The sequence below is a fragment of the Streptomyces sp. 8N114 genome (assembly GCF_052245835.1).
In the GTDB taxonomy this organism is placed as follows: domain Bacteria; phylum Actinomycetota; class Actinomycetes; order Streptomycetales; family Streptomycetaceae; genus Streptomyces.
Genome location: NZ_JBQQBT010000003.1, coordinates 391,670 through 449,340 on the forward strand (window position 1 = coordinate 391,670; position 57,671 = coordinate 449,340).

Consider the following 57,671-nt stretch of genomic DNA (forward strand, 5'->3'; position numbering starts at 1 on the left):
TTGTCGGTTCTGCGGCTCATCCCTGATCCGGCAAGTGGGCCGCAGGCGTCCGAGATGCTCCCCCCGGAACTGCCCGGTACGCGCCCCTACTCTCTCGGCATGACCAGCAGCGGCCCTCAAGCGCGCACCCACTCCGGGCAGGGGCGGTTCGTGCGCAGCATTGATGCCGCCGAGCGTGAGCGGAGCGAGGCAGATGGTTGCTTGTGGAAGCCGTAGCGCGGGTGAGGCCGGTACGGCGTCGAGGTCCTCGTACAGGTGAAGCCCGCACCGTTCCGCGGCGAGTACACCGCGAACGCCGGCGCTTCCGACGCATCGCGCAACAGCGGTGCAGGAAGCTCGCCCACCTCTCCGGTCGCCGGCTACCTGGTGCCGGTGAGGTACGTCCTTAGCCGCTGGCGGCGGCGTGGAGAGGCGCGCAGAGTGCCGCTCTACCGCTTCGACGACGTCCTGGCGCTCCAAGGGATCGCGACGACAGCTGGCTGGGAGGCCGTGAGGGCGGCCACAGCGTTCGGGAAGCGGTCCCCCTTCGCTGCGGGCTCCCCACCGCCGCACGCTCTCGGCATGGACCCCCAGCATTCCCGCGATCTCGGCATTCGGGCGGCCCTGCTCGAACAACTCGACCGCCCGCACACGCCGAGCCTCGGCCAACTGAGGCCGCGTCAAAGGGGGAACAGAAGACTCCGAGGCGAAGGGCGAAGGTTGGTAGGAACGACGAAAGCCTCCCACCGACGAGCCCCCCACACCCACACAACTAACGAAAAGCTCGGTAGTACTCCAGCAGCGGTTCGTGTCCTGAGCTGGTGGTTGTCGTTGTCCTGGTATGGAGGGGATGGGTGAAGTCGCCTGCTGGGCAGCTGAGTTGGAATCGGTATTTGCTCGGGTGGCGGGCAGGTTCGCTCGGGTGGATCTGCTGTGGCGGATGCGGGATTACGTGCGAGGTCTGCTGGGCCGGGCGACACGCAAGAACGGCTGGCAACTCGCTGAATGGGCAGGTCACCGGACCCCGGATGGCTTCCAGCGGCTATTGAACAGCAGTGCCTGGGAAGCGGACGCCCTGCGTGACGATGTCCGTGCTTACGTGGCTGAGCGGCTCGGGCCCGACGGTGTGCTGATCGTCGACGACACCGGGTTCATCAAGAAGGGCACCACCTTGGCCGGGGTCGGCCGGCAGTACACCAGGAACCTCCGGGAAGATCGACAATTGTCGGATCGGGGTGTTCGCCGCCTACGCCACCAGCTCCGGCCGGGCTCTGGTGGACCGGGAGCTCTACCTGCCCAAGTCCTGGACATCCGACCGCGTGCGCTGCCGGGCGGCGAAGATTCCGGACGAGCGAGGGTTTGTGACCAAGGGCGAACCGGCCCGGGACATCGTGCGCCGTTGTCTGGCCGCCGACCTGCCCGCGGCCTGGGCCACCGCCGACGAGGCTTACGGGCAGGACCGGCACTTCCGTCGTCTGCTCGAGCAGCTCGAGGTCGGTTACGTGGTGGCGGTGCCCAAGTCCCAGCAGATCAAGTCCCTGGCCGGCATCTGGCGCATCGAGGAGCTCATTGACCAAGCGCCCGGTGACGCCTGGCAGCGGCTCTCCTGCGGTGACGGGGCGAAGGGCCCGCGCGTCTACGACTGGGCCGCGGCCAAGCTGCCCGCCAACGTGGTCTTCGACCCTGATCCGCCGACCCACTACCGATGGGTGATGGCTCGCCGCAGCCTGTCCGATCCTGGTGAAGTCGCCTACTACCTGGCCTACGCACCCGTCGGCATCGAGATCGCCGAGCTGGTCCGCATCGCGGGCTCCCGCTGGGCGATCCAGGAGTGTTTCCAGGCCGCGAAGAACGAGTGCGGCCTGGACGAGTACGAGGTCCGCCGCTACATCGGCTGGTACCGGCACATCACCCTGGCCATGCTCGCCCACCCAGTCCTGGCCGCACTCGCCGCCCGTGCCGGCGGCGACGAAAAGGGGGCTGCAGAAACCGGTCAGCCCCCGTCCCGCTCACCGTGGCGGAGATCCGGCGACTCCCGGATACTCTCCTGCCCCGCGCCCGAGCCGACCACGATCCTGTCACCCACGCACTGAGATGGTCGGCATGGAGAAGACACCGCCAAGCCATCGCCCGCCACTGCCACTACCGAAAACGCAGCTCAGGATACGAACCGCTGCTGGAGTACTAAGCCGTCTCGGACGGTAAGGCGTGGTGCCGCGCTCATCGTCCAAGTTGACGGATGCGGTGGGTGTACTCATCCGTGACGCTGGTCAGGGCGGCGACCAACAGGTCGTCCAAGGTCGCGAAGTAGTAGGGCGGACCTGAATCCGACCGCGACAAAGACGGGTTTCGCGCCGGCTGGCTTCGCCCGGTTGGTGGCCTTGGCGGACTCGGGTCATCGTCGCTGTAGGTATCGGCCGCGGTGGTGCTCGCGCAGTTGACGGTCACCATGGGGGGCCACCGGCTTGCTTCGGAGGACGGGTTCCGCATCGGTCTGTTGATCGGCTGCGGCGTTGCGCTGGTTGCCGCCGCTGTTGCCGGTGCCAAACCGGCCCTGCGGGCCAGCAGGGGTGATGAGGCCGTCGGCAGTGACCAGGCCGAAGGCCAGGTTCCGGCACGCGCGTGATGCGGGGTGCGCTGAGGTGAAGGCCCTGCCACGCCGGACGGGCTGAAGTCAGCCCGTCCGGCAGGACCGGGGCCTTCGGGGCGGAGCCCCCTGGAGCAACGGGAAGGGCCGACCACGGCAGTGTCGGCCTCAGCGCAGCTGGACCGGCAGTTCCTGGTAGCCGTTGATGCCCAGGGACGGCACCCGGGAGGCGGGCCGCCTCGTGAGGGCCAGTCCCGGGAAGGCAGCGAAGAGCCGCTGCAGGGCGATCTCGGCTTCCAGCCGGGCCAGCGATGCACCGGGGCAACGGTGCGGGCCGTAGCCGAAGGCGAGATGCCGGGAGGCGTCGGCGCGGCCGGGAGCGAAGACCTCCGGATCACCGTCCGGGAAGGCGTGCGGGCAGCGCTGAATGGCCGACAGCGGCACCAGCACGGCCTCCCCCTTGCGGATCATGTCCCCCTCGACCTCCATGTCGTCGAGTGCGTAACGGAACATCACATGACGGGTGGGAGACTCCCAGCGCAGCGCCTCTTCCACGATGCCGGGCCACGGGTCCTCCCCCGCGTCCTGCCGGGCTCTCGCGGCCTGGAGCGTCTCGGGGTGCATCAGCAGCCCTTTGACGGCGTGGCAGATTAGATTGGCCGTCGTCTCGTGGCCGCCGATCACGGTGGTCACGAGGTTTCCGATGACCTCGGCCTCGGTCAGCTCCCCCTCGTCCATGGCGGTGACCAGGTCCATGGTGAGGTCGTCCTGGTCGCCGCGGGCGCGCTTCTGCTCGATCAGTGCCAGCAGCGTCGCGGGGAAGCGGTGGGAGACCGTCTGCTGCACCTCTTCCGCGCTGGCCTCGGAGTTCAACGCCGCCGCCGACAACTCGTGCAACTCCTGGCGCAGCATGCCGTCTTCAGGTACGCCGAGCAGTGAGCAGATGACATCCAGCGGCAGCGGCAGTGCGAACCCGGCGAGCAGATCCGTCTCCTCCCCGGCGGGGACGGCGGCCAGCCCCGCCAGCAGGCGGTCGGCAATGGCCTCGATCTGGGGACGCAGCGCCTCTACGCGGCGGGGCGAGATGGCGCGCTGGATGGGGAGCCGCAGCCGACGGTGGGTCTCGCCGTCTGTGGTGAGCAGGCCCTTGCCCTCCACGATGAACAGCAGCGGCCAGTCCGCGGGTATCTCCCCGCGTGCGTGCGCGCCCCAGTGCTGGATGTCCTTGGAGAAGCGGGGGTCGCCCAGCACCAGGGCGCCCGCCTCCCGGGTCGTCACCGCTTTGGCCACCACGCCACCAGGGAGCGCCACAGTGGCAACCGGCCCTGCGGCTCGGAGGGCTGCTCCTTCTGTTCCGTGGAGATCGGCCGGGGCGGATTCGAGAGAAAGCGGTGCTGTGCGGTCCACTGCTGTCCGTTCGTCGGAGAGGTCGGCGGATAAGGGAATATCACGGGAAGCGCAGTGGGTGACCTGGCCATATACGGAAGGTCCCAGGCGAGACTCTCCTTGGGAACGGCCAGCCGCATGCCCGGCAGCCTGTTCCACAGCACTTCGAGCCCCGTACGGACGATCAGCGTGGCCAGGTCCGGTACCGGGCAGCCGTGGGAACCGGCGCCCCAGGCCAGATGCGACCTGTTGGTGCGGGAGACATCCCAGCTGGTCGACATCATCATCGGGTCACCTCCGGTCGCAGCGAGGCAGATGATCGCCATGTCCCCGCAGTTGATCGGATAGCTGCCCAGCGTGGTGTCCTGGGTGGCCCAGCGGCCGATGAGGTTCTGGACGGGGGCGTTGACCCACATGACGCGGTTCATCGCCTCGTCCATCTGACAGCGCCCGGCGATGACGTCGGAGTTGAGCTCCGGGTTGGTCAGCAACTCCAACACGGTGTTGCAGATCCAGGTGTTGCAGCCGCCCCGCCCGGCGACGATCTGCAGCCATACGTCCTCGCTCAGCTCGTGAGCATCCAGCGGCTGCTCCATCTGCCGGTTGTAGTGGTGCATCCAGGAGACGAGGTCGGGCCCCGGGGCCCCCTGCTTCTCCTCCACCAGGGCCCGCATCCGGACGTCGAGATCCGCGGCGGCACGGTGGGCCCCGGGACCGCCGCTGAGCATCTCGTGAATGGCGGTGCCGGTGGCCAGCGCGCTGTTCTCGTCCATACCCGTCAGCCGCATCATGACCAGCAGTGGCAGCTGGAGCGCGTACTGCTCGAGGATGTCGACCTCGTTCCACTCCCAGGGCCCTCCGTCGAGGAAGAACGAGGTGATGAGCTGCTCGGCGAGGTCTTCGATGAGGTCCCGGGTACGGAGCAGATTGAGCTCGGCCAGCGCCTTGTTACCCGGGCTGGAGAGGCGTGAGTGCTCCGTGCCCTCGGCGTAGAGGCGGCTGCGCCGGTAGGCGATCTGGGGAATCAGCGGGTGGTCGGGTAGCGCACCTTCGGCGAAGTCGCGGTACCAGCGGGAGTCCCGCGTCCACACATGGCCGCGGTTCTGGAGAATCTCCAACTGGTAGGCGTGGTCCAGGACGAGGTACCCGCGGAAGGCGCCGGTCTCCTCCAGGGTGACAGGCGCCACAGGACCGAAGTTTTTGCGCAGACTTTGGTAGTACGAGAACGGGTCGCGTGCGAAATCCTGGCCGTAGAGGGGGGCACTACGTGCTGGCCAGGCCGTACGGACATACGGCCAGGGATCACCAAGCGCAGTTCTTGAGGCATAAGTTGACACAGCCACATCCTCCAGGGCAGTGCTCACCCGTGGCAACTGTGACTGGAGGGACGGAAGGTACTTCTGTGCTCAGAGGCCCGGTCCGACAGCGCCTTCCTCACCAGGCCGTCAGGAGTACTCGACAGACCTTTCCGAAGATCGAGGTGCGGCCGGAGGTGCGGGACCGGATCCGGACGGTCGCCCGGCGGCCGGCCGTTTTCCTGGCTACCGTCAGCGATCACGTACGGGCGCTGCGAGAGCGGGACTGGCAAACAGCCTGCGTGACGGTGGCACCGTCCTCCACAGCCTCACCTCACCAGGCACGGCGCTGCTGTACGGCGAACTACGGCACCGAGCCATAGCTTGAGCGCCCAGTGCCGACGGGTCGGCTGCTGGGCGGGCGGCCGGCGCGGGCGCAACGGTTTCAACCCGGCCGACCGCTTACTGTCAGAGGGCCGACTGAACCGAGTGCCGGTGCCGGCCCGGCGGTTCGGTCAACTCCAGTAGAGAAGGGGTGCTTCGGGGTTCTTGCAGGCGATGAAGGTGGCCATTCCCACGCGGTGGCCGTCTCGGGCCGGACTGACGGCATGCAGCATCTGGGAGCTGCAGACGATGAGGTCGCCGGCCTCCGGCTGGATGACGTGGACCGGTGGTTCGACCGTCGAGGGGTCCAGGCCCTCGACCTCCAGGATGGTGCGGGTCTCGGCTTCGGTGGGGTCGCGCCGCCACAACTGGAGGGCACCGCCTTCCTCGGGCACCTTCAAATAGGCGTTGGCGACCAACTGTTCGGTGACCCCGGCGGATTCCGGAGCGTCCGTCTCCTGGGAGATGTGGTCGTTGTGGGGGTAGAAGGTCGACAGGTTCGGCTCGAAGACGCGCAGCGCGCCGATGAAGCAGGGCCGACCGCGCAGCCGCAGCAGGTTGGCGCCTGCCGGCCAGCACTCCTGGAGCAGCAGCCGTACGTGGTCGATGGGTGACAGGTGTGGCGCGAACATGGCGCGCACATCATGGATGGAGGGCAGTGCTGCTTCGTGATAGCGGTCGATCTTCTCCTGGTCCCACGCCGTGTCGATGTGGGGCATATGAACACGACCGACCGTGCTGGTGTGCTTCTTGTGGTAGTTCCCCAGTGCTTTGTGGCGGAGGGCTTTTTCCGCCACTTCTTCGGCGATCTCGCGCGGACAGAAGCCACGTACGTGAACGGCTGCGATCTCACGGCGGGCGAGCCGCAACAGCGATTCCCGCGTCAGCTCGTGGCAGAAGTCGGTTGTGTCTTGTTCCGCGCCTGAAGTCGTTGACGTCATTTCTCCACTTTCCGGTCAGGGAAAACCGAGAGTCGATGCGGGTGTCCGGAATTCGGGATCGAAAGTGCGCACGCATCCCCCCCCCCCCCCGCAAAAATAATCTGTCCTTACAAGACTTCCCAGGGCGGTGGCGAGCACGCCGGCCGCCGGACGTACCACTCTATTGAGTGGAGTTTCCAACACCGCACGGCCAAGGTGCAGTTGCCCGAAAGGCGAGCAGTATTCCCTCCCCTCCTCATGCTTCGCCGGTCTGGAGCCTCCACAAAGACGCATACAACCCACCATGGTTGAGGAGTTGCTGGTGAGTGCCTTCCTCGACCAGTTCTCCGCCCTCGCCCATGACATAGATCCTGTCCGCCTGGCGGACGGTGGACAGACGGTGCGCGATAACGATGAGGGTCCGGCTCACCGCGAATTCGCTCATGGTGCGCTGGATGGCTGCTTCGGTCTCGTTGTCGACCGCGGAAGTTGCCTCGTCGAGCACGACGACAGGCGGCCCCTTGAGGAACGCCCGGGTGAGGGCTACGCGTTGTCTCTGCCCGCCCGACAGCGCGCATCCCCGCTCGCCGATAACTGTTTCGTACTGCCTCGGAAGAGCCTCGATGAAATCGGCTGCCTCGGCCATCCGGGCCGACTGCACCACGGCTGAGTGGTCGGCGTCGAAACTCCCGTACCGGAGGTTGTCGCTGATCGTTCCATCGAAGAGGAAGGCGTCTTGCGCGACGAAACCGACCGCGTCGCGAAGGTCGTCCAAATTGAGATGCCGGATGTCCTGGCCGTCGAGGAGCACACTTCCCGACTGCGGGGCGTAGAACCGCATGAGGAGTTTCGCGATGGTGGATTTCCCTGCCCCGGTGGCACCCACGATCCCCGTCGTGCTTCCGGGGTGAATACGCATCGACAGCCCCTGTACCGCGGGTTTGCGCGCGGGGTAGGAGAAGGTGACATCCTTGAGCACCACTTCGCCCTTGACCTGGGCAGGATCCAGCTGGCGCCCCTCGCCGTGCGACTCGACCGGCAGGCTTCGCACATGCTCGATACGGTGGAACGCGGCTACGGTGCGCTGGTACTGCTCGACCGTGCTGCCGACACCGGTCAGCTTCCAGACAACCTGCTGGGGCAGCACCATGAGGGCGCCGAAGGCGTCGGCGGAGAGCGAACCGCTCAGCAGGTCCCGCCCGCCCAGCAGCAGGGTCCCGAGGAACGAGGTCGCGGCACCCGCGTTCACGGCCTGGGTATACGCCGCAGTACGACGGTCCGCTCGAAGGCTGCTGCTCCGGTAGCTGTCACTGAGCTCCGCCACCCGGCTGGCTTCGTGCTCTTCGCCGCGAAGGCTCTTGACCGTCGCGCTCGCCTCCAGGCCGTTGATCACATGACTGTGCAGCCGGGCTCTTTTCTCGCCCGACTCTGCGTACCCGGCTGCCGCGCGCTCCTGATGACGCAAGGAGAGCCAGACGACGCAGGGGATCGGCAGGAAGGCGACCCACGCGATCCGGGGAGCGAGAAGAAGGAACGCCGGGACCATGCCGAGGAGACAAGTGGCAAGCCTGACCACTTCGTTGGGGCCGGTGGCCAGGAAGCTGCCCAGCTGGTTCATGTCCTCGGTCAGAACGCCGGCCAGCCGGGTCGTCCGCTCTTTCTCCATCTGGTGCAGTTCCAGACGCTGGACGTGGGGGTAGACCTCGGTCCGCCACTCGTGCTGCACATCCTGGCCCAGCCTTCGCCAGGAGGTGTCCGCACCATACGAGAGCGCCGTCACCAGGACACGTACCAAAGTTGCCGCACCGCCGAGTGCCCATAGCTGCGCAGCGGTGCCGGTCAGTCCGACGCGGGTCAGAACCCGGCTCTCTCCCCGGAAGAGGACGAGCGGCATCCAGCCGATGAGCAGATACATGGTTGTTTCGGCGAGCTGGGCGGCTGCAGAGAGCACAACCGCGAGGGCCGTCCGTCTCCGGTGGCGGCCGGCGAGGCGGATCAGCGGGGGCCGGGCATGTTTTCGGGCCGGTGCTGAGCTGCCGGACTCGGTTGCCGGGGCGTCCGTTCTTCGCCATGCCCGGCGGATGAGGGCAGCTGTTGCCACACCGACCGCTGCGAGACTCACCAGAGGGTGGGTCAGCAGCCTGACTCCGCCGAGGGCGACAGCGACGGCGCCACCGCCGATAGCGAGCACCAGACCGGAGCCCGGTATGCCGAGGTGCAGTGCCGCCTCGCGGACGGTCAAGCCGTCGATGACGGTGGCCCGCAGCACCATGCGGAGCTCCGGAGAGATGCGGTCGAGTGCGGCACCCATGTCTCCGAACTCCAGGCCGTGTGCCAGTACGTGTTCTTCGGCGGAGGGCTCCGGGGGTGTGCCGGTGTCCCGTGGGCGGGCGGCCCGTACCGCCGCGCGCTGGGCGTCGACCAGGCGGCGGGCCGCGATGGTCCACAGCCACCCACCGGCTTCGCCTGAGGCACCGGCACGAAAGGAGCCCGCAGTTCGCCAGACCGCGACGAAGGTGTCCTGCAGAACCTCACTCACCGTCTCGGCGTCCGCGCAGCGCCGGGTGAGTCGGACGTGCAGCCAGCCAGCATGCCGATCGTAGAAGGCCGCGAGGGCATCGACGTCGCCCGCCGCGACGGCACGCAGCAGGGCGGCGTCGGAGGCCGGCCCTTTCGCAGGGCCTTCTCGGGTGGGGCCGGCAGCGGCCCGGAACACTCTCACGCCCCATTATCGAGCGCGGCCACGATGACGGTTCACGCCTGGGCGAACAGCTGCCGCACCACCGCATCGGCTCCCGAACTGTCAGCCGATGGCGACCGCGCGCTACTGCCCGGTCTTCCCGTCCCCAAGGAACGGCGACTCCTTCGTGACCGTTCGCGCCACCGTGCGAGTATCGCAGCACCCGCCTGCGAACGCCGTCGGCTGAAGAAGATGGCCTACGGCCACAAGACCTCCTATCAACTCCGTCGGCTGCCTTGGGCAGGGCTCCCATCTCCGAAAATATGCTAGTGCGGGAGACCTCTGGACTGTGTCAGAGTGCGCCGATGAACCGCCAGCAGCCGACTTGTGGTCGATGGGGGGCGCAGGGATGGATCTGCTGCGCGCAGGGGGCGACATGTAACCGGAGGGTCCAGTGAACATCGTTCGCCATATCTACTTCGGCATCGTCACCCGCGAGGGCTCCCAGTACCGAGCCAGAGTCGAGGTGCCGGGCGGACCGGCCGTGGTGCTGGTTACGGACTCAAACCATGACCTGATCGATGACATCAACCGCGAGCTCGCAGACCATCTCGGCGTCGACCCTGATGAGGTCGAGGCGCACCTCTTCGGGCACGAGGGAGGCAACGGGACGTCAATCTACGCGGGAGCCTCCGTATTTGACGGAGATAGATGGTATACGCAGTTTCCTGCCCAGGCGGACCTGCCTGTCGCACTGTTGGTGCCGCCGTCGCCGACTTACGAGGTCGCGGCAGAACAAGCACGGCGGCAGTTGGCCTCTGCGGTCGGTCGTTCTGAGCACAGCCATGACATCGAGTTCTTCGAGATCGTTCCCAAGGAGCATGCTGAGAGCTCCTGACGAAATGATCTTCGAGGTGGTTGGATCACTCCGGAACCGACGATCCGGCGGTGCGAGGTGGCGCGGCCGAGGCCGTGGGAAGTTGACGACGAGTTGTGGACGGTGACGAAGCCGCTGCTGCCCAAGGTTGAGCGCCGGACCCGGCACCCCCCGGGCGCAAGCGGCATCCTGACAGGCTGGCGTTCCAGGGCATGCTGTTCGTGCTGCACACCGGGATCTCCTGGGAACACCTGCCGCAGGTACTCGGTTTCGGCTCGGGCATGACCTGCTGGCGCCGCCTGGCCGAGTGGACGAGGCCGGAGTCTGGCCCCGGCTGCACAAGGTCCTCCTCGCCAAACTGTAAGACGCTCGGCCCTGTCTCACATTCGGTGGTAACGGAGTCGCGACGCGTCGTCGACATTCGTGGTGAAAGATGTCAACGAGCTTGTGCAGACGGTGTTTGCGGGTCTCTGTCCCCGTTGGTCATAGAGGATGTGGTCGGCGGTTTCCAGGGACCGCTGCCGCGACACCATGCAGGCCACGCTCCTCCCCCCGAGGAGCTGTGATGTAACCGAGCTCAAGTGGTCGACGGCCCGCCGGGCTTCGGGCAGTACCGTCGACGGTTGCGGTTGTGCGCTGGTCGCTGTGCCGCAGCGGTGCGTTTTCGCAGGTGACTGCGGTTTCGTCGACGTTCCGTTTCGATGTGTAGCGCACACGGATAACGGATCGTCCGTGCCCTATCGCAGGAGGCATTGCGAGAACACCGTTTTGCGAGAGGTTCTGAGAGCAAAGTTCAGTGGCAATCGGACATGCGCCGATACGAACTGGCGGCCTTTCAGAACCCCTCATTTATGAGAGGTGAAGGGCGTGGCATCCGCCGGACCTGCTTCGCGGCTGTCATGGGCACCTGACTGATCCTATGTGCGTGTTACCGTCGTCGCGGAGGCTCGTATGTGCCTGCCCCGGACGAGATGTGCGCCGTACCCGGCCCGCCAAGACGACGCACTCAAGGAGACGTCATGGGTGCCGGCACTTCCCTGATCGACTTCACCGGAGCGACTCCCAGACCTCGTGCGCTGAATGTCCGGTGGATCCACGGCTCGCCGTCGGCTAAGCACAACACTGACCCGGACATCCAGGTCCACGGCTATGACGAGCACACGTTCATCCTCCGGCAGAACATGGCGATCGACTATGAGGCGCCGTTCCTGTTCCTGCTTTTCGGCAATGAGCGGGCGATGCTGATCGACACCGGTGCCACCGCATCCGCCGAGTTCTTTCCTCTTCGCCAAGTAGTCGACGAGCTCATAAAGTCCTGGCTCGCGCGTCACCCTCGGCACGGGTACCAACTGCTGGTGCTGCATACCCATCCGCACGGTGATCACATTGCAGGCGATGGTCAGTTCACCGATCGTCCTGACACCACGGTAGTCGGTGCGGAGCCGGCCACCGCCTGGCCGTACTTCGGATTCGCCGACCGCCCTGATGCCGTGGCACAGGTTGACCTGGGGGGCCGGGTACTGGAGTGTCTGGCGACCCCGGGCCACCACGAAGCGGCGGTCACGTTCTACGATCCGTGGACCGGATTCCTCCTCACCGGTGACACGGTCTACCCCGGCCGGCTCTACATCAAGGACTGGCAGGCATTCATCCGGACGATCAATCGCTTGATCGACTTCTGCGGCCACCGGACGGTCACCCACGTGCTCGGCTGCCACATCGAAATGTCCCGGCAACCGGGCGTGGACTATCCGATCCGCACCGTCTACCAGCCTGACGAGCCCCCGCTGCAGATGACCATCGACCACCTGCGCGAGATCCGCGCAGCGCTGAAGGAGATCGGCGACCGGCCCAGCCGCCGCGCTTTCCCGCTCTTCGTCCTGTGCCCCAGCACATGAGCGGCATGAACAGACCGGGTCCCCTCCCCAGTGCTTCGGCTGGGATGACTTCGGGCCGACGAGTGATGCTGCCGGGCGGGGTCCGTGTCGTCCTCGGCTCGGCCTTCGTCGACCCCCGCGATCCTGACAACGGACTGGGCAACCCCTTTGCCGTCGTCATGCCTGACGACGTGGGGGCGTTGAGCGCAGCGCAACGCCGTACGCTGGCCCGCCGCACGGGCACCCCGAGACCGTGTTCGTCGACGCCGTCCGCCAAAAGTGCGAGCCCCACGGCCCCTCCGAGTACGAGCTCGATCTCATCGTCCTGACACCGACAGGGAAGACACTCGGGGCGTGCGCACACGGCTTCATCGGCGCCGTGCACGCGCTCGCCGAGACTGGGCTCATCACCGCGGGCCTTGATCTGGTGATCAGCACGCCGTCGGGAGGGTCGGCGTGCGCGTCACTCTCCGGCGACTGCACGGTCATGCTGCACTTCGTCTCCAGTAAGCCCTTGATCGCGTACGGCCGCGAGCAGGCACTCGAGGAAATCTTCCATGTGCCGCTGCCATCCCTGGCCGGCGGCCTGCCGGTTCTGTCCGTCGGCTCGCCCAAGCTGACCGTCGAGGTGACACCCGCCGCTTTTACGCGACTGCGGCGTGAACTGGACGGTCTCGATTACGACCGGCTGATGGCCCTGCAGCGCGAGTTGGACGTCAACGGGATCCACCTGTTCTGCCGCAGTGGCACTACGGGTATGCCCGAACGTGCGACCAGGTGAACGCATACCTCGGCCGGAGTCTTGCCGTGGACCGGGCCACCGGCGTTTCAAGCGCGGCCCAGGTCAGCGCCGACCCTCGCGTCAGCGAAGGTCAACGGCTGCAGATCGCTCAATACACCCAGGCGGGCCGTTCGGCGATCCTCACTCTGGCGCGGGGGGAAGGGCGCAGCGTCTGGGTGGGCGGCGCCGCGGTCCTCCTTGGAGACCTGGAATCGTAGCGAACCGGACATACTCTCGCGACGATGTTCCCCCTGGCCAGTCAGTGCGCTGCGCGGGCGGTACGGTCGGCGACACGCCGCGGACCTGGGATTCCCGGAAGCGAAATCAGATCGAGTCGCTTGTCCATGTCGAGGCGGAAGGTGCCGTACGGGTTGATGTTCGACCAGAACAGCGCGGTGAGCCCTCGCCGGTCCTCGTCCGAGAGCCTGGCTACCCACTCGGGCTGGGCCAGCACCTGCTGGAGCAGAGACGTGGCCGTAGCTTCCCCTGGCTGCGGCGGCTATGAGATAGCCGTTGTTTGAGCAGGGCTGGCTCAGGAGGTCGGGCAGCGGTGCGCGCCCTGGCGTTGGCACGGCAGTGCTGGCGAGCACGTGTGCGGCAACCCGGCAGGTGGCACGATGAGTTGGGACGCAGTGTGGGGGTGTGCGTGCGGGTTGACAGGCGGCAGATACAGACGGCCGTCCTGGGCAGCGGGGACTCGGATGAGCCGCTGATGCTTCCGTTGGAGGCGATCGAGCTGGATGCCTTTCGCCGCCGGCACCAGGATGACCCTTTCTGGTGTGGGCTGCTGCTTGGCGGTTGTGGTGCCCAGCTGACCACGAAGCTGTGTACTGACCGGGTCTGTTCCCTGTCAAGTTCAGCGTGTTGAAGTAGACCGGGCTCGTGGGATCCGTAGCTATCGGCCTCGCACAGTTTGCAGGGTGCGGGGCCAGTTTGTTGTCAGGCCGTCCTGACGGCATATGGTCGGATCTCCGTCGCTGGCGGCAGGTGCGGCGCTCACGCGGAGGGTGTAGCCCTGACCGCGTCGTACGGTCACGCCCTGGTGGAGAGCGGCGCGCTCGGCGGGTTCCAGTTCGATGGCGCGGAGGAAGTCGGCGATCTTGCCGGGCATGTCGAGGATGACCTGTACCTCCGGCGCCGGGGCGCCCCTCGCCAGCGGTGGTTTGCTCCGGCTGGCACTTGAGGGCTGTCCGCCGCTGCACGCGTGAAGGTCAGGTCGTGGTCTGGTTCCCGGTGTCTTCCGGCAGTAGGGCCAGGAGTTGTTGCGTGTGGCCGGGCAGCTCGACTTCAGTGAGGCCGGTGATGAGGTCTCTCAGGGGCACGGGCTGGTCGACCAGGACTTTGCCGTTGGACAGGAGCAGGGCGGGTACCCGGGTGTCGAGTTCGGTCTCGCTGAGCATCGGTCCGCCGAGTGCGCACAGGGCGTCTGCCTGGATGCGGATGCGGTCGCGGAGCCCTGCGTTGTCGCCGGCGAGCGTGATGACGCGGTCGAGGGTCCAGGTGTCCTGCGCTGTGCGGTTGTCGTACGTCGTGGTTGCTCCGGTGGCGGCGGAGGAGACGGCGGTGATGGTGGCGGCGTTGACGAGGGCGACGTGCGCCAGGATCTGGTCGGCGCTCCACTCGCCGGCTGGCGGGGCGGGGCTCGTATCACCGGATTCGGCCACAGTGGCGGCAGCGTTCAGCAGTGCTCGGTAGGCGTCCCGGAGCGGGGTGGTGTCCATCATGGTCTTCCTTCTGCGGGTGTGTGCGGAGTGGATGCGGAACGGTTCTGCGGACGAGGGCGCGCCAAGCGGGCACAGCGCACTGCCGGATGCTGCTCTTCGGCGTCGGTCAGTGGCAACGGTGGGGTGGATCCGCTGGTGGCTCCGGGGTGCCGAGGTCGTCGGAGCGTCCGGCGTGGAGTCGCGGCCACTGGGCGGCGGGTCGTCCGCCCGGCCACGTCGGTACGGGTGGCCAATCGGGCGAGCCGCCGTCGGTCCTGGTATTGGAGCACTGTTGCGGCCAGTTGGGGGGTGAGTCCTCCCAAGGCTCTTGGCGTCCGTACGCGGTCAGGTCCATGAGCGCGTAGCTGTAGTCCATCGCCTCGACGCCGCGGCGGGTCGTCCAGTAGGTCTCGAAGACGCGGTTGCCGTCGCGGAGGTAGCACACCAGGTGGAACAAGCCGGTCTTGCGCCCGACCAGGAGCGCGTCGAGGGACGGTTGCGCCGAGTACCAGGGCATGCGCCAGTCCATGAACTCGCGGTAGCGGAGGCTCTGGTCGTAGGACGCCTGGGGCTCGGCCCCCTGGACGGCGTTGTTGCGGCCCTGGCAGAAGACTGCGTAGGTGATGTCGCGGGAATGGAGGTAGGACAGCTCGGCGACCTGGGTGGTGTAGAACGTGCAGCCTTCGCACTGCTCGTCCGCGGGCCGCCGAGGGTCCCACATGAAGTAGTAGGCGATGAGCTGTCGGCGTCCTTCGAACGCGTCGAGCAAGGTCACCGGCCCGTGCGGCCCGAGCAGCTCAAGGTTCGCGTCCACCTCGACCATGGGCAGGCGCCGTCGGGCCGCGGCGATCCCGTCCGCTTCCCGGGTGTGCGCCTTCTCCCGTGCGCGCAGCCGGTCCAGTTCGGCCTGGAAGCTGCGGCGGTCGACCACGGCAGGCATGGCAGGCGCCGCGCGAGTGTGAGGTGCGTGGACGGCTTTCCGATCGCTCATGGCCACTCCTTGAGGGCTGTCGTGTCCCGTTGATCTGGGATGTCTGTGCGGTCACTGCCGGGCGGCTGCCGGCGGGTCCGGGCGCGTCGAGGTCCGCGCTCCCGGACGCAGCTTGTCCGAGAGGGTTACTGCGCGTCCGGCTCGGCCGCCTCCGCGATGCGCTTGATCTTCGCCAGTCGGCGATCCCAGTCGGATGCGGGCGCGGCCATCCAGCGGGCCGTGGCATCCAGCGCCTCGGAGCGCACCGCGTACCGGTCCTCACGTCCGACCTTCACGTTGCCGACCAGCCCGGCCGCATCGCGAACAGTCAGGTGCTTGACCACCGCCTGACGCGAGATCGGAAGCCCGCAGGCGAGCGTGGTTGCGGTGGCCTGGCCCCGTGCGGAGAGCAGGTCCAACATCTGACGACTGGTCGGATCGGCCAGGGCGGCGAGGACGCTGTCGATGACATCGCCGTCGGCGGGAGGCTGATCCATCACGGTGGGGTCACTCGGCCCGGGCGGTGAGAGCGGCGAGGCACTGCTCCCATCCGGCGGTGTGGTCGTTGATCACGTTGCGACGGTTGTCCTCGGACGTCGGCAGAGCGGCGAACCCGCTCTCCACGACGTGCAGCCGGGTGCCATCGCCCTCGGGCGTCAGGGTGAACTCCACGAGCGTGGAGTTGTCCTCGCGCAGCTCTTCGCCGGGGAACGCGCTCACCCACCGATACGCCAGATACTTCGGCGGATCGGCCTTCTCCACGCGCATCGGGAAGTCGCCGTGTTCGGAGTGCCGGGCCACCAGGGACTGGCCTTCCGCGGCCTGCGTGCCACGAATGCTCTCATCGTCGGTCGCCCAGAACCCGGGCTCGGCCACCAGCGGCCAGACCTTGTCCGGGGCTGCCGCGATCACGATCTCGCGCTCGATGCGGTCACCAGTCATGGCGTAGTCCATCCATGTCATCTGTCTGCTCAAAGAATGTGCAACTTTAGCGTTGCACATCAGCGGATCCCGTGCAACCCTCGGGTTGCACGTTCTTGCCGCTCTGCGGGCCGGCTCCGCGATGTCCCGCTACGACTGCAGCGCCACAGCCGGCCGGATGCCGATCGCGGCTCCGGTGACGCGTACCCGCGGATCGTCGGCGCGCAGGTCAACCTCCAACAGTGACGGGCGGCCCATGTCGTGGCCCTGGTGGAGGGTGAGCCTCGCGTCTGACGGGACGTGGGCCAAGTCGCGGGCGTAGGCGCCGAATGCCGCGGCCGCGGCGCCCGTCGCGGCGTCCTCCACCACGCCGCCGACCGGGAACGGGTCGCGGACATGGAAGACAGTCGCCGTTTCGCGCCACACCAGTTGCACGGTCGTCAGGTCGAGCCGCTGCATCAGGTGCATCAGCCGGTCGAAGTGGTAGTCCAGGTCGGCCAGTCGCTCGCGGGTGGCGGCCGCAAGCACCAGGTGGCGCACGCCCGCGAAGGCGATCCTGCGGAGGCAGGGCGGCATCGAGATCGCCGGCCTGCCGGCCGAGCGCCGCCAGGGCCTCCGCCACATCGGTCGGGTCCGCGTCGTGCACGTGGGGTGTGACGCTGGTGAGGGTAGCTTTCAGTACGCCGTTCTCTTCGCGGACGTGACGGGCACGTGGCCCGCGGCGGTGTGGAAGTCGAAGTCGCCCTGGCCGAGGCGCTCGCCGAGCGCCACCGCGGTGGCCACGGTGGCATGGCCGCAGAAGCCGACTTCCGCCTTGGGGCTGAAGAATCGCAGCGTTCCGCCACTACGGAAGGGGTCTCGGCCAGCACCTCGGCCACCATCACACGGGCATCGGCGAGCCGCGCCAGCCTGCTCTCCCCTCGCCGAGCGCCGCCCGCACCCGCTCGGCCTCCTCCCGCAGCCGCGCCACCTCTTCCCGGACCTTCTTCTCCCGGGCCTCCAGCAGACCGAGCACCGAAGGCACCAGCCACCTCCACAAGCGACGCGAGCGGACCAACCACGCCCATCTCTCCCGCCACCACCCGGAGTTCATACCCGCCGAGCCCGAACCAGACGATCACGTTCGGAAAGCGGATGGCTTCTCAGGGCCGCTACAAAAACTCGTTCAGCTCATACCGCCGCAGCACGCATGCAGCTAGCTGACTGCACGTCAGCTACACATATGGGTTGTGCTGAGATTCGCAGTTCAGCGTGCTCACTCTCTTGAACGAGGGCATGTGCGACTGTACCAGGCGCGGCGCAATCCGTGGTGAAGGCGGGCGAGTTCGCGGGGGCATAGGCAGGGGCCTGGTGGAAGACCTTGCCGTAGCGGGTGCGGTCGCCGGGCGGGGGGATTTCTTCGCTGCCGCGGTTCATGGAGCCGTGGAGGAAGGATGGTATCCAGCGGGCGGTGCCGTCGTGGAGGCGGAGGGCTATGCGCCAGCGGCCAGAGGAGGATCCGGCGGTGCGCAGAGCCAGTTCAACTTCGGCGATGTCCTGCCAGGGGACGCGGCGGGTGCGGAAGAAGCCGACAACGGTGACACCTGCGGGGCGCAGGACGACGCCCCGCAGGGCGGCTCGTACGCAGAGCACGGCCAGGAGGACTGTGAAGGCGTAGTTGGCGTATTCCTCGAGGTCAGGGGCGGGGGGGGGGGATCCGGCTGGAAGGTGGTGCCCACAATGTCGGTCCAGACCATGATCCCTAGCATCAGCAGGGCGTATCCGCAGGCCGCCCACCACACCGCGCTGCGCCACCGATGCCGCAGCGTCAGCTTGTCCCCCACCGCGCGCCTCCCGACCATCGCCCAAGCCCCGCCACCCAAGAACTCGCCGAGCGCATCACGACCCGCTCTCAGTATGTGCCTGTTTTCGATCCGTTGTGGGAGACGCGAAGCCGTTCACCGTCGAGAATACGGGGTGCATCCGGCTTGGTCGCTGCGCCAATGGCCCACAGGTCCGAAATTCAGACAGTAATCCCTGGTTGAGGCGGGAGGCCGTAGCATGACTCGCTCAGTGGTGCCCGGCGGCCGACCAGACAGCCGGAGAGCGGAGTGATACTGATGCTGGGAGTGGCGAACCTGCCCACCTATGCGCTGGGTACTCTGCTGATCATTCTGCTTCCGGGGCCAAGCTCGCTATACACGCTGTCGGTGGCGGCGCGGTGCGGTGTGCGGACGGGCTACCGTGCTGCGGCGGGCGTCTTCCTAGGTGAGGTGGCGCTCATGTTGCTTACAGCGGCGGGAGCCGGCTCGTTGTTGAAAGCCAACCCGATTGCCTTCGCTGTGGTGAAGTACGCCGGAGCCGGCTACCTCGGGTGGATCGCTCTCGGTATGATCCGCGGAGCATGGAGGACCTGGCGGGCCCGCAACGAGCCCGCCGTAGCCGAGTCTCCGGGCGCAGAGGAAGCCGCCGCTGAGCGCCCGTTCCGACAGTCTGTGCTGATCACGCTGCTGAACCCGAAGGCGATCTTGTTTTTCATCTCGTTCTTCGTCCAGTTCGTGGACCCGGCCTACCCATACCCAGCGCTGTCCTTCGCGCTGCTCGCGGTGGTGTACCAGTCGATCAGTATCTGCTACGTCACGGTCCTGATTCTCGCAGGCACCTACCTGTCCGCTCAGTTCAGCCGTCGCAAGCGTTTGTCCGCCGGGCTCACCACTGGCGCCGGTGTTGTGTTCTTCGGCTTCGCGGCAAAACTCGCCACCGCCGACAGTTGAGTGCGACGGTGATGAAAGGGCTGCAGCGCAGCTGATTTGGGGGCTCCGGGTAGCGGTGGTGGCTGTCACCGCCTGATTGATCAGTCCCGTTGGGCTTCAGCGGGAGGCCGGTTACCCGCTTCTGCGGGAGCTTCGGCGGGTGATTCGCTTGGGCATGAGTGTGATCGCGGCCCAGGTGATGAGCGATTCGGACCGCTGGATGACCCAGCGCCGGGGCAGGATGACGAAGCCGGGGGTGTGCTTCGGCCGGATGACGGTCTTGAGGGTCAGTCCGAGGTGCTTCTTCGCCCGCGTCACGAGCTGTCCGGCATAGCCGGAGTCCGCCCAGGCGATGGTGATTTCGGGGCGCATCAGCCGCAGCGGGACTTCCTTGGCCGCGTCGCGGTCGGTCATGTCGGCCGGGGTGACCATGACGAACAGCGACAGGCCGTTGGTGTCCACGACCAGGTGCCGCTTGCGCCCGTTGATTTGCTTCGCGCCGTCGTAGCCGCGCGAGTCGGGGCCGACAGTCTCGGCGGCCTTGACGGACTTCGATGGCCTGACCGTTTCCGTCCGCCTGTTACGCCGCCCGCCGAGCCCGGGGGCGCCGACACCTTCTCCCGCTACCTCACCGGCACCTGCGTACCACCCTGGGAAGTCATCAACGACCTGTTCACCGACCTCGCCGCACACCGCGGCGCGCCGCCACGACCCGAAACCATGGAGCTGCTGCGCACCCTCCACCAAAGAGCCGTCCGCGCAACCCCTCACCCAAGCACGGAGTCGCGGTGCTGGAGAACCGGCTGGCCGAAGCAGACCGCGAAAGCCGGCTCTCCAAAGGCCGCCGCGACGTTCTGGGCGAAGCCCTCCTGGACCGCCAGCACCGCATCGCCGACCTGGAGGTGCGCCTCAACCAGCTCGAAGCTGCCTGGGGAGCCGAACGTGCCCGCGCCAACGAGCACGTACTGCCGCACGTCGTCGAGCACCTCATCCGCGTCCCACTCGATCCGGTTCAGCATCCGATGAACACGGTCGGGACCCTCGTGGCCGGCCTCCTCCGCCAGCGTCCAGCCGTTCTTCCGCTGCAGCGGAGCGATCAGGCCCCGCATATGGGCCAGTGCCGACTCCCTTGGCTCCGACCTGCTGAAACGGTGCACAAACCGCTCATGCACCGCATCCAGCTCACCCGCCCACAACCTGACACCAGCAAGGTCCCCACCCATAAACACACCAACAACCGACCTGGTCATCAGTCACGGCAAGCACCGTCGCAGTACTAACACGTCCTCCCCGACTCCCCGAGCCGGGCTCGCTCTCTGCGTAACGACGACCGGTTCACCCTCGCCAGGGTTCGACTGCCCGCAATGCCGCTGCTCAGGACTCGCAGCACCTCTTCGTACGACTCACGGGCGAAGAGGCACAGCGCCAGGACAAATTACACGACCAGCCGGGCTGGCAGGAGTCGGCGGCGCCGCTCGGCCCGGTCGTGCTTGGCTATCGCCGAGTCGACCAGCTCGGCCGTGAACACCTTCGTCAGGATGCCGATCCGCACCCGCCGGCCCGCACCCCACCCCGTCACACGCGGGGCAACGATCTCAGCAGCTCAAAAGCAACTGCATTGGCCTGACCAGGCTCCCATCGTCGAGCAGGTCAGTCCGGACGCCTGGAGGCGGCCGAACTCTCGTGTGCGCCGGATGGCCCGACGCCTCGATGAGAGCACCCCCGGTCAGGCATCGAAGTGCGCGCCGCGACCTCGAATGGCTCGGGCTGGTGGAGAGAGACGAGACGCAAGACGACGACTCGTAGGCGTGGGGCGCCCGCGGATGCCGGGCCGCCAGTGGGGAGAGCTGAACGGAGAGACTGGTACGAGGATGTCGGTGGTCGTCCGTACGCTATGCGGCACGGTTGATCGTCCACACTGGGGGAGAGCGCGCCGCATGCGCATGCGTATCGAGAAGGACGGCTACGCCGCCGAGCTGACGGACGACCTGAAGACCGTCTACTACGGAACCTCCGGCCGACCCCTCAAGAAGCAGCCCCGAGAGCTGAAGGGCACGCCGGAGTTGGCGGCGTTCGCGCGGGTGCGCCACGAGCTGGAGACGCACCGCGACGAGTGCCGCGCCCTCGCCAGCGCCTGGGCGGCGGCCGGACAGTACGCGCCCCGCGTCCTCGCCGAGGCGGACCCGGTGTGGCGGCTGGTGTTGGACGAGGAGGGCGTGGGGCTGCGCGGGGACAGGCCCGACGGGTACGCCGACGGCGCGCTGTTCGCCCGTACCTACACCGGGCCGTTCGATGTGACCCGTACGCAACTGCTCGTGGAGGACGCCGTCCCGTACCGCGACATGCTGATGCGCGCGGACGGCTGGGAGCCGGAGCCCGGCGGCCTGTTCGCGACCGGCCTCCCCGACCCCTCCGGTGGTGAACTGCCCTTCCCCGAGCGCGTCCTCGCCGCGCACCCGGGCCTGGAGGGTCCTGCCCTGGAGAAGATTCGCGCGCTGCGCGAGGAGACGTTCGGCTGGCGGCACGTCTTCAAGAAGGACGTCGACTCCGTCCTGGCCGGGCTCGACCAGACCGCGCCCGCGCTGCTGGTCACCCTCCTCGATGGAATGGCCGACTTCGCGCTGCGGAACAAGGACGAGGCGGCCGCCACCGCCTGGTTCGGCCGCGCCCGCAAGGGCGAGCGGTTCCAGGCCCGAGAGGCCGACCAGCGCTGGCTGGACGCGCGCTATCTCACGTACGCGCGGGCCGGCGCCCTCGCCGCGACGGTCCTGCGCGAGCGGGCCCGCGAGCTGATGGGCACAGGGAAGCAAGGGGCTCCCGGCGCGGAGGACGTGGACCGGTTCCGCGCGCTCGTCCTCGCCCGGCTGACCGCGACGGGCGAGCTGTATCCCCAGCTCGCCACCGACATACGGAAGATCGCCAAGGCCGCCGGGCTCGACCCGGAGGAAACGCTGGCCGGGGTGCTCCACGAGATCGTCACCGCGCACGGCATCTCGCTCGACGACGACAAGCTGTGGCAGTCCTGCTTCAAGGGCCGCGCCATGGACCTGCTGCGCGCCCGTGGCCCGGAGGCCGCCCGCGCGGCGCTCCGCCTCCGCCCGCACGGCTGGGGCGGGAGCGGCGCGTTCTGGCGCGAGCTCCTCGACCGTACGGGCGCCCTCGCGCTGCTCACCGGCGACGAGCCGGGCCTGCCCGACGGAGAGGCGGCCCGCTGGCTGTCCGCCTGCGCCCGCCACCACGACCCGCGCAACGGTCCGCCCGCCGAGCTGTACGAGGTGGCCGAGCTGATCGCGCCCCGACTGAAGGCCGACGGGGTGCCGGTCGAGTTCCGTTTCCTGACGAAGACCCAGCGCGGGCAGGACGCCACCGTGCTCGACCTCGTCGACGTCCTCCTGGAGCACGGCGCGCCCGTCTGCGACCCGCCGGAGGCCCTGGGCCCGGCGTATCTGAGCTATGTGACGGTCGCCCGCCGCCCCGAGCTGGCCCACCTCCGCGCCGATGAGCGGTACGGACGCGAGCTGCGCGCCCGGGTGCGCGGCTCCCTGGAGATGACGTGCGACGACCGGGACGGCGACAACGCCTGGTACCAGCCGCACGAGACCAAGGGCTGGCGCTCCGTCCCGAAGCTGTTCGACAACCCGGCGGGGCACGAGGAGATGCGCGCCTGGTGCGCGCGGGAGCGCGCACGGCTCCGCACGGGCCCCGGGCTCCGGGAGCTGACGCTGCTGCTCGGCCGTTTCGTGCACGTCGGCGTGGTGGTGCCGCAGGTGCTCAGGGACGCGGAGGCGGCGGCCGACTTCGCCGCCGTGAACATCCTGCCGCCGCTGATGGACGAGCTGGCCGGGCTGCCCGGGGCCCCCTCCGGGCTCCCGCGCGAGCGCGTGGAGGCGGTGGTCGGCAAGCTCCAGCCGGAGTGGGTGACCGACCGCGTGCGCGCCAACCGGGCCGTCCTCGCCGAGGAGCTGCCGGAGCTGGTGACGGACGAGGGGGCCACCGAGGAGGCGTACCTGGCGCTGGTGAGGGCCGCCAACTGCCGCGCGGGCCTCGCCTACCTCGTCGACCGCCTCACCCCCGAGGACGCGAAGCCCGCGCCCCCCAGGCCGAGGGACCCGGTGGTCCGGGTCTGCGAGGAGCTGCGCGCGCTGGCCGGCTGCGGGGAGCCGGCCGGGGACATCGATCTGAGCGCGCCCGCGACGAAGATCGAGATGCCGAAATGGCGTGACGTCGACCTCCGCGAGGCACACGCGTACGCCGCCGTGCACGTCCTGCGCACCACGGCCCAGGGCCCGGACCGGACACCCGCGTTCGACGCTCTGCGCGCCTACGCCGCCTACCCGTTCGTCGCCGGGGACCCGGGGCACTGGCGGGTCGTGTCGTGCGACATCCCCGAGGGCGGGACGTCGCTCGCCATCTGGGACGTCGCTCCCGCAGGCGCCGCATTCCGCACGGCGACGTCCGCCGCCGTTGTCGTGAGCGCGGGAGAGACAACGCGCCGTCTGCTCCTGGAGTACGCGCCCGAGGGCACCTTCGCCGAGAGCGGGCCGCTGGCCCCGGCGGGCGCCGCGTTCACCGGCGCGTACGTGCTGGAGCCCGTGCGGCCCGGCGCGTGGTTCCGGCGCTTCGCCGAGCTGCACGAGGAGCGCGGCAGGCCGCCGGTGCACCCCGAGGCGGCCCGTGCGCTGGCGGAGGGCACGGGCCTCTCGGCTGCCGAGGCGGCCCACGTCCTCATCGGCTACGTCATCTCCGCCCCGTATCAGGCAGCGGAGCTGGACCCCAGCGGGGGCTTCCGCCACGTGGACCTCGGCGCGTGGAACGTCAAGGAGAAGGAGGGGTGGTGGGCCGCCGACACCCTGGGCGAGTTCCTCGCCCCCGACCGCGCCGCCGAGCTCGTGGAGCGGCTGCTCCCGGACGACCCGGAGGCGCTGTGGACCTCCGGGCCCGATGTGGCGCGCGCGGTGGCCTGGTGGCAGGAGGAGTTCGGCGCGCCGACCCCCGTGCCGCAGGCGCTGCTTCCCCTCGCCGTCAAGGAGACGACGCCGCCCGAGGGCGAGCAGCCGCTCCGGCGGGTGCGGGGCCACTTCGACTTCCACGGCGAGGAGGGCCGGCCCGTGCTCCGACTGCCCTCGCTGCTGGGCCGCGTCGCCTCCGGCGCCGCCTGCCTGACCCCCGACCCGTCGGGCATCGCGGGCGAGCCGGACCTGCTCGCGCTGCCCCGCGCCGCGGCCTGGCTCGCGTACCGCACGCCGGCGGGCGACCCGCTGCGGCCCGCCGTCGGCGCCGCGATCATCCACCTCCGCGAGGAGCTGTCCTCCGGGCCCGGCCCGCTGCGCCTCTTCTCGCTGCAGAGCAACTATCTGATGGGCGACCCGCCCTCCACGGACGCGCTCACCGGCCATGAGGCGGTCACGGTGACCGAGGACGCGACGTACGAGGTACGCCATCTCCGCGTCGAGCCATCCCTGTTGAAGGGCGCCGACGACCCGCTCCTGGACACCCTCGATGCCTACCTCGACTCCGTCCTGCCGTCCCAGTGGCTCCCCGCGCCCGGCGGGCTGCCCGCGCTCGCGGACCTGCGGCTGCTCCTGGACGACGGATTCGCGGCGCTGGGCACGCACTTGAGCGCCGACGAAGGGGCCGCGCCGGGCTGGGAGCAGCACCCGGCCCGTTCAGTGCCGCATCTCGTGGCGGAGTGCGCCACGCGGCACGGCCTGGACGAGGACGCGGCGGCGCTCCACCTCATGCTGCTGGCCCTGCCCGACCCGACGGACCGCAACGTGAAGCAGTGGACGGGCTGGAAGCCCGCGCGTTTCAAGGCCGCCTGCGCCGCGCTGGACAGGACGGGCCTGGTCGTCCGCGCCGCCCGCCCGCGCGCGGGCCGCTCGCTCTTCCTGCCCGGTCCCTGGCAGGAGACCAAGCCCCCGCGCCTCCCGGTCGAGTCGGCCAGGCGGGCCCTGCTCCCGCTGACCCGCGAGCACCGTTCGACGGCCCATATGGCGGCGGTTCCGTCCTGCCCGGTGCCGGAGCTGTTCGAGCGCGCTTGGGGGGCCACGGCCGACCGGGGCCGACGGGGCTAGGGCTCGTCCGGCGGATCATGGGCCGAGCCAGGGCCGGACCGGGGCGAGGGCCGGCCAGTGCCCTAATCGTGTTGACCGCCCCCGGCAGGCAGTGCTGGAGTCGGCCCGTGGACAGCATCCCCGCCAACCGGCGGCTCTGGAACCGGATCAGCAGCGCCTACCAGCACGAGCACGACCCGCAAATCGGCGCCACACCCCGGCTGTGGGGCATGTACTCCATCCCCGACGCGCGCCTGAACGCCCTGGGCGACGTCACCGGCAAGCGCGTCCTCGAACTCGGCTGCGGCGCCGGCCAGTGGTCCAGGGCGCTCGCCGCCGAGGGCGCCACCGTGGTCGGGCTCGACCTGTCCGAAGCCCAACTCGCCGCAGCGTCCGACGCGATGGGAGCGGCCCGCTACCCGCTGGTGCAAGGCGCCGCCGAACAACTCCCCTTCGCAGCCGACAGCTTCGACCTGGTGTTCTGCGACTTCGGTGGGCTCAGCTGGGCGCCCCCGCACCTGGCCGTCCCGCAGGCCGCACGCGTCTTGGGCCGAGGCGGGCGCCTGGTGTTCAACGTTGCCAGCCCATGGTTCGAAGCTTGTTACGACGAAGCCGCCAGCCGCGTGACCACGACGCTGCAGCAGGACTACTTCGGGCTGAACACCATCGCCGAAGACGGCGGCGCGACCAGCTATCAGCTCACCTACGGCGGCTGGGTCAAGGTCCTGCGCGGCGCGGGTCTCATCATCGACGACCTCATCGAGCCGCGGCCCGAACTCGGAACACCCAACGGCTACAACGAAACCGACCCACCCGACTGGGCACACCGCTGGCCGGCGGAACTGCTCTGGGTAACCCACAAACCGTAAGTTCCGCCGCGCCGAGACGTGAAGGCATCCCCTCGCCGGGCAGGCCTGGTACTTCAACGGTGCTTGTGGTGACTGCTGGCCAGTTCAGGGGCTGTGTCCGCGCCGTCTGTAGTGGCTGGTGCGCGCCTGGTGTTGTCGTCTTCGGCGCCAGGCCGACCAGTGCAGGATGTGCTCGACGGGGGCGGGCAGGCGGTCGGTGAGGCCGGTGATCAGCCGTCGTATCTCGGCGAGGCTGAGGTGGATGAGCCGGGAGGATCCGTTTCTGCTTTCCCGGCATCCAGTTCGCCGGCTCGCAGGACGGTCAGGCAGGTGAGGGCGGCCATGGCGAGGGTCATGTGTCGGTGCCAGCCGGGGTAGTGGCGGACCTGGTAGTCGTCCAGGCCGCATTCCTGTTTCGCGCTCTGGAAGCACTCCTCGATGGCCCATCGGCTGCCCGCGATGCGGATCAGGTCGTCCAGGGTGGTCTGGGCGGGGCAGTAGGCAATGTAGGAGGAGATCTCCTGCGGTCGGGCAACGCTGCGGCGGGCGATGACCCAGTGGCGGCGGTCGGGCCGGTGCCAGGGCCGGACCTCGACGCGTGCCCAGTCGTAGATCCGCAGGCCGTGAGCCCTGCTGCCGCAGGAACGGCGTTTCCAGTTCTGCTGGGCAAGACCGTTGAACAGGTCGTGGACGGGATGGCCGATCGTCCAGCGGGTGACCACGGTGTCGTGGCGGGTGGTGGCCATGACGTGGAAGACATCCGCCCGCTCCAGTTCCGATCGCCAGCCTTTGCTGAACCCGTAGGCGGCATCCGCGGTCACCTACCCGAACGGAAACTTGTCCGCGATGGCGCGGCGGACCATCGCCTTGGCCATGGCCACTTTGGTCTCGAAGGCAACCTCGTTGTCGATGCCGGCCCGGCGGCACCTTGCGCGGTCGTCGGTCCAGGAGGTGGGCAGATACAGACGCCGGTCGATCAGTGTCCGCCCGCGGTCGGTTGCATACGCGAGGAAGCCGCCGACCTGGCAGTTCTCCGTCCGCCCGGCGGTGCCGGAGTACTGCCGCTGCACCCCGGCCGACCGCATTCCCTTCTTCAAGAAGCCCGTGTCGTCCACGACCAGAACGGCGTTGGGGTCACCGAGGTTGTCGAGCACGTACTGCCGCACGTCGTCGAGCACCTCATCCGCGTCCCACTCGATCCGGTTCAGCATCCGATGAACGGTCGGGACCCTCGTGGCCGGCCTCCTCCGCCAGCGTCCAGCCGTTCTTCCGCTGCAGCGGAGCGATCAGGTCCCGCATATGGGCCAGTGCCGACTCCCTTGGCTCCGACCTGCTGAAACGGTGCACAAACCGCTCATGCACCGCATCCAGCTCACCCGCCCACAACCTGACACCAGCAAGGTCCCCACCCATAAACACACCAACAACCGACCTGGTCATCAGTCACGGCAAGCACCGTCGCAGTACTAAAGAAGCCAGCAACTCGTCAAGCCACGCGCCGCACCACGATCGCCCCATAGTCCCTGCTCATCGCGTCCGGGTAGTAGTCGGGAACGATATGCGTCCGGTCGGGCACGAGATAGTCATGGCCGCGGTACATCTCCAGGAACGGGTCGACCAGGCAGCCGTTGAGCTCAAGGAAGGCGTAGTCACGCGCTTCGATCTCGCCGAACCGGCGGCAGTAGGCGTCGTAGCCGGGGATTTTGGCACCGGCCAGGACGTAGCCGAGACCGAGCCGCCGCGCGAGGCCGACCGGTACCTCCATCATCGTCGAGTACGCCGTGCTGCCCCTCGCGATGCGCTTTAGCGAACCTGAGGCAAGATACAGCGCGTTCGCCGAAGTCAGATCAATCTCCGGATAATAGCCCTGGTTGGTCACGGCGTCCCAGCTGCTCAGTTCGGACACCTGGTCGGGGGAGTACCACATCGGAAAGCCCATCAGCGTGCCCACCACCTCACCGTCCTGCTCGAACAGCCAGAATCCCTCGGGGAAGGCTTGCAGCCGGATCAGCATCTGGTCGACGCTGGCTCGCTGGGACTCCTCCCAGTCCTGTTCCACGGCCATGATGTCGCCCATTTCGTCCGGTGTCGCCTGACGTACTCGCACCGTGTTCACCCCGTCTGCTGCTCAATGTTCTTCGAAGGACTCTTCACTGTTCCGAACGGTGCCGAAAGACGCTTCGGTGGGGCCGCCTCAGGGCTCCCAGGTGACCGGCAGTGTCTCCAAGCCATGGACGAACACGCCGTCCTTCCACCGCAACGTGTCCGACTCCACGGCGAACGCCAACTTGGGGGCAGTCCGCAGCAGGGTGTCGATGGCCACCGTGGCCTCCAGGCGTGCCAGCGCGGCGCCGAGGCAGAAATGGGTGCCGAGACCGAACCCGAGATGCCGGTTCGGTGTCCTGGTGATGTCGAATCGCTGTGCGTCGGCGAACTGCTCGGGATCGTGATGCGCGGAGAGCAGCGAGCCGGTGACCATCTCCTCCGCCGGGATGACCACGCCACGGAACTCGACATCGCTCAACGGGAACGCGCCGGTGGTGTTCTTCACCGGCGGGCAGTAGCGCAGCACCTCCTCGACGGCGGAGCCGATCAGCACGGGGTCGGTGCGCAAGCGCCGCAGCTGGTCCGGGTGGCGCAGGAGCGCCCATACGCCGTTGCCGATCAGATTCCCAGTGGTCTCGAAGCCCGCCGCGATCAAAACGAAGAGCATGCTCATCAGCTCAGTCGACGACAGCCGGTCACCGCTCTCCTCGGCCGCGATCAGCGCGCTGGTGAGGTCGTTCCGCGGGCTGCGGCGGCGCAGCGCGAGGAACTGCTCCAGGTACTGTTCGAACTCGGTGGCCATGCGCCGCAACGCGTCAAAGTCGCCCGGGGCCACCAGGATGCCCGTCCACTCCCGGAATCGTTCCTGGTCCTCCTCCGGGACCCCGATCAGCTCGGTGAGCACGGCGAGGGGCAGCCGGAAGGCCAGGACGTCCAGCAGATCCACCGAGTCCTGTTGCTGTGCTTCGGCGAGCAGCTTTCCGGCGGCATCGGCGATGTACGGGTGCAGGTCCCTGATGCGGCGTGGTGTGAACGCCTTCGCCACCAGTGACCTAAGCCTGGTGTGATCGGGTGGCTCCGCGTAGAGCATGTGCTTGTCGAGCCGTTCCAGCTCGGACACCTTGAAGTACTGGGAGCGCGCGTGATCGGAGAGCTTGTGCTTGGCCTTGCTGAAGCGGGGATCACGCAGCAACTCCGCCACATCGGCGTAGCGGGTCACGACCCATTCCGGCGCGCCCTGATGGGGGTTTATCAGGCGTACCACGGGCGCCTCGGCCCGCATCGTGGCGAGCGTCGGCAGCGGGTCCACGCTCATGTGCTCGCCCCACACGTCGAACCTGTTCATTCCATTGCTTCCAATACCCTGCCCACCTTCATCCACGTCGGACGCTTGCTGATCTCCTGCCACCATCTGGACATGTTCGGCCGCTCGGTCACCAGGTCGCCTCCGCCGGAGGCGAAGAGGTACTGGAGGTAGGGCAGCCAGGTGACCTCGGCGAGCGAGAACTCAGGACCCGCGAGGAACTGCTGCCCGGCCAGCGTTGTCTCGGCGACGTCAAAGGCCTCGGCCAGTTCGGCACGGGCGGTACTGATCCCGGCGGCGTCCGGCGGAGGCGGCATCAGCTTGGCGCCCGGGCTGCGCCGGATGATGTCGTAGACCGGGCCGCCTCTGACCAGCGTCCATACGGGGCCGCTGATGTAGGACTGCTCGATGCTGATCCACTGTTCCATCAACCCGCGTCGGCGGATGTCGGCAGGGGTCAGCAGCGGGCCGGGCAGCCGCTGGTCGAGGTAGCGGATGATCGCCCTGGACTCGTACAGCAGGAAGCCGTCGTCCTCCAGCACCGGTATCTCTCCGAAAGGCTGGCGGGCCCGGTGTTCCGGCGATTTGTCCTCGCCCTTGAGGACGCTCACCTCGACCAGTTCCGCCTCGTAGCCCTTCTCGGCCAGCACCATCAGCACCTTGTGCGTGCAGGCGCTGGTGGTCGTCCCATAGACCTTCACAGCGTGTCATCCTCCGTTCCGTCCGTAACGAGCAGGTCCAGCAGGTACCGGGCGATGGCCCGGGCCGTCGGATAATCGAACGCCAGGGTCGCGGGAAGTGCCCAGCCGGTCCGTGCGGAAAGTTCATGCCGCAGTTGCACGGTCATCAGAGAGTCCATGCCGAGCTCCATCAGCGACTGGTCGGCCATGGCCTCCAGCGGCGAGGAAAGTCCCAATACCGTGGCCACGTCGGTACACACGGCAGCCACGACGGCGGCTTCTCGCTCGGTCTCGGAGAGGATGAGCAGTTCCTCCAGCCAGGAGTCCGGACTCTCCGCCTCGGCCCGTCCTGTGGCATGCAACGTCCAGCCCTCTTCGCCTGCCCTGGTGTACACGGTGACCACCGCTGCAGCGCCGTCCGACGCGGTCACGACCAGTTGTACGCGGCATGGCGCCGGCAGCCTCCCCCGCGTGGCGAAGTCGCTGACCCGTACCGTGTCCACGTCCAGCGCGGCCTCCGCGGCCGCCCGCACCGCGATTTGCACGCTCACCTCATCCGCGACGGCCGTCCACTCCGCGTCGAACACCGCCAGAGTGCCCGCGACGTCCAGCCGGGTCCCGAGCAGCGGGTCCAGCATTGTGGCGCTCCGCTGTGCTTTGGGAACATCCAGCCAGTGGCGTTTGCGCTGCCACCGATAGGCAGGCAGGGACACCACTCGGCGGCGCTCCGGGTACAGCCGGGCGAAGTCGACGGGATACCCGCTCGTGTAGAGCGCGCCCATGGCGCTGAGCAGCCCCCGAACCTCTGGCTGTTCCCGGCGCAGCGTGGGTATCACCGTTGCTTCGTCGAGATCGTTCCGGACATGACCCGACAGCACAGGATGCGGTGCCACTTCGACGAAGACCCGGTGCCCATCGGCGTGCGCGGCCCGCACCGCGTCCGCGAACAGGACCGGCTGCCTCATATTGGCCGTCCAGTACACAGCGGTCAGCTCGTCGCCGGCGACCTGTTCACCACGCACCGTGCTGTACAGGGCGCACTTCGTCGAGCCTGCCCCGACGGGGCCCAGATCCCGTGCGAGCCGCTCGGCCGGCGAAGTCATCCGCGGTGAGTGGAACGCGTAGTCCACGTCCAGCCCGCGGCAGCGTGCCCCTTGTGCCCGAAGGCGTTCGACGACTTCGGCCAGATCGTCCACGGCACCCGACAACACAACGGAGCGGGCGTCGTTGACCGCAGCCACCACGACGTCGGTGTCCATGCTGGACAACACGGCTGATACGTCCGCCGGACCGAGCGCGACCGCGGCCATCGCCCCCGATCCGCTGGCGCCCGCCATCGCCCGGCCGCGCAGGACCACCAGCCGGACGGCCTCGGGCAGGCTCAGCGCACCGGCTATGTGTGCGGCCGCGATCTCGCCCACGCTGTGTCCGACCACGGCGTCCGGTTCCACACCCCACGAGGACAGCAACGCCGCCAACGCTACCTGCACGCCGAACAGCACGGGCTGGGCGATCTCGGTCAGTCGTGCCGCGGCGGGCTCTGCGATTTCCTCCAGCAGTGAGAACGACGCGTGCCGTGCGACGAGCGCGTCGCACTCCGTGAGTGCGGCGGCGAAGACGGGTTCGGTGGCCAGCAGCTCTCTTGCCATCCCGTCCCACCGAGCCCCCTGCCCGGAGAAGACGTAGGTCACCGTGGGTCGGTCAGTGGCCTTCGGCCCCGGGGTGACCGCGCGCAGCGCGTCCGCCAGTTCCGTCGCGGATCCGCCGACGACAGCAAGTCTTCGTTCGTGGTGCTCGCGTCTGACCCCGCAGGTGTAGGCGACATCCCGCAGATCGTCAGCCTGCTCCAGGAAGCCCGCGTACGCTTGCGCCAGCTCGGTCAACGCCTTCGGGGTCCGTGCCGACAGCGGCAGCAGTACCGGGCCCTCGGCGGGCTCCGCAGGTTCGGTCTCCGGTGGCTCGGCGACGATGACGTGTGCGTTGGTACCACTCATGCCGAACGAGCTGACCCCGGCGAGACGCGGCGTCTCCCCGGCTGTCCACGACACCGTGCCGCGAGGAATCTCGAACGGAGTGCCCGCCAAGGAGATCCTCGGGTTGAGGGTGTTGAAGTGGAGGTTCCCCGGAATCTCCTTGTGCCGCAGCGCCAGCACGGCCTTGATCAGCCCGGCTATACCGGCTGCGGCTTCCAGATGCCCGATGTTGCTCTTCACCGCGCCGAGCACACAGCGGGAACCGTCCGGCCTGGGTGCGCCGAACGCCTCCGCCAGCGCCTCGATCTCGATCGGATCCCCGAGCGCCGTGCCGGTGCCGTGGGTTTCCACATAGCCGATCTCCGCTGCGCGGACTCCCGCGTTGGTCAGCGCCTTGTGCAGCACTTCCCGTTGCGCCGTGACGTTCGGCGCGGTCAGCCCGGCCGACCGGCCGTCGGAGTTCACCGCGCTGCCGCGCAGGACGGCCAGCACGCGGTCGTTGTCGGCGAGGGCGTCGGACAGCAGCTTCAGCACGATGAAACCGCAGCCCTCGCCACGGACGAACCCGTTGGCACGCGCGTCGAAGGTGCGGCACCGGCCATCGGGCGACAGGGCCTGGAGATCGGCCACCATCTCGGTGGTCGAGTCGGTGAGGATCAGGTTCACGCCGCCGGCCAGCGCCAGTGAGCTCTCGCCACTGCGCAGACTCTGCATCGCCAGATGAACGGCTACCAGTGACGAGGAACATGCGGTGTCCACCGCCATGTTCGGTCCGCGCAGCCCCAGCGTGTACGACAGCCGGCCCGGGCCGAAGCAATGGGTCGTACCGGTGCCCGTATGGCCGTCCCGTGCGCCTGCTTCCGAGCTGAGCAGCAGGTAATCGTTGGTGGTCATGCCGACGAATACACCGGTGTCGCTGCCCGAGAGCCGCCGTGGCACGATTCCGGCATCCTCCAGCGCGTCCCATGCGACCTCGAGGAGTAGCCGTTGCTGGGGATCGAGCCGCTCCGCCTCCCGCGGTGAGATGCCGAAGAACGCCGCGTCGAACTCGTCCGTACCGGACAGGAACGCACCCCATCTCACCGCGTCCACCGGGGACTGGGTGAGACGTTCGGAAACCGTGTCCGTCCCGTCGGACAACAATCGCCACAGAGCCTCCGGATCGTCCGAGCCTCCGGGGAAGCGGCAGCCCATGCCGATCACCGCGACGGGCTCGGTTTTCTCCCGATGGAGCCGCTCGACCCGCTCCTCCAGCTCGCGCAGCGCGGTTGCCGCCTTGACCAGCCGCGAGCGGTACCTGGCCTCGATGTCCCCGCCGGTACTCATCCCCGGCCGCCTCCTTCGATACGGTCGATCGCGCTGTCGATCAGCGCGAGCAGTTCGTCGGTGCCCAGCCCGTGGAGGCCGTCGGGGGCGGCGGCCTCTGCCATGCCGAGCTTGTCCAGCAGCTGCTCGCTCAGCGCGGCCACGGTCGGCGAGGTGAACAGCACCGTGATGGACAACCGCGCGCCGAGCGCAGACTCCAGGCGGTTGCGCAGTTCGAGAGCCATCAACGAGTCCACACCCATGCCGGTGAACACGGCGGAGGGGTCGATCCGCCCGGGGTCGAGGTGCAGGATGCGGCCGAGCTGTTCGGTGACCACGTCCTCGATCAGCCGACGGCGCTGCTGGGGACCTGCGGCGCGCAGCCGGCTGTAGAAGTCCGTGCCTGCCGAGGCGTCCGGTGAGGTGACCCACTCCGCGTCGCGCAGCTCGGCGAAGATCGACGCCCCCGCGGCGGCCGGATAGAACTCCAGCCACTGCCGCAGGTTCAGCTTCACCGCGGCTATCTGGCCGATCGTGCCCAGCAGCAGTCGGCCGAGAACTTCGGTGCCCTCCTCCGGGGTGATCGTGCCTACGCCCCGGTACGCCAGGCGCTGCTCGTCGGCGTCCCTAGCGGCCATGATGCCCGCCTGGGAGTACAGACCCCAGTCCACACACAGCGCGGGGGCGCCTAGGGCCCGGCGGTGCCGGGCGAGTGCACCGAGGAAGGCGTTGGCCGCGGTGTAGTTGGCCTGGCCCGGCGAGCCCAGCAGAACGGCGGCCGATGAGTACAGCAAGAAGAAGTCGAGCTTACGGTTCTCGGTGAGGGCGTGCAGGTTCCACGCGCCCTGCACCTTCGGCGCCATGACCCTGTCGTACTGCTCCGCGTTCATGCGCAGCACAGTGCTGTCGTCGAGCACCATCGCCGCGTGCACAACGCCGCGCAGAGGCGGCATTCGCGCCTCGATGTCGGTGAGCACGCCTGCCAGTTCGTCCCGGCAAGTCACGTCCGCGGTGGCGACGACCACTTCGGCGCCGCCCGCTCTGATCTCGTCGATGCGCTGTTCGGCTTCCGGTGAAAGGCCGCGGCGGCCCACCAGCACCAGATGCCGGGCGCCATGCTCGGCCAGCCATCCGGCCAGGCCGAGTCCCAGCCCGCCGAGACCACCGGTGATGAGGTAGGTGCCGTCGCCCATAGTGGCCTGTCCCGGTGCCGCGTCGACCGAGGAGCGGACGAGCCGGGCCGCGTGCCGTCCGCCGGAACGCAGGGCGACTTCGTCCTCGCCGTCAGGGGCGATCAGCTCGGGCAGAAGTTCCCGCGCTGCCTGGCGCCGTTCCCACTGGGGGTCGATGTCCACCCGGGTGCAGTTCAGCTCGGGCTGCTCCATGGCCAGCGACCTGGCCAACCCCCACAGTGGTGCCTGCGACACCTCGACCGGTCCGCCGTCGACGTCCTGCGCTCCCTTGGTGACCAGCCACAAGCGGGGATGGTCGCGCCAGCGGCGGCGTGCGATCGCGCGAACGAGGCTCATTGTGCTGAGCCCCGCGAGCTGTTGGTCCTCCATCAGCGTTTCCGCCGTGGTGTGCTGGGTGGTGGTGGTGTCCAGGCTCCACAGATGTACCACTCCCGCACACGCCGGCCCATCGCCGAGAGCCCTGTCGAGCAGGTCGTTCCACGCGTCGTCGTTGGCATGGTCGATCTCCTGCGCCGCGACGACGACGCATTTCTCACCGCGCTGTTCGAGCTCGGCGGCGAGCGCGGTTCCAACCCCCGACCGGTCGGCGAGCACGATCCACGGGCCGGTGGAGGGCAGGTCGGCCGAGGGCATCGCGAGCTGCTCCAGGGCACGCCACTCCAACTCGTAGAGCCAGTCCGCGTATGGTGGCGCGCTGGTCAGCGTCCGTACCGCGAGCCCCTCGACCTCGATGAGGACCTGCCCCTCGTCATTGAGGACCAGCAGGGAGCCTGCGTCCCCGGTGGGATCCAGGCGTGCGTGCACCCACACCCGTCCCCCCGGCCTGCGATGCAACCTCAGCCGACGCATGCTCACCGGTACGGCCAAAGCTCGTGATCCCTGTGTGCCCATCAGGCTGCCCAGCACCTGGAAGCACGCGTCCAGGAGCGCGGGGTGGCACACGTAGGGGGCAGCGGGGACAGGAAGGGAGACGAGTCCGATCCCCTCGCCGTTTCCGGTCCACATCTCCTCCACACCGCGGAAGGCGGGTCCGTAGTCGATGCTGTGCCGCGCGTACTGCTCGTAGTGTTCCGCCGCCGTCACCGGGGTGGGGCACCGTCGCCGTATCTCCCACGGCGGCTCGCTGGAGGGCGCCGCGGTCGTGTCCGAGAGGCGTACGGAACCGTATGCGCAGCGCGTCCACGGCTCGTCGGAGGTGAGGCGGGCGAACACCTCGAAGCGGTCCGCTTCCTCAATGAGCTGTACGAATCCCGAACCGTTCTGTTCCAGCACCGCCATATGGATGAAGGAAACGTCCTCCAGCACTGAAGGCGAGACCGATGAGCCCAGAGCCAGCTCCACATAGGCCGTGGCCGGAAGGACCACCGAACCGTCGACCTTGTGGTCGGCCAGGAACGGCAGGTCCAGCTTGCGTTCCCGGACCCGGGTACCCGGCGACGACGCCGGGCTGACGGGCTCGCCCAGCAGGGGATGCCCGTCGGCGGACCGCGCTACCGGGGAAGCGTCCACCCAGTACCGTTCGCGCTGCCACGGATAGGTGGGCAACTTCGCACACCGGCCACCGTCGGGGTGCAACGCCGTCCATGTCACAGGGAAGCCGCGGACGTACAGTTCGGCCAGTGATTCCAGGAACACCGACCGCTCGCCGTGTTCCCGCCGCGACGACGGAAACGCCGTCCCCTCGTCCTCTTCGATCGCAGGCAGAAGGATCGGATGGGGGCTCACTTCGACGAACAGGGTGTTTCTATCCGCCATGAGCTCTTTGACGGCTTGTGAGAACAACACTGGTGCACGGAGGTTCCGCACCCAGTACGTGGAATCCAGCTCCGCACCGTCGCATGGCCGTGCCAGCACTGTGGAATGCATCCGCACGGTGGTGGAGCTCGGCGTAAGGCCGTCGAGTTCGCGCAGCAGCTCATCAGTGAGCGCATCCACCTGGGGGCTGTGCGAGGCGACCTCAACCTTGATGCGGCGGCAGAAGACGCCCGCCTTGGACAGCTCCGCCAGCAGCTCCTCCAGTGTCCCGGGGTCGCCGGACAGGACGGTCGTCCGCGCGCTGTTGGCGGCTGCGACCGAGATCCGCTCGGCGAAGGGGGACACCACGCGCCGCGCCTGCACGAGTGGCAGTTCGACGAGCATCATCGCGCCCCGCCCGCTCAACCGGAGCAACAACCGGCTGCGACGGCAGACGATTCGTACCGCGTCGGCCAGGGTGAGGGCTCCAGCCACGTGAGCTGCGGCCACCTCACCCATGCTGTGGCCCACCACCGCGTCCGGCTCCACGCCTTTCGACCGCCACAGGGCGGCGAGCCCTGTCTGTATCGCGAACAGGAGGGGCTGTACGACGTCGATGCGGTCCAGTCGTGCTGAGGCCGCGTCGGCGTGCAGCTCCTCGGTGAGCGACCAGCCCGTCTCGTCTCGGACTGCTTTGTCACAGGCATCGATCGCCTTGCGGAAAGCGGGCTCGTGCTCGTACAGCTCCCGCCCCATGCCGAGCCATTGCGAGCCTTGCCCCGGGAAGACGAACACCACCTTGGGCCGCGCCGCCACGGCGCCCGTGATCAGACGCGGTGCGGCCGGTCCGTCCAAGACGAACGCGGCTCGGTGCGTGTGGTGGGGGCGCCGCACGGCTGCGGTGTAGGCGAGGTCCTCCGGGTCGTCCCGGCCTTCGTCCAAGAGTCTTCGGTAGGCGTCGACCAGTTCGTCCAGCGCTGCCTGGTCACGCGCCGAGACGGGGATCAGAGCGGGACTGCCCGGGACCGCGGCCGATGTGCCGGGAGTGGTCACGGGCGCCTCGGCCAGGATGAGATGTGCGTTGGTGCCGCTGATACCGAATGAGCTGACACCCGCCATGCGCGGCCGACCGTCCCGCTGCGGCCACGGGAGGGGCGTGTCCGGCAGGGTGAGCGCGGTCGCGGACAGGTCGATACGCGGGTTCAGCGTGCGCAGGTGCAGGTTCGCCGGGACCCGCTCGTGCTGCATGGCGAGCACCGTCTTGATGACTGCAGTGACTCCGGCCGCGGCCTCCAGATGCCCGATGTTGGTCTTCACCGCGCCGAGCACACAGCGGGAACCGTCCGGCCTCGGCGCGCCGTACACGTCCGTCAGTGCGTCGACCTCGATCGGATCACCGAGCGGTGTACCGGTGCCGTGAGTCTCCACGTACCCGATGTCCGCGCCATCGGCTTCCGCACTGCGCAGAGCCTGCCGCAGCAGGGCCTTCTGGGCGGACACGTTCGGCGCGGTGAGGCCCGAGGAACGGCCGTCGGAGTTCACCGCGCCACCGCGTATCACGGCGAGCACCTGGTCACGGTCGGCCAGGGCGTCGGACAGCCGCTTGAGCACCAGCATCCCGCAGCCCTCGCCCCTGACATAGCCGTTGGCCCGGGCGTCGAAGGTCTTGCAGCGGCCATCCGGGGACAGTGCCCGCGCCCTGGCCATCATGTCGGTCATGTCAGGGGCCAGCATCAGGCTCACACCGCCTGCCAGCGCCATCGTGCTCTCCTGGGCCCGCAGACTCTGGCACGCCAGGTGAATGGCGACCAGCGAGGAGGAACAGGCAGTGTCCACCACCATGCTCGGTCCATGCAGGCCCAGCACGTAGGACAGCCGCCCGGCCGGGAAGGAGTGGCCGTTGCCCGTCACCGTGTAGATGTCGCGCTCGCCAGTACTCACCTTGTCGTAATCGTTCACCACGACTCCGACGAAGACGCCGGTGGATGTACCGACGAGCCGGTCCGGTGGCTGTCCGGCGCGTTCGAGCGCTTCCCAGGTGACTTCGAGCAACAGCCGCTGTTGGGGGTCCATCGCCTTGGCCTCGCGCGGCGCGATCCCGAAGAACGCGGCGTCGAATGTGTCCACGCTGGACAGGAATCCACCCCAGGGGACAGTGCCGGCCTCCCAGCGGTCCCGGGGGACCTCGGTGACCGCGTCCACCCCTTCGTCGACGAGGTGCCAGAACTCCTCCGGGCTCGCCGCGCCCCCGGGAAGGCGGCAGCCCATTCCGATGATGGCAATCGGCTCAGTCCTCGCCCGCTGCTCGGCGTCGAGCCTGGCCTGGAGCTTCTTGATGGTGAGGAGGGCTTGTTTGACGGCTGACGACTGCTCATTCATTGTGTGGTCCCTCACTGAAGAGCCGGATGCTCTCCTTGAGGAGCGATTCCGCCTCACTGTCGGACATGCAGGCGATGTCCTGTTCCAATTCGGTCCAGTCGTCCCAAGTCGGCGCCTGGCCCTCCTGCCCGGATTCCGCCGTGGACTCGGCGAGGCCGAGTGCTTCGAGGACATGAGTCGCCAGCGTGGCGATGGTGGAGTAGGTGAACAGCAAGGCGACGGACAGGTTCACGCCAAGCGTCGACTCCAGGCGGTTGCGCAGTTCGACCGCCATCAGCGATTCCAGCCCCATGCTCCGGAACGTCGTCTCCCGGCCGAGGGCAGCGGACTCCTGACGCAGCGTCAAAGTTAGCTGCTCGATCAGATGCTCTTCGACGAGTGCAAGCCGCTGCGGGGGGTCGGCCGCTGTCAGCCGCTCGTGGAATGAGCCGGTTTCCTGCGCAGCTTGCTCCAGTCCGTCCAGCATCGGTGTGCCGGTGGCGCTCGGCCAGGACTCGAACCAGTGCCGGAGATTCAGCTTCATGACGGCCAGTTGTCCGACACCCGAGCCCAGGGCGCGGCTCAGCGCTCGTCGGCCCTCCACGGAGGTCACGCCCTCGACACCCATGGCGGTCAGCTCGGCCGGCGCCCAGTTCACACTCAGCCCGGCCAGTCCCAGCGCGCGGCGATGATGTGCGATCGCGTCCAGGAACGCGCTGTTCGCGGCCTCGCCGGGGCAGCCGAGCAAGGATGCGGCCGAGGAGTACAGCACGAATATGTCCAGCGGATGTCCGAGCATCCGCTGATGGAGCTCCCACGCACAACGGTGTTCGGCGCAGATGATTCCGCGAAGTGGTGCTGTGATTCTCCGGGCATCGGTGAACAGCGCCGCCACGTCGTCGGGTGATCCGTCGGAGACGAGGATCGTGCGTGCTCCGTGGTCGGTCAGCCATTCGGTCAGCGACTCCGCCAGTGCGCCGTCCGCCGTGACGACGAGATAGGTGCCTTCCCCACGCAGGGAGATCTCTCGATCGGCCGGGAGGTTCGCGTTCACCAGACGGGCCACATACCTGCCTTCGGAACGGAGCGCGACATCGGTCTCCCGGTAGCCGTGCCGCAACTCGGCCGCCAGCGCGGCTGTCTCGTCATCGTCGGGTTCGGGGCCGAGATCGACCCTGCTGCACCTCAACTCGGCATAGTCGAGCGCGATCGCGCGGCCAAGCCCCCACAGTGGCGCGTGCTCGACGGATACCGGGTGCTGCTCCTCACCGACTGCCTGCGCTGTACGGGTCACCAGCCAGAGCCTGGGTATGTCCCGCCACCCCAGACCCATGAGCGCGTCCGCCAGAGCCGACACACTCGCAGCGCCTTGGTTCCACATGTGCACCACGCCTGTGGCTGCGGTCCCTTCAAGGACCGTGCGCAAGGACTGCGGGTCCATGGGATCGGCCTGGTGGGGTGTCACGACGACGCAATGGCTTCCCAGCTCGCGCAGTTTCCCGGCGAGGACCGCACCGGGGCCCTCCTCGTCGGCCAGTACCACCCAGGAGCCGGGAGGGTGCGATGATGGTGATTCGAGATCCTGCCGCTGCCAGTCCAGGGTGTACAGGTGGCCGTTCAGCCGATCCTGGTCGGCGTCGGCAGGGACCGGTCGCAGCCCTACGCCTTCGATCCTGACGAGGACGTGGCCCTCGTCGTCGAGCAGATACAGGTCACCGCCGTCGTCCCGCAGGCGACCGTACGCCCAGACCTCGCCCAGCGGTGGCCGGAGGACCCGCACCCGGCCCAGTGCCGTCACGAGGTGCCCCGCGGACTCGTTGCGCAGGGCCACCACTGCCTGGAGACACGTGTCGAGCAACGCGGGATGTATGTGGTAGTCGGCGACGCGGTGCCGCTCTTCCTCAACCGGTGCGACACGTGCCAGCACCTCGCCCTGACCGAACCAGATTTCCCTTACCCCACGGAGGCTTTCGCCCGCCTCAAGTCCGGCCTCAGCCAGTCGGCGATAGTGCTCCTCGCTGTCCCGGCCCGTCGGCATGCGTTGTCGGATCAGCTCCGGAGTCTCGTGTACGCGCTCCGGTCCGGCGTCGAGCCGGACCGTGGCCACCATGTGCCGCACCCAGGTGTCACCGCTGCGGCTGGATACCTGGAGCAGCCGGTCGCTGATCACCGTCTGTGCGGTCGGTGCGTCGGCCTCGTCCACGTCGAGCATCTGCTCGAACGCGAGATCGGCGAGCTCGATGTCCGATGTGGGGAACGCCTGAGCTGCCGCTGCCAGGGCCATCTCGACGAACACGGCGGCCGACAGCACGGTCTTCCCTCGCACTCGCAGATCGGCCAGGTAGGGCAACCGCGCAGGGGTCAGCTCACGCTGCCAGAAATGGGTGCCGACGTCGACGGAAGACGTCAGGCGCGAGCCGAGCAGCGGGTGCCCGGCTTGCGTGGACGTCGCGGCGAGCCAGTAGCGCTTCCGCTGCCACGCGTAGGGAGGCAGCGGTACGACCTGACCCGGGCCGAGGAGCTGTTCGAAGGCCACCGGGCAACCACGTACATGGAGCGCACCGGCCGCCTGGCGCAGCGCGGAGTGTTCGTCCTCGCCGCGTCGCAAGGACCCGATGACCCCGCCGTGAACGTCACGTTCCGACAGGCACAGACGCACATTCTCCAGCAGGACCGGATGCGCTCCCACCTCAAGGAACACACGATGGCCGGCCGATATCGCGCCATCGACGGCATCAGCGAAACGCACGGTCTGCCTGGTGTTCCCGGCCCAGTACGCGGCGTCCAGTGATTCGCCCTTGATCGGCTCGCCGGTGACGGTGCTGTAGATCGGCAGTTCGCCCCGGACTGTCCGTACGGCACCGAGCGTGCGTTCCAACTCGTCACCGGCGGGCGCCATCTGCTGACTATGGAAAGCGTAGTCAACACGCAGCTCACGGCAGTGGACGCCGTCATGCCGCAGCTGCTCCAGGATTTCGGTCAGCGCGCCGGTTTCCCCGGAGACCACCACAGAACCAGGGTCGTTGATCGCCGCGATCGTGAGCCGATCACCGTACTCGGCAAGTATCGGCTCCATCCGGTCGGCCGGCAGATCAACCGCGGCCATTCCCCCCGTGCCAGGCGCGCGCCCCATCAGCAGACCCCGGTGATGGACCACGCGCAACGCCTCGGGAAGGGACAGAGCTCCCGCGATATGGGCCGCCGCAATCTCGCCGACACTGTGGCCGATCACGGCTGCCGGGGTGATCCCCCACGACTGCCACAGCCGGGCCAATGCGATCTCGACCGCGAACAAGGCCGGTTGAGCCACCGCGGTCTGGTCGAGACGGCTCGTTGCCCGCGGCGCGCACAGTTCGGCCGACAACGACCAGCCGGTCAGCGGGCGCAGCAGTTCCTCGCACTCTTCGATGACGCCGCGGAACACCGGCTCGTCCCTCAGGAGCGTTCGCCCCATTCCCGCCCACTGCGAACCCTGCCCCGAGAACAGGAACACGACCTGGGGTGTTTCACGCTGGTGTACCTCGGCCGTCTCGGCCGCGCCGGACACGGCATTACGCAGCGACTCGGCCATCTCCTCCCGTGAGGAAGCGACCACCGCGAGCCGGTGTTCGTGGTGGTCGCGTCGTGCCCCAGCGGTGTAGCAGATGTCGTGCAACGCGACATCGCGCTGTACCAGCAGATGGTCCGCCATCGTCGAGGCCGCCTCGTGCAACGCTTCGCGTGTCCGCCCCGAGAGGACCAGCAATTCGGCCCGCTCCTGATGTGCCTGTACGGGCACGCCGAGGGCGTACATGGTTCCCAGCGAGTCGATCAGTGTGGACCGCCCACGGTCGCCCCTTCGCAGTGACGGCACGGCCAAGGCGCCGTGCTGTTCGATTGCATCGCTGAGGACCGGGTGCGGGTCCGCATCGAGGAGGACGCGGTATCCGTCGGAGAGCAGGCTGCGTATGACGCCGGTGAGCTGCCATGGCTCGCGTTCGGTACGCAACCAATGCTCGGCGTCCAGCTCCTCGCCGTCCATCCGTTTCCCTGTGACCGAGGAGTAGAACGGCCTTCGGCACCGTCTGGGGCTCAGACCGGCCAGCGCCTTGCGGATGTCGGGCAGCAACTCGTCCACATACGGGCTGTGCGAGGCATAGCTGACCCTGATCAGCCCGCACCGCACCGATCGCGCCGCCAGTGCGTCAAGGATCACGCGCAGTGTGTCCCCGTCGCCCGAGAGTACGGTGGACCGGGGACCCGCGCTGCCGGCCAGCCACACCATCCCCTCGTGTTCCCGGACCAGCTCGCGGGCTTCCTCCGCCGACAGCTCGACGACGGCCATTCCGCCCCGCCCCGTCAGCCGGTGTGCGATCCGGCTGCGCCTGCACATGATCATGGCGGCCTCGTCGAGACGGAGGGCACCGGCCACGTACGCGGCCGCGACTTCTCCCATGCTCATTCCCGCGACGGCGTCCGGCTCGACGCCCCAGTCGCGCCACAACTCGGCGATGGCGACCTGTACGGCGAAGATCACGGGCTGGGCGAGCTCGGTGGACTCGATCCAGTCGGTGTCCGCGGATGCCAGCAGACGGCTCAGCGACCAGTCCACGTGCGGGCTCATTGCCGCCTCGCAGTCCGCGATCGCCCCGCGGAACGCCGGTTCCTCCCGCATCAGTTGCGCCCCCATGCCGACCCACTGGGAACCTTGGCCACCGAACAGGAACGCGATCCTCGGCCGGTCGCCGTCCCCCCGGCCGACGGCCACACCGGGAACGGCGTGACCGTTGAGGAAGCTCTCCACACCCTTGGTGAGGTCGCCGCGGTCGCGAAAGGAGATGGCGAGCCGGTGCGGGCCCTGCGCTGTCATGTCCGCGGTGTACGACTGGTCGACAGGGGGCAACTCCCCGGCGGCGATCAGGCCGCGTGCCCTGTCGCGCAGGTCGTCCTCGGTGTCGGCGGACAGCCGCAACAAGTGCATGGGCGCAGGAGCGCCACCTTCGAGGACTACATGGCAGTTCGTCCCGCCGAACCCGAACGCGCTTACCCCGGCGAGGAGGCGGCCGTCCTCGTCACCGGTCCACTCCTCCAGTTCCCGGGGCACGCGTAGGCGCCAGTCCTGGAACGGAATATGACGGTTCGGCTCCTCGAATTGCGCGCTCGGCGGCAGTGCCCGGTGGCGCATCGCCATGATGGTCTTGATCAGCCCCGCGATCCCGCCCGCGGGCTCCAAGTGCCCGATAGTGCTCTTGACCGAGCCAATGGCCAGCGGGCGTTCCTGGGGGCGGCCCGCGCACAGTACCGCACTGAGCGCGCCCGCCTCGATCGGGTCACCGAGCAGGGTCCCGGTGCCGTGCGCTTCGACGTACTGGACGTCGGCGGGTGCCACGCCCGCGCGGGCATAGGCGTCGTGCAGCACCTCCTCCTGCGCCTGTGGGTTCGGCGCTGTCAGGCCGTTGCTGAACCCGTCGTTGTTCACCGCACTGCCCCTGATCACGCAGTAGATCGGGTCTCCGTCGGCCAGCGCGCGGGCGAGCGGTTTCAGCACGACGACGCCGGCGCCCTCGCCCCTCCCGTAGCCGTCCGCCCGTGCGTCGAACGCCTTCGACCTGCCATCGGAGGCCAGCGCGCCGGACCGGGTCAGCGCGGTCATCGTGTCCGCGGCGAGCATCAGGCTCACCCCGCAGGCCAGCGCCAGGTCACATTCGCCACTTCGAAGGCTGCGCGCGGCAAGGTGCACCGCGACCAGCGAGGATGAGCATGCGGTGTTCACCTGCAGGCTCGGTCCGCGCAGACCGAAGGTGTAGGAGACACGGGCGGGGATCATGCTGGGGTCGCCACCGGCCAGCGTGTGCTGGGTGATCAGTTCCGGATCGGCACGGATGCCGGCGCCGTACTCGTTCCACATCGCGCCGACGAACACGCCGGTGCGGCTGCCGCCCAGCCCGTGCGGCGGGATCCCTGCGTCCTCCAGAGCCTCCCAGGCCAGCTCCAACGTCAGCCGCTGCTGCGGGTCCACGTGCACTGCCTCACGCGGGGAGATGCCGAAGAAGGCCGGGTCGAACAGATCTACCTGGTCAAGGAATCCACCGCGCGCCCGACCCGCCCAGCGGCCACCTGGGAGGTCGGTGACCGCGTCGTTCGCCTCGTCGGTCAGCAACCGCCAGAACTTTTCAGCGCTGGGGGCCTTCGGGAAGCGGCAGGCGAGTCCGACGATGGCGATGGGATCGTCCGTGCCCCGTGCCGGAGTCGGCGCCGTGGGCGCCTCCACCGCACCGGCGAGGTGGTCGGCCAGCGCGAACGGGCTCGGGTAGCGCCAGACGAGGGGTGGCCGAACCGGGTGGCCCACCGCTTGGCTCAGCTCGTCAGCGAGAGCGGTGAGGGTCCGCGAATCGAGCCCGTAGCGGGTGAACTGTTCGTGTCCGTCGATCGCCACCGGGTCGAGACCGGTCAACTCGGCGATGCGGGAGATGAGCCAGTTACGAAAGGACTCCACAGACCAAGACTGCATCAGTAGCACTCATCTCTCGTATGCACAAGACCCTATCTGGTGTATGGCTTGAACTCAATGTATCGCCTCTGAGTGGTCCTTGATCCCGTACGGGCGGCCTTCTTCTCCAGAAGCAGCGCCATCACTGATCAGGTCCTCGATTGAGCCGCACCTCGAAACGGCTGCGCGACCCCTCAACGCACCGCCACCAGCCCGGCAATGATGAGAAATTGTCCTATTCGTTTTGCTCGTGCTTCCCGCGGAGCAGAAGATGCGTTCCGGAGAAGCGCAGCCGGTGGCGCGGTGGAACTTGGCGGTGACCGGCTGGCCGGGCGGACTGCCCCCGCAGCAACTCCCCCCGGATTCGAGGGGCGTCGGCAGACGCCGTACTGCGGTGTCGCCGCGGTAGCTGTGACGTTGTTGTCCGCCCGTGCGACCACGGCCCGGGCACACGGCAATGACGTGTCCCACAGCAGGCTGCCGAAGATAGTTACTTGAGTACACGCGCGCAGTCGTCGGCGCCGTAGCGAGTCAGTCCGCAGGTGGTGAGGCTGTGGAACTCACCGTGAATCACGACGCGGTGGTGTACGGCCCACGCCTGGGGCGGGTTCGTGGCGGGCTTGTCGGCGGTGGTCTCTCGGGTGAACGGCATCGACTGCCCGGCGGCCTGCTCGCCTGTGAACAGTGTGTCGTCGGCCTGCTGCGGGGGCTGCTGGCGATGACGTGCGTTGTTACGTCGGAGGTCAGGGCGTCGGGGGCGTGACAACCGGCGATCTCGACCATGTCCGCAGGGGCGAGGTGGAGCCGGACGGCTTGCTCGACGGCCTGCTCGCAGCAGTCCTCCAGTCCGCCGACCGTAAGCAGGGGGCCGGGCGGCTAAGACCGTGTCCTATGTCGTGAGGCGGATGAGTCGTTTGTAGCAGCAGATGGCGGCGGCGAGGCCGAGGAAGGCCAGGTAGTTGCCCGGGTCGCGTTCGTAGCGGTGGTTGAGTCTGCGGTAGCCGGTCAGCCAGGACATAGTGCGCTCGATGACCCACCTGCGACGTACTTGCCCCGGTCAACAGGATTCGGACCTGTCAGGTCCCCCTTTTCAGGGCGTGCATGTTCACCGAGTCGACCGCGCACCGGGACCAGTCCAGGTCGCCGCGAGGGCCGAGCTCGTCGAGGATCAGGCGGTGGAGCTTCGCCCACACTCTGGCCTTCGACCACTCGGAGAAGCGGCGGTGGGCTGTGGCACCGGACGGTCCGAAGGACGCCGCGGGAAGTTGCTGCCAGGTGTAGCCGGACGTTGCCACGAACACGATCGCGGCCAGCACTTCCCGGTCACCGTGCCGACGACGACCACCACCCTGCGGCCTCGTCGGCACCTCCGGACACACCCGTACCGGCACTGGCTCGGCCGCGTCGTCGGGGGCAGTGCCGTCTTGTCGCCGTCGCATCCGCCGTCGCCGCGGAGGGGCATCGTGGCTCCGTCGTCGTCACGGTTGAAGTTGGGATGCTGGTACGACATGGAGAGAATGGGATCAGCCAGATCTTGGTCGATCTTCTGCCCTACCGGGAGCCCCGATGCCGTGTCCCGAGGTCATCTGGCGCATCGTCAAATCGGGAGAATCCCCTCATGCATCCCAGGATGCCTACCTATCCAAAACCGCCACCAGCATGGCGTCCCACCTGCACCGATGCAATAAATCACCGGCATTGCTCTGCCTAGCGAGGATGAGGATCGCTGAGGTCCTTGTTCCCGCCGCCGGAGGCACTTTCCAGGTGAAGAAGCGCATCGGTTCCTACCCGCGTGTCCGCGTCGAGGGCGGCGATCGCGGAGTGGTTTCGCAGGCCGGGGCGGTGCTGCTCGCAGAGACCGTCCGCAAGTCCGGTCCGGATGCGGCGACATCGGCGGCGCTTGAGCCGTGGCGGAAGGCTCGGGCGGTGCACGATCCGGGCAAGATCCTGCTGGATGTGGCGCTCGCCGTCGCCCTGGGCGGGGACTGCCTGGTCGATGTGGCCCTGCTGCGGGCCGAGCCGGCCGTGTTCGGGCCGGTGGCCTCCGACACCACGTTCTTCCGCCTGACCGGCACGCCGGCGTCGGGCGGGGCAGCGGGTCCTGGCCGCGCTGCGCACGCCCGTGCTGAAGTGCGCGAGCAGGTATGGCGGTTGGCCGGGGGTGCGGCGCCGGACGCGGGCGGGCAGGTGATCGTGGACATCGACGGGGTCCTCGTCCTGGCGCACTCCGAGGAGCAGGACGCCGCCGCGACCTGGAAGAAGACCTTCGGCCACCACCCGCTGATGGGGTTCGTCGACCACGGCCGGGGCGGGTCCGGCGAGCCGGTCGTGGGCCTGCTGCGGCCCGGCAACGTGGGCTCCAACACCGCCGCGGATCACATCGAGGCCACCAGACCAGCTGCTCCGCCAGGGCCACACCGCCGGCCCGGAGCTGGTCCGCCAGCTGATGTGCGAGCTGGGCCTGGTGCTCTGCCGGCCGAGGCCGAAGCGATGGTCCCTCACTCAGGCGGTGCCCGGTCCGGTGCCGGACCTCGTGGGCCGCGACTTCGCCGCCGAGGCAGGGGCGTCGCGGCGGGCCAACGAGGGCCTGTCAATCGGTCGGGCGCAAAGAGAGGTTGTAGTAGCGGATTTCCTCGTACTCCTCGAATCCCTCGCTGCTGCCCTCGCGTCCGAGTCCGGACTGCTTGACCCCGCCGAACGGTGCGGCCGCGTTCGAGGGGACGCCCTGGTTGATGCCGACCAGGCCGGTGGCCAGTTGGTCGGCCACGTTGAAGGCACGGTCGAGGTTCTCGGTGAAGACGTAGCCCGCCAGACCGTGCTCGGTGTCATTGGCGCGGGCGATGGCCTCGTCCTGGTGCGAGAAGCGCTGGATGGCGGCGATGGGCCCGAAGATCTCGGTGCGGGCGAGGTCGGCGTCAGCCGGTACGTGGTCCAGGAGCGTCGGCTCGAAGAACGTGCCGGGGTGGCTGGGAGCCGAGCCGCCGGTGAGCAGGTGTGCGCCGCGGCGGGTCGCGTCCTCGACCAGGCCGCCGAGTCTGGCCACAGCGCTGTTGTCGATGACGGGGCCGAGGCCGACGCCGGGGGCGAGTCCGTTGCCGACCTGCAAGGCGGCCAGTCGCTCGGTCAGGGCTTCGACGTAGGCGTCGGCGATACCGTTCTGGACGAAGATGCGATTGGCGGCGATGCACGACTGACCTCCGTTGCGCATCTTGGCGGCGAACGCCCCGTCGACGGCCCGTTCGAGGTCGGCATCGTCGAAGACCAGCAGCGGGGCGTTTCCGCCCAGTTCCATCGAGCTCTTCAGTACGTTGTCGGCCGCGAGGCGCAGGAGCAACTTGCCGACGCCGGTGGAACCGGTGAAGGAGACCTTGCGCACCCGTGCATCGGCCAGCACGGCGGTGCTGAAGGCGGGGGCGTCGGTGGTGTTGACGACCTGCACCAGTTCTTCGGGGACACCCGCTGCGATGGCGAGTTGGGCCGCGAAGATCGTGGTCAGGGGGTGTGCGGCGCGGGTTTGATGACGACGGGGCAGCCGGCGGCCAGCGCCGGGGCGATTTTGCGGGTGGCCATGGCGAGGGGGAAGTTCCACGGGGTGATGAGGACCGACAGCCCCACCGGTGCGCGCCGGGTGAACAGACGGGCCCCGCCGGTGGGAGCGTCGCGGAGGTTTCCGGCGGGGCGTACCGCTTCCTCGGCGTACCAGCGGATGAAGTCCGTGCCGTAGGTGACTTCGGCGCGGGCCTCGGCGAGCGGCTTGCCCATCTCGCGGGTGATGAGCAGGGCGATCATGTCGGCGTTGCTGAGGATCAGCTCGTACCAGGTGCGCAGGATGTCGGCGCGGTGCCGGGTGGTGGTGGCGGCCCAGGAGCGGCCTGACTCGTCGGCGCGGGCGACGGCGTCGAGGGCCTGCTGGACGTCGAAGTCGGGGACCTGGGCGATTGTCCGGCCGGTGGCCGGATCGTGGACGTCGAAGGTGCGGTTCACGCCGGGCACGGCGAGGTGGAGGTTGGCCAGGACCTTGTCGGAGTCGGCCAGGGCGGTCGGATCGGCGTCAGGGAGGATGCGCATGGTGGTCACTTGGCTTCCTGGGCGGAGAGGACAGTGTCGATGGCGGCCACGAGTTGCCGTATCTCGTCGTCGGTGGTGATGAACGGGGGGCTGATCTGGACGGTGTTGCCGCGCAGCGGCCGCGTGATGAAACCGTGTTCGACCAGTTCGTCGGTGACCGCTTCGGCGTTGATGTCGTCCGTGAGCGTGATGCCGCCCAGGAAACCTGCCACACGCGTCTCCACCACGGCTGCCCGGGCCGTAAGGCCGTTCAGTTCGCGGGCGAGCAGCTGCTCCAGTTCGGTCACTCGGGGCAGCAGCTTGTCCTCCTCGAGGAGGTCGAGGTTGCGCAGGGCGACGGCGGAGGCGGTCGCGTGCCCGGCGTAGGTGGCGCCATGGCGGAAGACGGGGGTGTCGGAGGAGTCCCGGTAGAATGGCTGCCAGATGTGGGGCGCGACAAGCACGCCGCCCAGCGGGGCGTATCCAGAGGTGACCCCCTTGGCGAAGGTGATCAGGTCGGGCCGCAGGCCGTACCGCTCGGAGGCGAACATGTGGCCCGTACGTCCGAACCCGGTGATGACCTCGTCGACGATGAGGAGAATGTCGTTCTCGCGGCAGATCCGCTGCACCCTCTCCAGGTAGCCGGGGGCAGGCGGGTTGACGCCGCCGGTGCCCTGGATGGGCTCGGTCACGATCGCCGCGATGTTCTCCGGGCCGATGTCGCGCACCGTGCGCTCGACCGCCTCGATGTCGTGGGTCGAGACGCGCGCGGTCTCGGGCACCAGGGACTCGCTGCCGTAGCCGGCGCGGTTGAAGTCCAGGCCGGCGATGCTGGTTCCGTAGGCGTGCAGGCCGTGGTAAGCGAACTCGCGGCTGAGTATCACGGTCTTGCCGGTGTGTCCCTCGCGCTGCCAGTGGCGGCGGGCGAGCTTGCAGGCGACGTCGATGGCATCGGAGCCACCGCTGTTGAGGATGACCTTGGGGTCGTCGATGGGCGAGAGCATGGCCAGGCGCTCTGCGAGTTCGACGGCTCGGTCGTTCAGGTAGCGGCCGAAGATGTGGTACGTCTCCAGGCGCCGCGTCTGCTCGTAGGCGGCCTCGGCGAGTTCGGGGCGGGAGTGGCCGACGTTCGCGTGCCACAGACCGGCCGTACCGTCGAACAGACGGCGGCCGTCCGTGGTGAAGACGTAGCTTCCTTCGGCGCGGTCGACGGTCAGCTGGCGTCCCAGGACGGACGGGATGTGGGCCTGGGCGCTCCAGAGGGCGGGACCGGTCAGGACGGACGGGTTCTCGTGGGACATGACTTTTTCCCTGGGGTGTGCGGGTTATTGGACGGTGTAGCCGCCGTCGATGGGAAGGGTGATGCCGGTGATGTAGTCGGCGTTGGATGAGGCCAAGAACGCGATGGCGTTTGCGACGTTCTGCGGGGTGGCCGGCCAGCCGAGCGGAATGCTGTTGCCGCTGTGCGGGCGGCGGCTTGTGGGTCCTTGTGGGAGCTGAGCCGTTGCCTCGTAGAGCGGGGTGCGGGTCGTGCCGGGTGCTACGGCGTTGACGCGGATGTTGTACGGCGCGAGTTCCACCGCGGCTGCTGCCGTCAGGGCCTTCTCGCGCCCTTGCTGGCGCTGTCGACGCCCATCGTGGGGACGCCGACCGTGGCCAGCCGGGAGGTGACGTTGATGGTGCTGCCGCCCGACTGCCGCATGGCGCGCCCTGCCGCCTGGAGGACGGCGATCGCGGCGAAGGTGTTGATCTCGAATGTGGCGCGGGTGTCGGCGGCGGGGGCGTGCAGCAGTGCTCCGGTGTGGTCGGCTGCCGCGTTGTTCACCACCACGTCCACCCTGTCGAACCGGTCGACGGCGGCCAAGAGGCGGTCGGGTTCGCCGTCCCGGGTAGATCGGCCCGAACGAAACAGGCGTTGTCGGCGCCCGATCTCACGCGTCAGGGCCTCGCCTCGTTCGCCGCAACGGCCGCTGAGGAGCACAGCGGATCCGTCATGGTGGAGTCGCCGGGCGGCTTCGGCGCCTATCCCGGAGGTGGCGCCCGTGACGAGAGCCACCCGAGACGGCGTCGGTACTTGATTCGTCATCGACGTGCGGCGGCCTTCTGCGCGTACCGCACGACCACGTACGTGGCGAGGATGACGGCCAGGCTGAGGATGCTGAGGTAGAGCTGCGAGCGGGCATCCGGTACCAGCAGCATGGAGCTCACCACGACCAGGATGCCCGCCAGGGTGATCCAGCTCAGGTACGGGTAGCCCCACATGCGGAGCTTGAGCCGCTCGGGGGCCTCGCGCTCCAGCCGGCGCCGCATGCGCAGCTGTGATCCGGCGATGATCGCGTAGACGAACAGCCCCACGGCCCCGGCGGAGTTGATGATGAAATCGAAGACGGCGTCCGGGGCGACGTAGCTCATGACGACGGCGACATAACCGGCGGATGTGCAGGCCAGAATGGCCTTCCAGGGCGTTCCCTTACGGCTGCGGTCGGCGACCCATCTCGGCGCCCAGTTGTGGCGCTGGAGTGCGAACAGCATCCGCGAGGCGGTGTACAGGCCGGAGTTCAGCACGGACAGCACTGAGGTGAGGACGACCACGTTGATGATGGTGGTGGCCGCGGGGATGCCCATCTTGCCGAAGGCGGCCGCATACGGGCTGGTCTGGGTCGGGATCTGGTCCCACGGGGTGATCATCACCAGCAGGGTCACTGAGCCGACGTAGAAGATGATCACACGCCAGACCGTCGAGGAGGTCGCCTTGACCACCGACTTCACCGGGTCAGCGGACTCCGCCGCGGCGATGGTCACGATCTCTGTACCGACGTAGGCGAAGATCACCATCACGATGCCGTGCAGGATCGCCGACAGGCCGTTGGGGGCGAAGCCGCCGTGGGTGACGTTGCCGACCGACAAGTGCGACCCTGGCCAGACTCCCAGGGCGAAGAGGGTGCCGGCGAGGAGGAAGACGACGATCGTGACGATCTTGACCGAAGCCAGCCAGAACTCGGTTTCGCCGAACGAGCGGGTGGACACGAGGTTCGAGGCGGTGAGAAGGGTCATCAGGATCAGGGAGAAGACCCACTGGGGTACGTCTGGGATCCACAGCATGAGCAGCTTGGCGCCGGCCACCGCCTCGAACGCCACGACGCCCACCCAGAAGTACCAGTACAGCCAGCCGATGGTGTAGCCGGCCCAGCCGCCGAGCGATGCGCGGGCGTATTCCATGAACGACCCGAGGGTGGGGCTGGCGGTGGCCATCTCCCCCAGCATCCGCATCACGAGGATGACCAGGAGGCCGCCGAGGGCGTAGGAGAGGATGCTCGCCGGACCCGCGGTGTGGATAACCGCTCCGCTGCCGACGAAGAGGCTCGCGCCGACGATGCCGCCGAGGGCGATCATTCGGACGTGCCGTTGTCTGAGCGGCCCTGGCGCGTCGGGCTGGTGGTGCTCTGTGGTGACTTCGGAGGTTGTCTGCACTGTTCTGAGCCTTTCTGCGGCGTCGTTGCCGGGGTCGCGCATGCGACAACGCTGGCCGTGTGCGCGTCAGGCGGTCTGCGGGTCGGAAGTGGACGTGGAGCGCCTGGCATTGCGGTGGCTGGGCGGGGGCAGGACTTGCGACGTCGGGCGACGGCGCGTGGACGCTGCCCAGGGGAATGTCGAGCTGCGTGGCCGTCGATGGGAACTGTAGAACAGTTCTACTGTTGAGCGCTAGAGGTCCGACTCGGTACGATACCGCCATGACGGCACTCGACGGGCTGGTGACCCGCAGGACGACGACCGCACAGCAGATCGCGGATGGCCTTTCACAGCGGATTCTCGCGGGGGCCTTCCGCCCTGGTGAGCGCCTGCGCGAGAGTGCGATCGCCGCCGAACTCGGCATCGCGCGCAACACGGTCCGCGAGGCGGTCCGTCTGCTCGAGCACGGCGGCCTGGTGCGGTTCGAGGTGAACCGCGGGGCCGTGATCATCTCTCCGACGCCTGAGACGGTCGCGGAGCTCTACACCGCCCGTCAGCGCCTGGAGACGGCCGCGCTGGCGGCGCCCCTCTCCGGTGAGCAACTCGCGATCGTGGAAGAGTCCTACTCCCGCCTCGAGACGGTGGTCACATCACACGAGCGCGCTGACATCGTGGCCGCGGACCTGGCCTTTCACGCGGCGATCGTGACAGCCCTCGGCAGTAGCCGCATCGACGCGTTCCATGCGGGACTGACCCGGGAACTGCGCTTCTACCTCATGGCCCTGTCCGCGCACGAGCGGGAGTACGAGAACCCACGCAAGGTGGTCGCCGAGCACGAGCCGCTCATGGAAGCGATTCGGACAGGCGACGCCCGGCGCGCACAGCGCGAGGTGAGTCACCACATCGAGACGAACGCCGAAAGAGTGCAGCGCATCCTGGCCGCCCACGAGGACGGTTGACGCCCGCACCCCGTGCAGACGGCGACAGTGGAGGACGTCGAGCGAGGCCGTTCACACGGGCGGGCGCATGTGAACCCGACCGCTGGCCGCACGGGCGGACCCCGGCGCACGACAAAGACCGAACCGTCCCATGAGGAAACGGTTCCACATCGTGGATCCTGGCCCGCGTCGCCCACGGCGCGGTCACCACCCTCGGCATCACCCTGGCCGACAGCGCCGCCGCCCTCGTCACCGGCATCCTGCTGGGCCTGCTCCCCGCCTGTGCGGGCCCGTGGCCGGACACCATCAACGCCGTACCACGCGTCCTGGCCGGACTTCTCGTCACCGGCCTCGCGGGCAGCGGCCCATGGACCCCTGCCATCGCCGTGGCCGTCAGTGCCTGGACCCCCTGGGCACCCACACCTCCGCCCTCCTCCAACAGGCACGCGCCACCACCCACCTCACCGCCACCTGCGCCCCTCGGCGCCACGGAGCGGTACCTGCTCACCCGGGAGTTGCTCCCGGCCGTCCTGCCGCCTGTCGTCCGCCACGCCCTGCTCCGACTGCCCGGCATCGCGCTGAACCCGGCCGCGCTCAGCTTTTTCGGCCTCGGTGCCCAGCCCCCTCCCCCGAATGGGGCCTGCTGCTCGCCGAGAACCAGCCGTATGCCGAACGCGCCCCCTGGGCTGTCCTCGCCCCGGCCGCCGTCCTGGCCCTGCTCGGAGTGCTCGCGGTCACGGTGGCCGGTGGAGTACACATCCCCCGGCCGAGGCGGCGGGCGTCGTCCCACCTTGGAGCGCCCACGGACCGTCCCTGCGGACGGCGCGGACGGTGCCGCAGCCACCGCCTACGCCCGTACTCACACCACCCAGAAACCGACGGACACCCCCATGACCTCTCTAAGAGGACGTTAAGTCTGATCTTCCTCGATCTCGTACCAGATGGTGCGGGCCTATGTCGCTCGCCGTCGCCCTCGGGAGGGGCGGACACCCCGGTCGGGCTGGTGCTGGGGACGGCGGCTTTCCCGCGCGAGGGCGGCTGAGGGGCGCGGCTGAGGGATGGGGTCGGCGGTTACTGCACCCGGGCCTGATGGGGGTGGTGCGGGTCGGTGGGGCACGCGTACAGCTGAAGGGTGGCGGCGTCGGCTACCTGAAGCATTGCGGGGGTGGGGGATGACCCGTGGTCTTCGAGGGGGGCCCAGGAGGCGGACTCGTCGGTCCACTCGGTGGAGGCGAGAGCGAGGAGCGGGGTCATCCGCGCCTCGCAGGCGGGGCAGGGGACGGGTTCGGGGTCGGTCAGGCCCCAGGCGGGCCGGCCGCCGGCCTTCGAACCGGGGGCGTAGGAGAGGTCGTTGAGATAGGCGAGCTCGTCGCCGTCCCAGGTGTCGGGGTCCTCGAGGCGGGCGGCGAGGCCAGGCTCCAGTTCCATGGGGTCGGGGTATTCGGTGACCTGCTCGGGGGCGAGGAGGCAGGGTTCGGGGAGGCAGCCCTCGTACTGGACGGCGGGGGGCTGCGGGGCGAGCTCCTGCAGCGGCTTGGCGATCGCATCGGCGGTGCGCCAGTGCAGGCGGGTGGCGGGTTCGGCCTGGCCGGGGTGGTCGAAGGGGCACCACAGGAGCTGCAGCAGGTCGGCGCCGTGCGGAGGGTGCAGGCCGGGGACCTCGGCAGCGTACAGCTGCGCCACCGGGAGCATCGCCACCGGCTCGCCCGGCTCGGGCCATGCGCGGCCCGCCCGCGCACGTTCGCGCTGGTCCTGCTCCTGCGGGTTGAGCGCGCGCCCGGCCGCGGCCGCGCGCAGACGGCGCAGCATGCGGACGTCGTCGGGCGTCGGGGTGTGGCGGCCGTCCGGCTCGTGCGGGCCCTCGCAGTGGGGCCAGGGCTCGTCGGCGGGCCACAGCAGCGGCCCGCCGATCGAGCTGTCGCGCGGGGTGGGCGACCCGGGCCGCGGGTGCAGCCGGGTCGCCGTGCGCGCCAGGGGAGCCAGGTCGGGGACGACTGCTGCGGCGTCGTACCGAGGCGGGGTGGTGCGGCGCAGGGTGGTTCCCATTTCCGGCTCCCTTATGACGCGTTGCTCGCCTTGCTCCGGATCAGTTTCCGAGGTTGACGCTACCCGGGCCGGTGTTTCCCCACGATGCGGAACGAGAACAGCGACCGCGAGCTGCCGTCGTCGCGCTGGAGCGTGGCGCTCATCATGACCGGCAACGGGATGGTGCTCGTCTCGTCCCGACAAAGCGGCGTCACGCTGTAGTAGACGGCGTCGTTGCGGCCCAGATCGTTGGCCACCGCGTCCTGGACGACGGACTCGTAGGTGCGCATGCTGCCGGCGCCGGTGTTCATGCCGACCTGGAAGCAGGGCACGAGGTTCGTCTGCTGCTGGTGGCGGCGGACTGGCCCTTGCCGCCGAGGATGTTGGCGATCAGGTGGCAGCGGGCCAGGCGGGCTCCGGGGGGGCGTCCCGGAAGATCTGGGCGTCGCGCCAGCCGGTGATGTCGCCGCGGGCCGCGTTGCCGCCGCCGGTCTGCGTCAGGCAGGCGGTGGCTGCAGAAGCGCGCCGGCCGGGGCCGTCCTGCGGGATGGTGGTCTTGTTGCGATGGTCGACGCCGACGCTGGTGTTGCGGATCCAGCCGTCGCCCGCGGACTCGGTGCCGGAGGGCATGTTCTCCAGGCAGGCGGCCTTGGGATCGGTGAGGTACTCGAGCTCGGTCGGGCCGCCGCTGGTGCAGACGTTGCCGTTCCACAGCACGGCGTTGGAGGCGACGGGGGCCACCGCGGCGAAGTACCAGCCCTCGGACTCGTCGTCGCTGTTGTACTCGCCGTCCCAGCTTCGCTGTAAGGCCAGGCCGCCAGCGCTCTCGTAGTCGTCGGCGAAGCCGGGACTGGTGAGGGCGGCGACCCAGGCGTAGCCGACGGCAGGCTGCTTCAGACCGAATCCGGTGCGCATGCGGACCGGGTAGTCGTTGGACTTGTAGTGGTGGGTGACGTAGGAGCTGCCGCAGTTGCCGTAGACGGTTCCCTCGGTGTTGACGTCGTCGTCTGCGGCCGGGGCCTTGGTGACCCGGTCCTTGGCGGAGGCGGGGAACTGAGCGGGCGTTAAGTCTGTTTCTTGTACCGACCTCGTCCGGGTTGAGTGAGGAAGCCTTGGCGGGTGAGGCGTCCGAGGCGGCTGCGGGTGATGTTCACGGCTGCCTCGTCGGTGGGCATACCGAGGAGTTCATGCAGCTCACGAGCCCGGAAGGCCCGGTCGGGGTGGGTGTTGAAGGCGTTCACGATGGCCTGGTAGGCGGCGCTCGGCTCGGCCGGTTCAGGTTCGTCTGCTGGTACGAGGTCGGCGATGACCTTGGCGATGGTGGCCAGGTCCGCCAGTCGTGCTTCGGTCTCGGCCAGGGCCCCAGTCAAGTGCAGGATCTGCTCGCGTAGTTCCCGGCCCGGGTCGAGGTCCGGTCCTGCTGGGCCTTCAGGTCGGTCAGGAGCTCGATGACGTTCACGCGGCCAGCCCGAGGGTGTCGCGCCAGGCGGGGGCGGGGGTGGTCAGACGCCGGGTCATGTTCGCGATGGAGGCCCAGTAGACCCGCGAGGTAGAGGTGGCGGGGAGGTGGTCGTACTCACGGGCCAGCCGACGGTGCAGCATCAACGTGCCGTTGACCTGCTCAACGATCCACCGCTTCGGCTGCGGAACGAAGCCTTGCCCTGGTTGGCCCGGTTGCGGCGGACGACCTCGACGTCGATGCCGGCCAGGGCGCCGTGGATGAGGACCTCGTCCTTGAAGCCCTGGTCCACAAGGGCCTTCTCCAGGCGCATCCCGCACTTGTCGGCGGCCTGGCCGAGCAGGGCGGTGCCGGCGGCGTTGGCGTGGCTCGACGCGGCCAGCACCACGACACCGATGACCAGGCCCGAAACGTCCACGGCCAGTCCCCGCTTGCGCCCGGAGGTCTTCGTATTGGCGTCCAGTCCGGTCGTGGTCTTGGGGACACCGGCGGCCGCACGAACGGACTGGGTATCGGTGATCACCACCGACGGGCCCTCTAAGCGGCGGGCTTTCTCCCGCACCTGGCAGCGCAGGAGTTCTTGAATCTGCTGCTCGAGGCCCTCCTCGCACCAGAGTTGGAAGAAGTACAGCACTGCGGACCAGGCCGGGAAGTCGTGCGGCAGGAACCGCCACTGGCAGCCCGTACGGTTCTGGTAG

The 57,671-nt window shown here is 68.6% G+C and carries 36 protein-coding genes, 14 pseudogenes and 1 riboswitch (1 of these 51 cut by a window edge); of the genes and pseudogenes, 13 read left to right on the forward strand and 37 right to left on the reverse strand.

Annotated elements, in window-relative coordinates; all coding sequences use genetic code 11:
- Positions 1-531: 531 nt before the first annotated feature.
- Positions 532-747, reverse strand: a pseudogene (locus tag ACTWQF_RS10050) (helix-turn-helix domain-containing protein); the annotation flags it as partial.
- Between the two features lie 82 nt (positions 748-829).
- Between ACTWQF_RS10050 and ACTWQF_RS10055 the strand changes: the two are divergent.
- Positions 830-2,072, forward strand: a pseudogene (locus ACTWQF_RS10055) (IS701 family transposase).
- 329 nt (positions 2,073-2,401) lie between these two features.
- Positions 2,402-2,605 carry a hypothetical protein gene (locus ACTWQF_RS10060; protein ID WP_443278827.1) on the forward strand — a complete coding sequence of 68 codons (204 nt, stop codon included), beginning with the start codon at positions 2,402-2,404 and terminating at the stop codon, positions 2,603-2,605.
- 129 nt (positions 2,606-2,734) lie between these two features.
- On the opposite strand, the gene ACTWQF_RS10065 is transcribed toward ACTWQF_RS10060, so the two are convergent.
- From ACTWQF_RS10065 to ACTWQF_RS10080, 4 genes are all read right to left on the reverse strand, one after another.
- On the reverse strand, positions 2,735-3,844 hold the full coding sequence (locus ACTWQF_RS10065; RefSeq protein WP_443278828.1) for a cytochrome P450: 1,110 nt from the start codon (positions 3,842-3,844) through the stop codon (positions 2,735-2,737).
- Positions 3,841-5,139 (reverse strand): cytochrome P450, encoded by a 1,299-nt coding sequence (locus tag ACTWQF_RS10070; protein ID WP_443278829.1) that lies wholly within the window; start codon positions 5,137-5,139, stop codon positions 3,841-3,843. The genes ACTWQF_RS10065 and ACTWQF_RS10070 overlap by 4 nt, the downstream gene beginning before the upstream one ends.
- Before the next feature lie 623 nt (positions 5,140-5,762).
- Entirely contained in the window at positions 5,763-6,572 is an 810-nt protein-coding gene (locus ACTWQF_RS10075; protein WP_443278830.1) for a 2OG-Fe(II) oxygenase, read from the reverse strand.
- A 235-nt stretch (positions 6,573-6,807) separates the two neighbouring features.
- Entirely contained in the window at positions 6,808-8,466 is a 1,659-nt protein-coding gene (locus ACTWQF_RS10080; RefSeq protein WP_443278961.1) for an ABC transporter ATP-binding protein, read from the reverse strand.
- Between the two features lie 213 nt (positions 8,467-8,679).
- Between ACTWQF_RS10080 and ACTWQF_RS10085 the strand changes: the two genes are divergently transcribed.
- Positions 8,680-9,021 (forward strand): hypothetical protein, encoded by a 342-nt coding sequence (locus ACTWQF_RS10085; RefSeq protein ID WP_443278969.1) that lies wholly within the window; start codon positions 8,680-8,682, stop codon positions 9,019-9,021.
- Here ACTWQF_RS10085 and ACTWQF_RS10090 read toward each other — a convergent pair.
- A pseudogene (locus tag ACTWQF_RS10090) lies at positions 9,013-9,273 on the reverse strand (RNA polymerase sigma factor); the annotation flags it as partial. The gene ACTWQF_RS10085 and the pseudogene ACTWQF_RS10090 sit on opposite strands and share 9 nt — an antisense overlap.
- Before the next feature lie 412 nt (positions 9,274-9,685).
- On the opposite strand from ACTWQF_RS10090, the gene ACTWQF_RS10095 reads away from it, so the two are divergent.
- The 4 genes and pseudogenes from ACTWQF_RS10095 (at position 9,686) to ACTWQF_RS10110 (ending at position 12,766) form a co-directional block, all read left to right on the forward strand.
- Positions 9,686-10,129 carry a hypothetical protein gene (locus tag ACTWQF_RS10095; protein WP_443278831.1) on the forward strand — a complete coding sequence of 148 codons (444 nt, stop codon included), beginning with the start codon at positions 9,686-9,688 and terminating at the stop codon, positions 10,127-10,129.
- A 57-nt stretch (positions 10,130-10,186) separates the two neighbouring features.
- Positions 10,187-10,469 (forward strand): annotated as a pseudogene (locus ACTWQF_RS10100) (transposase); the annotation flags it as partial.
- Between the two features lie 578 nt (positions 10,470-11,047).
- Positions 11,048-11,115, forward strand: a riboswitch (guanidine-III (ykkC-III) riboswitch).
- 12 nt (positions 11,116-11,127) lie between these two features.
- Positions 11,128-12,006, forward strand: a complete 879-nt coding sequence (locus tag ACTWQF_RS10105) for an MBL fold metallo-hydrolase (protein WP_443278832.1) — start codon at positions 11,128-11,130, stop codon at positions 12,004-12,006.
- A gap of 232 nt (positions 12,007-12,238) precedes the next feature.
- Positions 12,239-12,766 (forward strand): hypothetical protein, encoded by a 528-nt coding sequence (locus ACTWQF_RS10110; protein ID WP_443278833.1) that lies wholly within the window; start codon positions 12,239-12,241, stop codon positions 12,764-12,766.
- A 259-nt stretch (positions 12,767-13,025) separates the two neighbouring features.
- On the opposite strand, the gene ACTWQF_RS10115 is transcribed toward ACTWQF_RS10110, so the two are convergent.
- The 8 genes and pseudogenes from ACTWQF_RS10115 to ACTWQF_RS10150 all read right to left on the reverse strand — a co-directional run bounded on the left by ACTWQF_RS10115 (position 13,026) and on the right by ACTWQF_RS10150 (position 18,154).
- Entirely contained in the window at positions 13,026-13,220 is a 195-nt protein-coding gene (locus tag ACTWQF_RS10115) for a hypothetical protein (RefSeq protein ID WP_443278834.1), read from the reverse strand.
- A gap of 757 nt (positions 13,221-13,977) precedes the next feature.
- A complete protein-coding gene (locus tag ACTWQF_RS10120; protein WP_443278835.1) occupies positions 13,978-14,490 on the reverse strand; it encodes a hypothetical protein in 513 nt (170 codons plus the stop codon).
- A gap of 106 nt (positions 14,491-14,596) precedes the next feature.
- Positions 14,597-15,460, reverse strand: coding sequence for a DUF899 family protein (locus ACTWQF_RS10125; protein ID WP_443278836.1), 864 nt, complete (start codon positions 15,458-15,460; stop codon positions 14,597-14,599).
- A 125-nt stretch (positions 15,461-15,585) separates the two neighbouring features.
- Complete coding sequence (locus tag ACTWQF_RS10130) at positions 15,586-15,936, reverse strand: ArsR/SmtB family transcription factor (protein ID WP_443278837.1); 351 nt, start codon at positions 15,934-15,936, stop codon at positions 15,586-15,588.
- 10 nt (positions 15,937-15,946) lie between these two features.
- A complete protein-coding gene (locus ACTWQF_RS10135; RefSeq protein ID WP_443278838.1) occupies positions 15,947-16,381 on the reverse strand; it encodes an SRPBCC domain-containing protein in 435 nt (144 codons plus the stop codon).
- A gap of 129 nt (positions 16,382-16,510) precedes the next feature.
- Positions 16,511-17,143, reverse strand: a pseudogene (locus ACTWQF_RS10140) (PhzF family phenazine biosynthesis protein).
- A gap of 97 nt (positions 17,144-17,240) precedes the next feature.
- On the reverse strand, positions 17,241-17,384 hold the full coding sequence (locus tag ACTWQF_RS10145) for a hypothetical protein (RefSeq protein WP_443278839.1): 144 nt from the start codon (positions 17,382-17,384) through the stop codon (positions 17,241-17,243).
- 146 nt (positions 17,385-17,530) lie between these two features.
- The gene (locus tag ACTWQF_RS10150) at positions 17,531-18,154 is read right to left on the reverse strand and encodes a PH domain-containing protein (RefSeq protein ID WP_443278840.1); all 624 of its coding nucleotides are present in this window, start codon (positions 18,152-18,154) and stop codon (positions 17,531-17,533) included.
- 305 nt (positions 18,155-18,459) lie between these two features.
- Here ACTWQF_RS10150 and leuE point away from each other — a divergent pair, with 305 nt between their 5' ends.
- Positions 18,460-19,113, forward strand: coding sequence for a leucine efflux protein LeuE (gene leuE, locus ACTWQF_RS10155; protein ID WP_443278962.1), 654 nt, complete (start codon positions 18,460-18,462; stop codon positions 19,111-19,113).
- A gap of 135 nt (positions 19,114-19,248) precedes the next feature.
- On the opposite strand, the pseudogene ACTWQF_RS10160 reads toward leuE, so the two are convergent.
- The 3 pseudogenes from ACTWQF_RS10160 to ACTWQF_RS10170 all read right to left on the reverse strand — a co-directional run.
- Positions 19,249-19,683: pseudogene (locus ACTWQF_RS10160) on the reverse strand (transposase); the annotation flags it as partial.
- Between the two features lie 353 nt (positions 19,684-20,036).
- Positions 20,037-20,315: pseudogene (locus ACTWQF_RS10165) on the reverse strand (IS701 family transposase); the annotation flags it as partial.
- 53 nt (positions 20,316-20,368) lie between these two features.
- A pseudogene (locus ACTWQF_RS10170) lies at positions 20,369-20,671 on the reverse strand (transposase domain-containing protein).
- Between the two features lie 358 nt (positions 20,672-21,029).
- Between ACTWQF_RS10170 and ACTWQF_RS10175 the strand changes: the two are divergent.
- Positions 21,030-25,166, forward strand: coding sequence for a hypothetical protein (locus ACTWQF_RS10175; RefSeq protein ID WP_443278841.1), 4,137 nt, complete (start codon positions 21,030-21,032; stop codon positions 25,164-25,166).
- Positions 25,167-25,273: 107 nt separating this feature from the next.
- On the forward strand, positions 25,274-26,014 hold the full coding sequence (locus ACTWQF_RS10180) for a class I SAM-dependent methyltransferase (RefSeq protein WP_443278842.1): 741 nt from the start codon (positions 25,274-25,276) through the stop codon (positions 26,012-26,014).
- Positions 26,015-26,223: 209 nt separating this feature from the next.
- Here ACTWQF_RS10180 and ACTWQF_RS10185 read toward each other — a convergent pair.
- From ACTWQF_RS10185 to ACTWQF_RS10230, 10 genes and pseudogenes are all read right to left on the reverse strand, one after another.
- Positions 26,224-27,406, reverse strand: a pseudogene (locus ACTWQF_RS10185) (IS701 family transposase).
- 73 nt (positions 27,407-27,479) lie between these two features.
- Positions 27,480-28,070: a hypothetical protein gene (locus tag ACTWQF_RS10190; RefSeq protein WP_443278843.1), complete on the reverse strand. Its 591-nt coding sequence runs from the start codon at positions 28,068-28,070 to the stop codon at positions 27,480-27,482.
- 117 nt (positions 28,071-28,187) lie between these two features.
- Positions 28,188-29,384, reverse strand: a complete 1,197-nt coding sequence (locus tag ACTWQF_RS10195) for a cytochrome P450 family protein (protein ID WP_443278844.1) — start codon at positions 29,382-29,384, stop codon at positions 28,188-28,190.
- Positions 29,381-30,043, reverse strand: coding sequence for a glutathione S-transferase family protein (locus ACTWQF_RS10200; RefSeq protein WP_443278845.1), 663 nt, complete (start codon positions 30,041-30,043; stop codon positions 29,381-29,383). The genes ACTWQF_RS10195 and ACTWQF_RS10200 overlap by 4 nt, the downstream gene beginning before the upstream one ends.
- The gene (locus ACTWQF_RS10205; protein WP_443278846.1) at positions 30,040-33,321 is read right to left on the reverse strand and encodes a type I polyketide synthase; all 3,282 of its coding nucleotides are present in this window, start codon (positions 33,319-33,321) and stop codon (positions 30,040-30,042) included. The genes ACTWQF_RS10200 and ACTWQF_RS10205 overlap by 4 nt, the downstream gene beginning before the upstream one ends.
- Positions 33,318-38,606 carry a type I polyketide synthase gene (locus tag ACTWQF_RS10210; protein ID WP_443278847.1) on the reverse strand — a complete coding sequence of 1,763 codons (5,289 nt, stop codon included), beginning with the start codon at positions 38,604-38,606 and terminating at the stop codon, positions 33,318-33,320. The genes ACTWQF_RS10205 and ACTWQF_RS10210 overlap by 4 nt, the downstream gene beginning before the upstream one ends.
- Entirely contained in the window at positions 38,599-45,060 is a 6,462-nt protein-coding gene (locus ACTWQF_RS10215) for an acyltransferase domain-containing protein (RefSeq protein WP_443278848.1), read from the reverse strand. Before ACTWQF_RS10215 ends, ACTWQF_RS10210 begins: the two co-directional genes overlap by 8 nt.
- Before the next feature lie 484 nt (positions 45,061-45,544).
- Positions 45,545-45,706 carry a hypothetical protein gene (locus ACTWQF_RS10220; protein ID WP_443278849.1) on the reverse strand — a complete coding sequence of 54 codons (162 nt, stop codon included), beginning with the start codon at positions 45,704-45,706 and terminating at the stop codon, positions 45,545-45,547.
- 237 nt (positions 45,707-45,943) lie between these two features.
- Positions 45,944-46,099: pseudogene (locus ACTWQF_RS10225) on the reverse strand (transposase); the annotation flags it as partial.
- Positions 46,100-46,130: 31 nt separating this feature from the next.
- A complete protein-coding gene (locus ACTWQF_RS10230; protein ID WP_443278850.1) occupies positions 46,131-46,493 on the reverse strand; it encodes a transposase in 363 nt (120 codons plus the stop codon).
- A gap of 325 nt (positions 46,494-46,818) precedes the next feature.
- Here ACTWQF_RS10230 and ACTWQF_RS10235 point away from each other — a divergent pair.
- Positions 46,819-47,475, forward strand: a pseudogene (locus ACTWQF_RS10235) (transposase); the annotation flags it as partial.
- Between the two features lie 169 nt (positions 47,476-47,644).
- Here ACTWQF_RS10235 and ACTWQF_RS10240 read toward each other — a convergent pair.
- From ACTWQF_RS10240 to ACTWQF_RS10260, 5 genes and pseudogenes are all read right to left on the reverse strand, one after another.
- Positions 47,645-49,122: pseudogene (locus tag ACTWQF_RS10240) on the reverse strand (NAD-dependent succinate-semialdehyde dehydrogenase).
- A gap of 5 nt (positions 49,123-49,127) precedes the next feature.
- Positions 49,128-50,402, reverse strand: coding sequence for an aminotransferase family protein (locus tag ACTWQF_RS10245; protein ID WP_443278851.1), 1,275 nt, complete (start codon positions 50,400-50,402; stop codon positions 49,128-49,130).
- A 24-nt stretch (positions 50,403-50,426) separates the two neighbouring features.
- Positions 50,427-50,681, reverse strand: a complete 255-nt coding sequence (locus ACTWQF_RS10250) for an SDR family oxidoreductase (RefSeq protein WP_443278852.1) — start codon at positions 50,679-50,681, stop codon at positions 50,427-50,429.
- A 14-nt stretch (positions 50,682-50,695) separates the two neighbouring features.
- Positions 50,696-51,157: an SDR family NAD(P)-dependent oxidoreductase gene (locus ACTWQF_RS10255; protein WP_443278853.1), complete on the reverse strand. Its 462-nt coding sequence runs from the start codon at positions 51,155-51,157 to the stop codon at positions 50,696-50,698.
- A 26-nt stretch (positions 51,158-51,183) separates the two neighbouring features.
- A complete protein-coding gene (locus tag ACTWQF_RS10260) occupies positions 51,184-52,572 on the reverse strand; it encodes an amino acid permease (protein ID WP_443278854.1) in 1,389 nt (462 codons plus the stop codon).
- Between the two features lie 260 nt (positions 52,573-52,832).
- On the opposite strand from ACTWQF_RS10260, the gene ACTWQF_RS10265 reads away from it, so the two are divergent.
- Positions 52,833-53,510, forward strand: coding sequence for a GntR family transcriptional regulator (locus tag ACTWQF_RS10265; protein WP_443278855.1), 678 nt, complete (start codon positions 52,833-52,835; stop codon positions 53,508-53,510).
- Positions 53,511-53,665: 155 nt separating this feature from the next.
- A pseudogene (locus ACTWQF_RS10270) lies at positions 53,666-54,297 on the forward strand (ABC transporter permease); the annotation flags it as partial.
- A 263-nt stretch (positions 54,298-54,560) separates the two neighbouring features.
- Here the strand turns inward: ACTWQF_RS10270 and ACTWQF_RS10275 are convergent.
- The 5 genes and pseudogenes from ACTWQF_RS10275 to ACTWQF_RS10295 form a co-directional block, all read right to left on the reverse strand.
- Positions 54,561-55,535, reverse strand: a complete 975-nt coding sequence (locus tag ACTWQF_RS10275; protein ID WP_443278856.1) for a hypothetical protein — start codon at positions 55,533-55,535, stop codon at positions 54,561-54,563.
- Between the two features lie 59 nt (positions 55,536-55,594).
- Complete coding sequence (locus tag ACTWQF_RS10280) at positions 55,595-55,846, reverse strand: hypothetical protein (protein ID WP_443278857.1); 252 nt, start codon at positions 55,844-55,846, stop codon at positions 55,595-55,597.
- A 58-nt stretch (positions 55,847-55,904) separates the two neighbouring features.
- Positions 55,905-56,429, reverse strand: coding sequence for a hypothetical protein (locus ACTWQF_RS10285; protein ID WP_443278858.1), 525 nt, complete (start codon positions 56,427-56,429; stop codon positions 55,905-55,907).
- Between the two features lie 149 nt (positions 56,430-56,578).
- Positions 56,579-56,884, reverse strand: coding sequence for a hypothetical protein (locus tag ACTWQF_RS10290; protein WP_443278859.1), 306 nt, complete (start codon positions 56,882-56,884; stop codon positions 56,579-56,581).
- Positions 56,885-56,969: 85 nt separating this feature from the next.
- Positions 56,970-57,671 (reverse strand): annotated as a pseudogene (locus tag ACTWQF_RS10295) (IS5 family transposase) (it continues 151 nt past the right edge of the window).

What these genes read in the sequence shown, in the direction of transcription:
- leuE (WP_443278962.1), top strand. Translation starts at nt 18,460, where the DNA reads ATGCTGGGAGTGGCGAACCTGCCCACCTATGCGCTGGGTACTCTGCTG.
- ACTWQF_RS10175 (WP_443278841.1), top strand. Translation starts at nt 21,030, where the DNA reads ATGCGCATGCGTATCGAGAAGGACGGCTACGCCGCCGAGCTGACGGAC.
- ACTWQF_RS10205 (WP_443278846.1), bottom strand. Translation starts at nt 33,321, where the DNA reads ATGAGTACCGGCGGGGACATCGAGGCCAGGTACCGCTCGCGGCTGGTC.
- ACTWQF_RS10275 (WP_443278856.1), bottom strand. Translation starts at nt 55,535, where the DNA reads ATGGGAACCACCCTGCGCCGCACCACCCCGCCTCGGTACGACGCCGCA.
- ACTWQF_RS10080 (WP_443278961.1), bottom strand. Translation starts at nt 8,466, where the DNA reads ATGTATCTGCTCATCGGCTGGATGCCGCTCGTCCTCTTCCGGGGAGAG.
- ACTWQF_RS10265 (WP_443278855.1), top strand. Translation starts at nt 52,833, where the DNA reads ATGACGGCACTCGACGGGCTGGTGACCCGCAGGACGACGACCGCACAG.
- ACTWQF_RS10105 (WP_443278832.1), top strand. Translation starts at nt 11,128, where the DNA reads ATGGGTGCCGGCACTTCCCTGATCGACTTCACCGGAGCGACTCCCAGA.
- ACTWQF_RS10075 (WP_443278830.1), bottom strand. Translation starts at nt 6,572, where the DNA reads ATGACGTCAACGACTTCAGGCGCGGAACAAGACACAACCGACTTCTGC.
- ACTWQF_RS10245 (WP_443278851.1), bottom strand. Translation starts at nt 50,402, where the DNA reads ATGTCCCACGAGAACCCGTCCGTCCTGACCGGTCCCGCCCTCTGGAGC.
- ACTWQF_RS10130 (WP_443278837.1), bottom strand. Translation starts at nt 15,936, where the DNA reads ATGGATCAGCCTCCCGCCGACGGCGATGTCATCGACAGCGTCCTCGCC.
- ACTWQF_RS10210 (WP_443278847.1), bottom strand. Translation starts at nt 38,606, where the DNA reads ATGAATGAGCAGTCGTCAGCCGTCAAACAAGCCCTCCTCACCATCAAG.
- ACTWQF_RS10195 (WP_443278844.1), bottom strand. Translation starts at nt 29,384, where the DNA reads ATGAACAGGTTCGACGTGTGGGGCGAGCACATGAGCGTGGACCCGCTG.
- ACTWQF_RS10135 (WP_443278838.1), bottom strand. Translation starts at nt 16,381, where the DNA reads ATGACTGGTGACCGCATCGAGCGCGAGATCGTGATCGCGGCAGCCCCG.
- ACTWQF_RS10125 (WP_443278836.1), bottom strand. Translation starts at nt 15,460, where the DNA reads ATGAGCGATCGGAAAGCCGTCCACGCACCTCACACTCGCGCGGCGCCT.
- ACTWQF_RS10190 (WP_443278843.1), bottom strand. Translation starts at nt 28,070, where the DNA reads ATGGGCGACATCATGGCCGTGGAACAGGACTGGGAGGAGTCCCAGCGA.
- ACTWQF_RS10230 (WP_443278850.1), bottom strand. Translation starts at nt 46,493, where the DNA reads ATGCGACGGCGACAAGACGGCACTGCCCCCGACGACGCGGCCGAGCCA.
- ACTWQF_RS10120 (WP_443278835.1), bottom strand. Translation starts at nt 14,490, where the DNA reads ATGATGGACACCACCCCGCTCCGGGACGCCTACCGAGCACTGCTGAAC.
- ACTWQF_RS10285 (WP_443278858.1), bottom strand. Translation starts at nt 56,429, where the DNA reads ATGCGCACCGGATTCGGTCTGAAGCAGCCTGCCGTCGGCTACGCCTGG.
- ACTWQF_RS10220 (WP_443278849.1), bottom strand. Translation starts at nt 45,706, where the DNA reads ATGCCGTTCACCCGAGAGACCACCGCCGACAAGCCCGCCACGAACCCG.